Genomic DNA, 57,323 nt, shown 5'->3' on the forward strand with positions numbered 1-57,323 from the left:
TGGACCGTCTTCTGGTCCGCCTGGGTGGCATCGCCGCATTGATCGCCTTTGTGGCGGCGGGCATCGTTGTGGCTGGCATTGCCATCGTCTTCTTTGCCATTGCGCTTCCGGTCGCCTTGGTGGCCGGAGTGATTGCTTTTGGAAGCCTTTGGTGGCGCGCGCGGCGGGCCGGCGTCGATCTCCGGCCATTTGTAGCCGGTATGCGGCGCCCGCGCGCCTGAGGCAACCTACTCGGCGGCCACGCCGGAAACGTAGTCGAGACGCTGACGATAGCTGAGTGCTTCTGCCATGTGTCCGCGTCCGATGCGCGTGTCCCCACCAAGGTCGGCGATGCTACGCGCGACCCTGATGCAGCGCGTAAAGCCACGGTTGGACAATCCCAGCTGCCCGGCCGCCCGCTCTGCTAGAGACAATGCCTCCGGAGCCAGTTCCGGCATAAGCTGGTCGAGGCTGGCCTCTGCGTTGTAGGTCACCGTGGCGCCCATGCTGCGGTCCACCTGCCTTTGCCGGGCGGCTTTGACACGAGCAGCGACGGCGCCAGTTGTTTCCCCAGCGGGCGCTCTCGCCAATGCACCCGGCGGGATCGGCGACAGCCCGAGGGTCATGTCCATGCGGTCGAGCAGTGGGCCGGAAATACGCCCCTGGTAGGTTTCGCCGCAGCGGGGCGCCTTGCTGCACTCGCGCGATGCCTGACCCAGATGCCCGCATCTGCACGGGTTCATGGCCGCGATCAACTGCACCCGCGCGGGGTAGGTGACGTGGGCGGCCGCGCGGCCGATGACGCATTCTCCGCTCTCCAGCGGCTGACGCAATGCCTCCAGTGCCGGACGAGGAAATTCCGCAAGCTCATCCAGAAACAAGACGCCACGATGGGCGAGACTGATCTCGCCAGGGCGCGCACGAGGCCCGCCCCCGACGAGCGCTGCCTGGCTGGCGGAGTGATGCGGATTGCGAAAGGGGGGACGCGCGGAGATCCGGCCGCCCTCGATTAAACCGGCGACGCTGTGTACCAAGCTCACCTCAAGCGCCTCGCGTGGCGTCAGGTCCGGTAGCAGACCCGGCAGGCGCGCGGCCAGCATGGACTTGCCGGCACCCGGAGGGCCGATCATGAGTAGGTTGTGCCGCCCGGCGGCGGCGATCTCCAGGGCGCGCTTTCCGCTTTCCTGCCCGCGCACCTCCGACAAACAGGCTTCCTGTCCGCGCTGCGCCGTCAGCCTTGGCGGTGGTGGGACGGCCAGGACACGGCGTCCGGTGAGATGGCCCATCAGCTGCGGTAGGTCGCGCGCCGCGAGCAACTCGATCTCGCCGGCCCAGGTAGCCTCGGCGCCCTGAACTTCCGGGCAGATCAGCCCCAATCCCCTTGAGGCAGCGCCCAGCGCGGCGGGCAAGATCCCAGCCACAGGGCCGATTGCTCCGTCCAATGCCAGCTCGCCCAGGGCGGCGAAGCCTGCCAGCTCTTCTGCCGGAACCAGGCCCATCGCGGCCAGCAGCGCCAGAGCAATCGGCAGGTCGTAATGCGAACCTTCCTTCTGGATGTCGGCTGGGGCAAGGTTCACCAGCACGCGCTTCGGCGGCAAGGCCAGCCCCATTCCAGTCAGGGCAGCGCGAACCCGTTCGCGGCTTTCCCCAACAGCCTTGTCCGCTAGCCCGACTACGATAAAGGCGGGCAAGCCGCTGGCGACTTGCACCTGCACTTCGATCGGCACGGTATCGATGCCGGAAAAGGCGAAGGTGGCCAGCCGCGCAATGCTCATGCAGCTGTCTTAGAATTAGACCAGCCAAATTTCAACTTAAGCGTTAGTTTTGCCAGGAAAGCAGGAAGCGTTCCAACAGATGACCCATCATCTGCACGTTGTAGCCGCCTTCCTGGACGATCACCGTGGGCAATCCCAGCGCTGAAAGGCCTTCGGCGGCGCGTGCGAAACCGTCGGCCGTGACGCGGAGGAAGCTCAGTGGCTCATGCTCGGAGGCATCGAAGCCGAGCGGGATCACCAGCGCTTCCGCTCCGAAGCGTTGCGCTTCCTCGATCGCCGCCGCCACGGCCTCCAGCCACCGGTCGTCGCCCGTGCCTTGCGGCAGGGGGAAATTGCGGTTGAAGCCGGCGCCGGGTCCGCTACCACGCTCACCGGCATGGCCGACATACCAGGGATAGTAGGCGGCCGGATCGCCATGTACGGACAGCGTCAGCACATCCGGCCTTTCCCAGAAGATGCCCTGGGTGCCGTTGCCGTGATGTGCATCGATGTCGATGATGGCGACACGGGCTGCTCCAGCCGCGCGGAGCGCCTGGGCAGCAAGGGCACTGTTGTTGACGTAGCAGTGCCCCCCTGCACGGGCGGCGTAGGCGTGGTGGCCGGGGGGGCGCGCCAGGGCATAGGCAGAACCACCTCCAACCACGTCCTGCGCCGCGGCCAAGGCGCAGCTGGCGGCGGACAGAATGGACTGCCAGGTGCCAGGGCCGATGGGGCAGGCTGTGTCGGCGGTGAACCACCCCGTGCGGCCAATAATGGGCCGCGACAGGGTGGCGCCCTGTGCCAGCATCTCTGGCGAGGGATGCATGTTGGCGACCACTTCCGGCCCTTTCTCGGGCAGGGCAGCCCATTCCGCCGCGGCCTCCGACAGAAAGGCAATGTAGTCGGCGCTGTGTACTGCCAGCAGCGCTTCCGGTGCCACGAGGTCTGGTTCGGCGATGTCGGCCTTCATCCCCTGCAGGGCGGCGAGCAGGGCCTCGGCCCGGGCCGCCACCTCGAAATGCGGCCGCACTTGGCCGCGTTGGAGAAAGAATTGCGGCTGGTGCCGCGACTGATCGGGATGGGCAAAGGCGCGCATGCCGCGAGGTTAGGGCGGGTGCGGCGCCTTTGTCGATGCGGCTTCAGGCCAGCAATTCGGCCTGGGCACCGTTGAGCCTGCGATAAAGCGGCGAGTGCCGCATCAGCTCCTCATGCGTTCCCTGCGCGGACACGCCGCCGGTTTCCACGACCACGATCCGGTCGGCATTGCGGATGGTGGCGAGGCGGTGGGCAATAACCAGCGTCGTCCGCCCCTGGGCCAGCTCCGTCAACGATTGCTGGATGGCCTTCTCCGTTTCCGTGTCGAGCGCCGAAGTGGCCTCGTCCAGGATCAGGATCGGCGGGTTCTTCAGAAAGATGCGGGCAATGGCAAGGCGCTGCTTCTGCCCCCCCGACAGCTTGACCCCGCGTTCGCCGATCAGCGTGTCCAGCCCCTCGGGCAGCGCCTCAATCACGCCATCGAGGCGTGCGCGGCGCGCGGCGTCACGAATCTCCTCTTCGGACGCACCCAGACGGCCATAGGCGATGTTCTCACGCAGTGTGCCGGCGAACAGGAACACGTCCTGCTGCACAATGCCGATCTGGCTCCGCAGCGAGGCAAGGGTCATGCTGCGGATGTCGATGCCGTCAATGGTCACTCGGCCCCCCTGCACCTCGTAGAAGCGCGGCAGTAGCGAGCACATTGTGGTCTTGCCGGCGCCCGACGGCCCTACGAAGGCCACTGTCTGCCCGGCGGGGATATGGAGGTCCACCCTTTCCAGGACCCGGCGCCCAACCCCATAGCCGAAGCTCACCGCCTCGTACCGGATCTCCCCACGCAAATTGGCGGCCGCCACTGCATCCGCGGCATCGGCAATGTCGGGCTGGGTATCCAGCAGCTCGGTGTAGCGGCGAAAGCCGGCGATGCCCTTGGGGTAGGTTTCGATCACGGCGCTGATTTTTTCCACCGGTCGGAAGAACACGCCCACCAGCAGCAGAAAGCCCACGAACTCCCCGTTGGTGAGTTGCCCGTTCAGCACGAAATAGCTGCCGGCCAGCATCACCACCATCTGCGTCAACCGCATGCCCAGGTAGTTCAGGGACATGCTGGCCGCCATGATGCGATAGGCTTCCAGCTTTGTGGAGCGGTAGCGGGCATTGTCACGCGCGAAGAGGGTGCGCTCGTGATCCTCGTTGCCGAAGGCCTGGACGACGCGGATGCCGCCCACGGCTTCCTCGATGCGTGCGTTGAACGAGCCTACCCGCCCGAACAAATTGCGCCAGGTGGTCGTCATCCGGGCGCCGTAATGCGTGGACCCCAGCGCGATCACCGGCACGATCACGGCGGTCATCAACGCCAACGGCACGTTCACGCTGAACATCAGGGCGAAGGCGCCCAGAAAGGTCATGATGGCGATGAAAAGATCTTCCGGCCCATGATGCGCGACTTCGCCCACCTCCTCCAGATCCTTGGTCACACGTGCCACCAGGTGGCCGGTCTTCTGGTTGTCGTAGAAGCGGAAGGACAGCTTCTGCAGGTGGTCGAAGGCTTTGCGCCGCATCTCCGTCTCGATGTTGATGCCCAGCGCATGGCCCCAGTAGGTCACGATGGCCATCAGCCCGGTGTTCATCAAGTAGACGGCCAGCAATCCCACAGCGGCCAGCAGGATCAGTGTCCAGTCCTGTTGCGGCAGCAACTCATCGACAAAGGCCTTCACCGCGATGGGGAAGGCCAGTTCCAGCACGCCGGACAGGACCGCGCACGAGAAATCGAGGATGAACAAGCCTCGATGAGGGCGGTAGTAGGAGAAGAAGCGCCGCAGCATGGCTGAAGAAGATCCCGGGTCCGGTCGGAGGCAGCGCTCTCTTCCGATTCCCAGGCTCCACAGTCAACCACCGCCGGCTCGGGGTCAGGGGCGCGTGGTGCCCCGATGCAGCAGATGTGTCATCGCCGCCGTGCCAAGGACCGGAACGGTGAGGTTCAGCACCGGCACCACCGCCAGCCCGGCCATCACCCCCCCGACCGCCAGCACCTCGCCGCGTCGGCGGCGGCGCAGCAGGCGGGACTCTGCCACCGACATTCGCCGTTGCGCCACTCCCTCGAAGAGGCCGTAGCCGAGCGACACGGCGGCCACGGCCCAGAACAGCACCACGCCCACCGGTGGGGCAGCGAGGGCGATGGGAAAGATCAGAAGGCTCAGCCCGAGCAACCTGGCGGACAACAGCAGATTGGCGCGGATCTGCGCCGCGAGGGATGCGCCGCTCGGTGCCGGAAGGCCCGGATAGTACCGGCGCTCCACCGCTTCCGCGACATCATCCAGGAACAAGCCTGTGAGGGCCAGCAGCACGGGCACGAACAGCCAGACGGCGGTGACCAGCACCAGTGCTCCTCCCAGAACGCCGGCAGCGGTCGCCATCCATCCCTGGCCACCCGCAAGGGCATCGGCGCCCCAGCTCGCGAGGCCGGCGAGCCCACCGAAAGCCAGCACCGAGCAGAGAAGGCCCTTCAGAAGCGGACCACGGAAGCCGCGCTCGCCGATCTGTCGCAGGGGCAGCACCAGGCTGGCGGGAACGGCTTTCATCGGAACTCCGGCGAGTTGTGGCGAGCGGATATGGGGTGAGGCGGAGAGCTGCGGAAGGTGCCGGCCGTGCAGCCACGGGGCCATGGGATGACATTGCCTCCGCGCACGGCGATCCGGATGCTCGCAGACAGGGGCTTGCCCTCCTTGTCCACCGCGGTTCTTTTGGCCGGCTCCGTTTGGTAGGCCGGCCTGCAATAGTGGCGCCTGCCACCGTATGCTGCGTGAATGTGCCGCGCCGGAGACGATGGAGCGAATCGCTACTGGGGAGGGAGCAGTGATGCTTGAACTGACACGGGCGGCGCCGCCGCCGTATGCCATTGGTCACGCGGCCCTGGCGAAAGCCGACTCATGAGGCGACGCGCCTATCTTGCCGGACCGGATGTGTTTCTGCCCTACGCCATGGCGCATGCGGCACGAAAGGCTGCCATCTGCGACCGCTACGGCATCGAGGCTTGCCCGCCCCTGAACGAGGATGTGGCGAGCCTGGAAGCGATGACGGCCGAGGAAGCCTGGAGCGGCATCTATCGCAAGGACATTGCGATGATGGAGGCATGCGACTTCGCCATCGCGAACCTTACCCCGTTCCGCGGCGTGTCGGCCGATAGCGGTACGTTGGTGGAGATCGGCTGGTTCCTCGGCAGGGGCAGGCCAGTCTTCGGCTACTCCAACAGCGCCGAGGAGTTTGCGCCGCGTTGCCACCGGCATCTGGGCGTCCTGCCCGATCCGCTACCCGGCATCACGGTGGAGGGGTTCGGGCTTCCCGATAACCTGATGATTCAGGGCGCGCTGATGCAGAGCGGAGGGCACCCGATGCTGACCCCGAAGGCAGGAGAGGATCTGCCTTTCGATTCCCTGGAACTGTTCGAATCCTGCGTCGCCCTCGCGGCGCGAAGCCTCGGTGAGATCTGATGGGACCGGCTGCGGCACGCAGGATCATCATCGACACCGATCCTGGCAAGGACGATGCCGTGGCCATTCTTTTAGCGCTGGCATCGCCGGAATTGGAGGTCATGTCGCTGATGGCCGTGGCGGGCAATGTTCCGCTGGCGAGGACCGAGACCAATGCGCGCGCCCTCCTGGAATTGGGCGGACGGCCCGACATTCCGGTGTTCCGCGGCTGCGAACGCCCCCTGGTCCGCGATCCGGTTACGGCCAAGCATGTGCATGGTGCATCCGGTCTGGAGGGCCTGGCCTTACCGGAGCCAACCTGCCCGGCCGCGGACGGGCACGCGGTGGACCACCTCATCGCCGCACTGAACAATACGCCTGCGGGCACCGTTACCCTGTGCCTGCTCGGCCCAGCGACGAACCTGGCCATGGCATTGGTGAAGGCGCCTGAGATCGCGACCCGCATCCAGGAGGTAGTCTGGATGGCGGGTGCCCGGCGCGAGGGCGGCAACGTCACTCCCGCCGCTGAATACAATGTGCATGCCGACCCTGAAGCGGCGGCTGTGCTGCTGCGAAGCAGGATCCCCATTGTGATGATTCCGCTTGACCTGACCCATCAGGTCAGGCTCAGCAAGGCACGGCTCAACCGGCTGCGTGCCATTCCGACGGCGACCGCCGCCGCCGTGGTGGACCTGTTCTCCGATGCCGCCGGCGATCCTGTCAGGGAGCATGGCATAGAGGGAGCGCCACTGCACGATCCCTGCGTCGTTGCTTATCTGCTGCGGCCTGCCTTGTTCTCGGGCCACGCGATCCATGTGGCGGTGGAGACGGCGAGCCCGTTAACGCTGGGCATGACGGTGGCGGACTGCTTCGGGGTGACAGGCTGCGATGCGAATGTCACCTGGATGTCCGGCATCGATGCGCAGGGCGTCTTCGACCTACTGTCCGAAAGGCTTGCGGCCGGTCCCCACCGACAGGGTCGCTGACCATCCGCGCCTGTTGCCGAGCCAGAGGGCGGGACGCAAGCTGGGCGAACCAGACCCTATGGAGCTTGTCGTGAAACTGCCGCCTCTGCCCTTCACCACAGTGCCCTGGGATGCGCTGCCCGCCACAGAACATGCCGGCGAGCGGGGTACCGCGCTGTGGCGCGTCCTGAACAACGGCGATGTGCGCATGCGGGTGGTTGAGTATTCGCCGGGCTACCTCGCTGATCATTGGTGCGATCGCGGCCACATCCTCTACGTCATCGAAGGGGAGCTGCGGACGGAGCTTCAGGATGGCCGCAGCTTCATCCTGCAGGCTGGAGAGGGCTACACGGTTTCGGATTTCGGTGATGCGGCGCACCGCTCTTCCACAGACAAAGGCGCGAAGCTCTTCATTGTTGATTAAGGCCGTCTTCCGGCCTATTCGCCGGCGGCTTCGGCGACAGGCGGCGGCAGCGGCGTGGCCGGGCCATCCTGGCCGCGCATGCCGATCCTGCCGATGCCAGGCAGCTTCAACGCCGGGCGGCGGATATCCAGCCCTACCACGCCACCGAGGAGGCTGATCTCGATGCCCTCGATCCAGCCGATCGTGAAGCCGAGATAGCCCCCCAGGCTGAGGCGCCAGCCGGTACCCGACTGGGTAGGTCGCACCCACTTGCCATCATAAGGATAGTCCTTGCCGATCGCGGTGGGTGGAAGGGTGACATCCAGGCCGGGCAGGGCATCCAGCACCGCCGCGACGAAGGTGTTAGAGTTCGGCCCTGGCCAGGCCCGGTAATCGCCCTGGTTGCGCCAGGCGTAATTCTCGATGGCACGCCGCATCAGGGGGATCAGCCGCTCGGCCTCGGCGCCGTCGGCGGCGAAAACAGTTTCCGGCCGATGTCCGAACCATCGTCCGTCCGGCTCGAACCCGTTGAGCCGGATAGGGGCGCCCCAGGCCGTGTAATCGTAGCGGGTATAGGTGCCAGTGCCCTCGGGCTTGAAGACGATCCAGCAATGCGTGGCGAAGATGCCGCGCCACCGCACCGTCTGAGCAGCGAAGACGCGGACCACGGCAGGTGAATGCGCATCCGGGGGCGGGAGCAGCCCGGCGCTGGATCGGTCGGCCACGCGCCATCCGGTGCCTGTGCCGCTGATCCAGTAGGCCGCGGCGGAAACGCCAATGGGCGTCAGGAACAGCAGCAGAAAGGCCAGCAGAACAATCTTCAGCACAATCATCCAGGCTCCGGAGTCGTCAGGTGGCGTAGGCGGGGATGATGCTGTTCTCGACCAGGTCGTGCAGCGCCTGCGCGTGGCCGCCGGCACCGCCGGAGCGTTGGGCGGCGTCGGAGGTCATCACGACGCTGAGGCTAAGATCAGGAATCACATGCGCCATCTGGCCTCCAAAGCCCCATGCGTAGAAGCGGCGAGGACCGAGGCCATCCCGGATGAACCAGCCATAGCCATGGCCGTCCCCCGTGAAGAAAGAGCTCGTTCTCGTAGTCCAGCAGCGTTCAACCCAACCTGGTGGCAGCACTTCTTGGCCGGACAGCCGGCCGTTCAGGCGATGCAATTCGGCGAAGCGCATCAGGGCACGGGGCGAGAGCTGCATGTTGTTGCCGCCGAGATAGATGCCTTGCGGATCTCGCGTCCAAGGAGGGATCGTCATCCCCAGCGGGTCTCCCAGCCAGGCCCGCGCCAGGGCAAGGGTGCTACGGCCGGTCACCCGCGTCAGAATCGCCGAAAGCAGATGCGAATTGCCCGTTGAGTACAGCATCGGGCCGCCAGGCTCGGCGACGAAAGGTCTTGAAAGCGCGTAACGCACCCAGTCCGGGCTGGAAACCCAGCGGCCATAGAAGGGGCCGGACGTCCGCTCCAGCCCTGCCTGCATGGAAAGAAGATGGCCAATCGTCAGTCTGCCGAGGCGCTCATTGGGCCGAGCGGGCATCTTATCGTTCAGCAGCGGTGCCACCAGCTGCTCCGTTCCCGTTAAATGCCCCCTGGCAATGGCGATGCCCGTCAAGGCGGCCATCACCGCCTTGGAGACGGATTTCACGTTGACCGGTTGCTCCAGGGGAGGTCCACGGAACCGTTTCTCCAACAGGACTTCTCCGTGCCTCATGACCAGCAGGGCCTGAAGCGACGCCAGGGCTGAGGCACGATGAACCACCTGATCGGGCAAGGGCCGGGCACGGGCGGAGCGCGTGCGGCCCAAGGGGGGTAGGGCCAGCATCGCGCAGGCGGCGCGACGGGTCAGTGGGATCGGCGCTGGTCGCATGCCGAAGCATATGGTTGCCGCCGCTAAGCTCCACCAGGGAAGGTTACGATTGGCGACGGAACGTTCCCGACCAAGGCGACATCTTCTCGTGAGATCAAAAGCTTCAGGAAAAAGCTTCAAGCTCCTCGGAAGAAAGCGCTGAGGCGCCGCATGGCTTCCCTGGCCAGTTCAGGGTCAACGGCGAAGCAAAGACGTAGCTTACCCTGACCCGCCGGACCGAAGGCGGTCCCAGGTGCCAGACCGACCTTAGCCTCGCGCAGCAGTCGGATGGCCAAGGCTCGGGCATCCGCTTCCCCTGCAACCGAGAACATCAGGTAGAAGCTGCCCTCGGGCGCCTGCGCGGTGATGCCGGGCAGGGCAGACAAGCCCTCGGCAAAGATCAGGCGGCTCTGGGCACAACGGGCCACCATGTGGCGGATGAACTCGTCGCCCTCATCCAGGGCTGTGATGCAGGCATGCTGGATGAAGGTCGGGATCGAGGTGGTGTTGTACTGCCCCAGATTGTCGAACACCGTGCCCATGCCCTCGGGGAAGACCAGCCAGCCGGCACGCCATCCGGTCATGGCCCAGTTCTTGGAAAAAGTGTTGCTGACCAGGAGCTTGTCGTCGCCACTGCAAATCTCGAGAAAAGAGGGTGCTATGGCGTTTCCGTAGGTGAAGTGGTTGTAGACCTCGTCGGCCAGGATCCACAGGCCATGGGCACGGGCCAGGTCTCGGAGCGCCGTCATCTGAGCGCGATCCATCATCCAGCCGGTGGGGTTGGAGGGCGAGTTGATGGCGAGCACTCTGGTGCGCGGCGTGATGGCTGCGGCCACGGCATCCAGGGAAAGGCTGAAGCGGCCAGCCGCGTCCTGATCCAGCGGGATTGGCACCGGTGTGCCGCCGAGAAGCTTCACCGTTTCCGCGAGGTTTGGCCAGTGCGGCGCGGGAAAGATCACTTCCTCGCCCGGACTTAGAACGGCCTGGAGGCCCTGCATGATCGCGTTCATGCCGCCGGCCGTCACGGTGAAGCGGTGCGGCGGAACGTCAACCCCCCAGTGGCGCCGATGGTAATCGGTCAGGGCCTGGCGCAGCCGGGGCAATCCATGGGCATAGGTGTAGCGCGTGTGGCCAGCACGGATGGCGGCGGCGGCGGCTTCGGCGACGAAGGGTGGAGTGGCGAGATCACCTTCGCCGATCCAGAGCTGGATGACGTCGGGATCATCGCGGCCCATATCCGCCACTTCCGCGATGCCGTTGAGCGAGAGCGTGCGGATCCGTTCCGGTAGGTCATCCAGGGGAGTCGGCTTGGTCATCAGGGCCTCCGGCATCACGTTTGACTGTGTGGCGCCGCGTTCTGGCGGGTGCAAGATCGCAGTGCCGATCCACCACAATCCCATCGCACCCTTTCAAAGAAGGGCCCGCTGCGCTAAACGCGCCGGCTCATGGATGCCGGCCAAGCTTTGCGGCGGGTCCGGGCGGGCGTGGTGGAATTGGCAGACACGCTGGATTTAGGTTCCAGTGGCGCAAGCCGTGGGGGTTCAAGTCCCTCCGCCCGCACCATCCGCATTCCCCGGAATGCTGGCGCTCAAGACTCGATTCGGTTGATTTCTTCAGGAGCTTAGGTGTGGCGATGCAGGTGACCGAGCTGGCGGCCGAAGGGCTGAAGCGGGCCTTTACCGTGGTTGTTCCGGCGGCGGACATCGCCTCGGCGCGTGACAAGCGCCTCGGCACGCTGGCCAGGGAGATCCGCCTTCCGGGCTTCCGGCCAGGCAAGGTGCCCATGGCGGTGGTCAAGCAGCGCTACGCCTCCGCGGTAATGAGCGAGGTGCTGGAGGAGCAGGTTCAATCCTCCACCCGCACCGTGGTCGAGGAGCGCGGCCTGCGCCCGGCGATGCAGCCCAAGGTCGAGCTGGTGAAGTTCGAGGACGGCACCGATCTCGAGTTCAAGATCGAACTAGAGCAGCTTCCCGAGATCCCGCTGCCGGATTTCTCCGCCATCGCGCTGGAGAAGCCGGTGACCAAGGTGTCCGACGAGGAGGTGACCAAGGCGCTGGAGGGCATCGCGGCCCGCAATCGCAGCATGGAAGATGTCACCGAAGACCGTGCCGCCGGCCAGGGCGACGTGGTGGTGACGGATTTTACTGGGCGCCTGGTGCAAAACGGTGCCTTGCTGTCGGGTAAGCCCGAGGAAGCCTGGAAGCTCACCACCGCCGGCGCCCAGGATGCATCTCTGACAGCGGTGGAGAATGGGGCGACCGCCAACTTGCCGGCCGGTGCCACGGCCGCCCGCATCGCGTTCCTCAACGGCTACGCGGTGAAGGGGGGAGAAGAGCTGAGCCTCAGCTTTGCCTGGAGGTCCGAAGGTCTGTCCAGCGCCGCCAAGGTGGTGGCGCTGTTCGAGGTGCTCGATCATGGTGGCAAGATCATCGAGTCTGGCGACACGGCCATCGCCGCTCCGGAGGCCGTTCCTACAGCCGTCACTGGCAGCTGGACCGTGCCGGAGGGCACTGAGGGTGCACTCCGCGTCAGCGTTCGGCTGGAGCTCGGGGATGCCTTCACCGGCGGAACCGTGACGGTGACGGGTGCAGATCTGAGCCTGGCCGGCGGCCAGGAAAGCCTGAGTGACCCGTTCCCCGGCGGCACGGGCAGCGACATGCCAGTGGAGATCGGCGGTTCCGGCTTCATCCCCGGCTTCGCTGAAGGTCTGGAGGGTGTGAAGGCCGGTGAGACGCGTCATGTGGACGTCACCTTCCCGGCCGATTACGGCTCCGCCGACCTGGCCGGCAAGCCTGCGCGCTTCGAGCTGACGGCGAAGAAGCTGCAGAAGCCGGTTGCGGCCGCGATCGATGAGCAATTTGCGAAGAAGCTTGGGCTCGACAGCGTGGACGAGCTGAAGAAGCGCGTGTCGGAGAGCCTCCAGGGTGAGTACGACCAGCTTTCCCGCCTGAATGTGAAGCGCAAGCTTCTGGATGCCTTGTCGGAGCAGGCAAGCTTCGAGGTGCCTCCTTCGATGGTGGAATCGGAGTTCAACCAGATCTGGCAGCGTGTCGAGGCAGACATGAAGGCCGGACGCCTGGACGACGAAGACAAGGGCAAGGATGAGGACGCGCTGAAGGCCGACTACCGCGCCATTGCCGAGCGCCGCATCCGCCTGGGCCTTTTGCTGTCGGAAATCGGCCGCACCAACAACATCCTGGTGTCGAACGAAGAGCTCTCCCGCGCCATGCGGACCGAGGCGCAGCGTTACCCGGGCCAGGAGAAGCAGGTCTTCGACTTCTTCCAGAAGAATCCGCAGGCGATCGAGAGCCTCCGCGCGCCGATCTTCGAGGAGAAGGTGGTGGATTTCATGCTGGAGCTTGCTCAGGTGACGGAAAAGGAAGTTCCGGCCGGCGAGCTTTCGGCCGATCCAGCAGCTTGAGCCGAGCGAATTCCTAGCTCTGAGACGCGTCCGGGGCGGCTTCGTGCCGCCCCGGCTGCGTTGCGGATGCGGCAAAAGTTGCGTGAAATTCGCCGGCCTGGGGCAGCCCCGCCCGCACTCCCTCTTTTGCGCGAGCGCCGTCTGCACCATGTTAACATTTGAAGTCTAGGGTGACGGAGGCCGGTAGGATTCGGGGTGTCCCCGCTCCCCGGTCACCGCGAGAGGATGCAAGATGCGGGATCGCGATCCGGTCGAAATCTACAACAACCTCGTCCCGATGGTCGTCGAGCAGACCGCGCGGGGCGAACGGGCCTTCGATATCTACTCGCGCCTTCTGAAAGAGCGCATCATCTTCCTGACGGGTCCGATCTACGACCAGATGGCGTCTCTGGTGTGCGCCCAGCTGCTGTTCCTGGAAAGCGAGAATCCTAACAAGGATATCGCCTTCTACATCAACAGCCCAGGCGGGGTGGTGACGGCCGGGCTCGCCATGTACGATACCATGCAGTACATCCGGGCGCCGGTATCGACCGTTTGTCTGGGCATGGCAGCTTCCGCTGGGAGCCTGCTGCTGACGGCAGGTGCGAAAGGCAAGCGCTTTGCGCTGCCCAACAGCCAGGTGATGATCCACCAGCCGTCCGGTGGGGCGCAGGGACAGGCCACGGACATCGAGATCCAGGCCCGCGAGATCCTGAAGACCCGTGCCCGGCTGAACCAGATCTACGTTCATCATACGGGTCAGACTCTCGAGGAAATCGAGAAGAAGATGGAACGCGACACTTATATGACGGCCGATGAGGCGCAGGCCTTCGGCCTCATTGACGAGGTGGTGCAGAAGCGCCCGGCAGGCATCGCCCCGGCAGCGGAGACGCCCAAGGCATGATGGGGTGCCAGGCCCTTTCTGGCCTGGTGCCGACCCTGTTCCGAATCCGGGGCGGGCAGGCGTTTTTTGCCTGCGACCCGTCCCGCTTCCCCCAGAATGACAGCGGGGCTACAGTCCCGCATGATTCGCCGGCCCATTGCCGGTGGGTCCAGGAGCGCGCATGAGCAAGTCCGGCGACTCAAAGAACACCCTTTATTGCTCGTTCTGCGGCAAGTCCCAGCATGAGGTGCGTAAACTCATCGCCGGGCCGACGGTGTTTATCTGCGACGAATGCGTCGAACTCTGCATGGACATCATCCGTGAAGAGCACAAGACGCATCTGGTGAAGTCGCGGGATGGGGTGCCGACGCCGCGCGAGATCTGCAAGGTCCTCGATGACTACGTCATTGGGCAAGAGCACGCCAAGAAGGTGCTCTCCGTGGCCGTTCACAACCACTACAAGCGCTTGGCTCATGGCGGGAAGACCGGCGAGGTCGAGATCGCCAAGTCCAACATCATGCTTGTGGGGCCCACCGGATCGGGCAAGACGCTGCTGGCGCAGACGCTCGCCCGGATTCTCGACGTGCCGTTCACCATGGCGGACGCCACCACACTCACCGAGGCCGGCTATGTTGGCGAGGATGTGGAGAACATCATCCTCAAGCTGCTGCAGGCTGCCGACTACAATGTGGAGAGGGCGCAGCGCGGGATCGTCTACATCGACGAGGTCGATAAGATCAGCCGCAAGTCCGACAACCCGTCCATTACCCGCGACGTGTCCGGCGAGGGCGTGCAGCAGGCGCTGCTGAAGATCATGGAAGGCACTGTGGCCTCCGTTCCTCCGCAGGGTGGCCGGAAGCACCCGCAGCAGGAATTCCTGCAGGTCGACACGTCGAACATCCTGTTCATCTGTGGCGGCGCCTTCGCCGGGCTGGACAAAATCATCGCGGCCAAGGGCAAGGGGTCCGGCATGGGCTTCGGCGCGGAGGTGCGGGGACCCGACGAGCGGCGTATGGGTGCCATCCTGCGGGAGGTGGAACCTGAAGATCTGCTGAAATTCGGTCTGATCCCGGAGTTCATCGGTCGCCTCCCGGTCGTGGCCACGCTGGAGGATTTGGACGAGAAGGCCCTGGTCGAGATCCTGACCAAGCCGAAGAATGCCCTGGTCAAGCAGTATCAGCGCCTGTTCGAGATGGAGGCGACGAAGCTCACCTTCACCGATGACGCCCTACGCTCTGTTGCGGGTCGTGCAATCCAGCGCAAGACCGGCGCGCGTGGCCTGCGCTCCATCATGGAGAGCATCCTGCTTGGCACCATGTTCGATCTGCCCGGGCTCGACGATGTCGACGAAGTGGTGGTGAACAAGGAAGTTGCCGAAGGGCGTGCGGCACCGTTGTTCATCTACGGTGAACGGCCTGTCGAGCAGACTTCCGCGTGAGGTCTGCCCGGCCAGTCGAATCGTGCAGGCCTTGCGTGGCTTGTCGTCGGCACTGGCCGGGCCCATCTCACGGGTGAACCCGTGGCGTGGTGCCGTGCCGATGATCGGGCGACGCTATGCCGGCTGTCCTGAGTGAGGTCCCCAATGGCGGATACGAATCCTGAACTGACGAGTGGTGACCTGCTTCCGGTCTTGCCGCTTCGTGACATCGTTGTTTTTCCTCACATGATCGTTCCGCTGTTCGTCGGACGCGAGAAGAGTGTGCGTGCCCTTGAGGCTGTGATGCGCGAGGACAAGCAGATCCTGCTTGTCGCTCAACGCAACGCAGCGCAGGACGATCCCGGTGCCGACGATCTTTATGATGTGGGCACGGTGTCGACGGTGCTGCAGCTGCTGAAGCTGCCTGATGGCACGGTCAAGGTGCTGGTTGAGGGCGGTAAGCGTGCCCGTGTGGTGGGCTTCAAGGAGACCGACCAGTATTTCGAGGCCTACACGACGCAGATCGAGGAGGCAGCCGCCGAGGCATCGGAGGTGGAGGCCCTGTCGCGGACCGTGGTCGCCCAGTTTGAGCAGTACATCAAGCTGAACAAGAAGATCGCTCCGGAAGTTCTGGTGTCGATCAATCAGATTGATGATGCCGCCAAGTTGGCGGACACGGTAGCGAGCCACCTGAATCTGAAGATCAGCGAGAAGCAGGAGCTGCTGGAGATTTCCGGCATTTCCCAGCGGCTTGAGCGAGTCTTCGCCCACATGGAGAGCGAAATCGGCGTTCTCCAGGTGGAAAAGCGCATCCGGAACCGCGTGAAGCGGCAGATGGAGAAGACGCAGCGCGAGTATTACCTGAACGAACAGCTCAAGGCGATCCAGAAGGAGCTTGGCGAGGGCGAGGACGGCAAGGACGAGCTTGCCGAGCTGGAAGCCAAGATCAAGGCGACCAAGCTGTCGACAGAGGCTCGCGACAAGGCAATGGCGGAGCTGAAGAAGCTACGCTCCATGTCGCCCATGAGCGCCGAGGCGACAGTGGTTCGCAACTACCTGGACTGGATCCTTTCGATCCCCTGGAAGAAGAAGTCCAAGGTCAAGAATGACTTGGCCCAGGCTCAGGAGGTTCTTGACGCGGACCATTACGGCCTGGACAAGATCAAGGAACGGATCATCGAGTATCTGGCGGTTCAGTCCCGCTCGCCGAAGATCCGCGGCCCTATCCTATGTCTGGTGGGACCGCCTGGCGTCGGCAAGACCAGCCTTGGCAAATCCATCGCCAAGGCCACCAACCGCAACTTCGTACGTATGTCTCTGGGCGGCGTGCGGGACGAGGCGGAGGTGCGCGGCCATCGCCGGACCTATATCGGCTCCATGCCGGGTAAGGTCATCCAGGGCATGAAGAAGGCCAAGACGTCCAACCCGCTCTTCCTTCTGGACGAGATCGACAAGCTCGGTGCCGATTGGCGCGGTGACCCGTCCTCCGCCCTGCTGGAGGTGCTGGATCCTGAGCAGAACTCCACTTTCGCCGACCACTACCTGGAGGTCGATTACGACCTGTCCGACGTGATGTTCGTGACGACCGCCAACAGCCTGCGCATGCCGCAGCCGTTGCTGGACCGCATGGAGATCATCCGCATCCCCGGCTATACCGAGGACGAGAAGGTGCAGATCGCGCGCCGCCATCTGTTCCCCAAGGTCACGGAAGCCAACGGGCTGAAGGAAGGGGAGTGGAGCGTCACCGACGAGGCGCTGCTGGATTTGGTGCGCTACTACACGCGTGAGGCCGGGGTGCGGAACCTGGAGCGCGAAGTGGGTGGTCTGGCCCGCAAGGCTGTGACGGAGATCGTGGCCAAGAAGGCGAAGAAGGTCGCGATCAACCGGCGCAATCTCGACAAATATGCCGGTGTACGGAAGTTCCGTTATGGCGAGGCCGAGGCTGAGGACATGGTCGGCGTTGTGACCGGCTTGGCCTGGACTGAGGTTGGCGGCGAGATTCTAACCATCGAGTCGGTCATTGTTCCGGGTAAGGGCAAGGTCCAGACCACTGGCAAGCTGGGCGATGTGATGCAGGAAAGCGTCTCGGCGGCCCTCTCCTACGTCCGTAGTCGATCGGTCAGCTTTGGCATCAAGCCAACACTGTTTGATCGGCGCGATATCCACGTCCATGTGCCGGAAGGCGCAACCCCGAAGGACGGACCGTCCGCGGGCATCGCGATGGCAACGTCGATTGTCTCCGTGCTCACGGGTATTCCCGTTCGCAAGGATGTGGCGATGACCGGAGAGGTGACGTTGAGGGGCCGGGTGCTCCCTATCGGAGGGCTGAAAGAGAAGCTGCTGGCGGCCTTGCGGGCAGGTATCACCACGGTGTTCATCCCCAAGGATAACGAAAAGGATCTTGCCGAGATTCCCGACAATGTCAGGAAGGCTCTGAAGGTCCACCCGGTGTCGCATGTCGATGAAGTCATCGGTCAGGCATTGATCCGGGCGCCAGAAGCGATCGACTGGACCGAGGCGGAGGAAACCCCGCCGGCATCTGGCGATGGGCGGCTGAACCAGCCCGCCAGCCTGCCGCATTGATCGGCGCCGCATGAACAAGGGCCGGAGCACCAGCTCCGGCCTTTTTTAGTGCTTGAAGCAGACTGCCGGAATGGCTGACCGATGTCGCCGGTTCCCGCCGGTCGACTTCCTCGTGACGTGCCAAGCTGCCGGGGTCATGCTCTGATCCGCTGCCACAGTCAGGGGATCGGCCAATGAACAAACAGGATCTTGTCGCCATTGTTGCCGAAGCAGGTGATCTTCCCAAAGCGAAGGCCGCCGAAGTGGTCGACTCGGTATTTGACGCCATCAGCCAGTCACTGAAAGACAAGCAGGAAGTCCGTCTGGTCGGCTTTGGAACATTCTCGACCTCTCGGCGGAAGGGCGGAAAGGCACGGAATCCGCGAACTGGCGAGGAGATCGAGGTTCCAGCGTCCACATCCGTGCGCTTCAAGCCGGGCAAGCTGCTACGGGATGGGTTGAACTAACGAGCTGGGGTGCGGCAGGACCTGAATGCATCTTTAGGTCTTGCATCCAGGCTACGGGGGCGGCATGGCTGCCTGGCTTGTTGCCGATCCCGTCAGGGCGCTTAGCTCAGCGGTAGAGCGCCTCGTTTACACCGAGGATGCCGGCGGTTCGAATCCGTCAGCGCCCATTCCCCTTTCCATGGCAGGGAAGGGCAGATCGATGCTTCACCAAATCAATCGCTACCTTCGCCATTTTACGTCATTGACGAGGTTATCAGGGGGCGCTATTTCCCCGCCCACGCCGCAAGCGGGTGTAGCTCAGTTGGTTAGAGCGCCGGCCTGTCACGCCGGAGGTCGCGGGTTCGAGCCCCGTCACTCGCGCCAAAGCGCTTCAAGAAACGCCGCACCGGATAGCCCGATGCGGCGTTTCTTGCGTTAAAGCTTTGGTGCATCGCGGCACGCAAATCATCTTTCCGGCTATGGCGATATGCGTTCTTGGGAGCTAATGTCCGGCCGACTTCGCGCCGCGGCATGAACCGGCTGCGGTGCAGGTGCCAAGTGCTCCCCTGCGCCTGGCGAGTTGGGCCATCAGGGCCCGAGGGACGGACACATCATGACCCAGCCCCTGCTGGCGACCTACTTTCCGATCCTGGTCTTTCTGGCGATCGCCGCCGTGATTGCCGCCGCGATGGTGGGCGGCAGCATGTTGGCGGCGCGTCAGAAGCCCTATGCGGAAAAGGTCTCCGCCTATGAGTGCGGCTTCGAGCCTTTCGATGACACGCGCCGCCGCTTTGACGTTCGCTTCTACCTTGTGGCCATTCTGTTCATCATTTTCGACTTGGAAGTCGCGTTCCTGTTCCCGTGGGCCATCGTCCTGGGCGACATCGGCTGGTTCGGGTTCCTGTCCATGATGACGTTCCTGGGTGTTCTGACGGTGGGCTTTCTTTACGAATGGCGCAAGGGCGCCCTGGATTGGGAATGATCCCATGAGCAGCACCAGCGACAAGGCCGATCTGGCCTGGAACAAGCAGGCCCTGCAACCCGGTCCCGGGCAGGACGCGGTTGTGCGCGGCGTGACGGAAGAGATCGAGGATAAGGGCTTCGTCGTCGCCAACCTCGACAAGGTGGTGAATTGGGCGCGCACTGGCAGTCTGTGGCCAATGACCTTTGGTCTGGCCTGCTGCGCTGTCCCGATGATCCATGCCTACATGCCGCGCTACGATCTGGATCGTTTCGGCGTTATTCCACGTGGTTCACCGCGGCAGTCGGACGTGATGATCGTGGCCGGGACCCTGACCAACAAAATGGCTCCGGCGCTTCGCAAGGTTTACGATCAGATGGCCGAGCCGCGTTGGGTCATCTCCATGGGCAGCTGTGCCAATGGCGGCGGCTACTACCATTACAGCTACAGCGTGGTTCGCGGTTGTGACCGCGTGGTGCCGGTAGACGTCTATGTTCCCGGCTGCCCGCCCACGGCCGAGGCGCTGGTTTATGGCATTCTGCAATTGCAGAAGAAGATCCGCCGCACGGGGAGCATTCTGCGTGGCTGACGATACCGAGAACGTTCCCGCCGCTGCCGCTCTGCCGACGGCACAGCAAGTCCTCTTGAACGCCGTACTGGCCTCCGTGCCGGGTGATGTCCTGTTGCGGTCGCAGATCGCCCGTGGATCGGAGGTCGAGATCGAGGTGCGGCGAGATGCGCTGCATCCTGTTCTGCAGCTGCTCCGCGACAAGCCAGATTTCGCTTTTGAGCAGTGCGTCGATATTTGCGGCGTGGACTGGCCCGGCCAGGAGCTGCGCTTCGAGGTGGTCTACAACCTCCTTTCCTTGACCCATAACCATCGCATCCGGGTTATCACCCGCACGGATGCCGTTCAGGTGGTGGCCACGGTTTCTGACCTGTGGCCCTCCGCAACGTGGTGGGAGCGCGAAGCCTGGGACATGTACGGGGTAGTGTTCGAAGGCCAGATCGATCTTAGGCGTATCTTGACCGACTATGGCTTCCAAGGGCATCCGCTCCGCAAGGATTTCCCGCTGACGGGTTACTCCGAGGTCCGCTATGACCCCGAGCGGCAGCAGGTTGTCTATGAGCCTGTGAAGTTGACGCAGGATTTCCGAAACTTCGATTTCCTTTCGCCCTGGGAAGGCATGACCACCCTTCCCGGTGACGAGAAGGTGCATCTCAACCGGATCACCCGCGAATGAGCCTCAGCACCGACGACACGCCCGCCGCCGGCAATACCCGGACGGTGGAAATCGACAGCCACACCATCAATTTCGGTCCGCAGCATCCGGCTGCCCACGGCGTGTTGCGCCTGGTGCTGGAGATGCAGGGAGAGCTGGTGGAGCGCGCCGACCCGCATATCGGCCTCCTGCATCGTGGCACCGAGAAGCTGATCGAGCACAAGAGTTATCTTCAGGCACTGCCGTACTTCGATCGGCTCGACTACGTTTCTCCTATGGCGCAGGAGCATTGCTTCGCGCTGGCGACCGAGAGGCTGCTGGGCATCGAGGCGCCGATCCGCGCACAGTTTATTCGCGTGCTGTTCGCCGAGATCAGCCGTGTGCTGAACCACATCCTCAACATCACCACCTACGCCCTCGATGTGGGCGCCACCACGCCCTCTCTCTGGGGTTTCGAGCAGCGCGAGATCCTGCTGGAATTCTATGATGCGACCTCCGGCTCGCATTACCACGCCAACTATTTTCGCCCGGGCGGCGTGGCCAAGGACATGCCGGCCGACCTGCCGGCGCGCATCGCCGAGTGGGCCGACGGCTTTCCGAAGTTCATCGACGATCTGGAGCGGCTGCTGACAGGTAACCGTATTTTCAAGCAGCGCACGGTGGATATCGGCATCATGACCGCCGAAGAGGCGATGGCGTGGGGCTTCTCCGGCCCCTGCATCCGTGCCTCGGGCTGCGCCTGGGATCTGCGGCGCGCCCAGCCTTACGACGTGTACGATCAGCTTGAGTTCGAGATCCCGGTGGGCAGCCACGGGGATTGCTACGAGCGCTACCTGGTCCGCATCGCCGAGCTGCGCGAAAGCCTGAAGATCATCAAGCAGTGCTTGGCCCAGATGCCTGGTGGCCCGATCAAGGTGCAGGACAGCAAGATCGCCCCGCCAACCCGCAGCGAGATGAAGCGCTCGATGGAAGCGCTGATCCATCACTTCAAGCTTTATTCCGAAGGGTACCACGTGCCTGCCGGCTCCACCTACACGGCGGTCGAGGCTCCGAAGGGCGAGTTCGGCGTGTACCTGGTGGCGGACGGCACCAATCGGCCGTATCGCTGCAAGATCCGTGCGCCCGGCTTCGCGCACCTGCAGGCCATGGAGAAGCTTTCCAAGGGCCACATGCTGGCCGACGCGGTGTCCGTGATCGGCAGCCTCGACATCGTTTTCGGGGAGATCGACCGGTGAGCGCGCCGCAGCATCAGGAACCCACCAGCTTCTCCTTCGATGCGGAGAGCGATGCGCAGATCGAAACGATCCTGAAGCGCTACCCCGAGGGCAAGAAGGCCAGCGGGGTCATTCCGCTGCTTTACGTGGTGCAGAAGCAGATGGGACGGCAGACCGGCAGCGCCTGGGTGCCGCGCGTGGCCATGGACGAGGTGGCTGTGCGTCTCGGGATGGCGCCGATCCGCGTCTATGAGGTCGCCACCTTCTACTTCATGTTCAACACCAAGCCGATCGGCCGATACCACTTGCAGGTCTGCGGCACCACGCCCTGCTGGCTGCGCGGATCGGACGATGTGCTCCGCGCCTGCAAGGATGCGGGGCACCTCAAGGGTTATGGCGACACCAGCGATGATGGTCTGTTCACCATGACCGAGGTCGAATGCCTTGGCGGCTGCGTGAATGCACCGATCCTGCAGGTGGATGACGACTACTACGAGGACATGGATTACGACAGCACGGTGAAGCTGATCGAGGCGCTGAAGCGCGGCGAGCGGCCGAAGCCCGGCAGTGCCAGGGGCCGCCTGTGCAGCGCTCCGGAAGGCGGCCCGGAGACGCTGTTGGACATCCCGTTGGCGGAGGAGAAGTGACGCCATGCCGCTGAGCGACAAGGACCGCATCTTCACCAACCTGTACGGCATCCATCCCTGGAATCTCCGGGAAGCGCGGCGACGCGGCAACTGGGACAACACGGCCGGCCTGATCGCAAAAGGGCGCGACTGGATCATCGAGGAGGTGAAGCAGTCCGGTCTGCGTGGGCGCGGAGGCGCTGGCTTCCCGACCGGCATGAAGTGGAGCTTCATGCCCAAGGAAAGCGTGGATGGGCGCCCATCCTACCTTGTGGTGAACTGCGACGAATCTGAGCCCGGCACCTGCAAGGACCGGGACATTGTCCGCAACGATCCGCACACCCTGATCGAGGGCTGCCTGCTGGCCGGTGTCGCAATGGGCGCGCATGCCGGTTACATCTACATCCGCGGCGAGTACTACAACGAGCACTTGGTGCTGCAGTCCGCCATCGACGAGGCCTACGATGCCGGGCTGTTGGGCAAGAATGCCGCTGGCGCCGGCTGGGATTTCGATCTCTACGTCCATCGCGGTGCAGGCGCATACATTTGCGGCGAAGAAACAGCGCTGATCGAGAGTCTGGAAGGCAAGAAGGGCATGCCGCGCCTGAAGCCGCCTTTTCCGGCCGCTGTGGGCCTGTATGGCTGCCCGACCACGGTGAACAACGTCGAGACCATTGCCGTTGTGCCGGAGATCCTGCGGCGCGGCGGCGCGTGGTTCGCGTCGTTTGGCCGTCCGAAGAACAGCGGCACCAAGGTGTTCTGCATCCAGGGCCACGTGAACAAGCCCTGCAACGTGGAAGCCGAGATGAGCATCCCGATGCGGGAGCTGATCGAGCGCTATGCTGGGGGCGTGCGCGGCGGCTGGGACAACCTGCTGGCGGTGATCCCCGGAGGCTCGTCGACACCGTTGCTGCCGAAGCACATCTGCGACGACGTGCTGATGGATTTCGATTCCCTGCGCGAGCAGAAGTCGGGCCTCGGCACGGCGGCGGTGATCGTGATGGACAAGTCGACCGACATCATCAAGGCGATCGCCCGGCTTGCGGACTTCTACAAGCATGAGAGCTGCGGGCAGTGCACGCCTTGTCGTGAGGGCATGGGCTGGCAGAAGCGCCTGATGGCCCGCATGGTCGAGGGCCGGGCCGAACTGAACGAGATTGACGTGCTGGAAAGCGTCACACGCCAGATCGAGGGTCACACCATCTGTGCTCTCGCCGATGGCGGCGTGTGGCCGGTGCAGGGCTTGATCCGGCACTTCCGGCCGGTGATGGAAGAACGCATCGCCGCGTACAAGGCGAAGAAAGCTGGCGGCCCGATGCCGCTGGCGGCGGAGTAGAGCCATGGCGAAGGTCACGGTTGACGGGATCGAGATTGAGGTTCCGAACGGCGCCACTGTGCTGCAGGCTTGCGAAGCCGCGGCCAAGGAAATCCCGCGCTTCTGCTACCATGAGCGGCTGAGCGTCGCGGGCAATTGCCGGATGTGCCTGGTCGAGGTGGAGCGGGCGCCCAAGCCGGTCGCCTCCTGCGCCTACCCGGTGGCGGATGGCATGAAGGTGTTCACGGACAGTGCGATGGTCCGCAACGCCCGCCGCAACGTCATGGAATTCCTGCTGATCAACCATCCGCTGGACTGCCCGATCTGCGACCAGGGCGGCGAGTGCGATCTGCAGGATCAGGCAACGGCCTATGGCGGGCAGGGCGGCCGCTACGTCGAGGAAAAGCGGGCAGTCAAGGACAAGTATCTTGGCCCGCTCGTCAAGACGATCATGAACCGCTGCATCCAGTGCACCCGCTGCGTGCGCTTCGCGACCGAGGTCGCGGGCGTGCCGGAGCTTGGCGCAACCGGCCGCGGCGAAGACATGCAAATCGGCACCTATGTCGAGAAGGCGTTGACCACAGAGCTGTCGGGCAACCTGATCGACATCTGCCCGGTCGGCGCACTCACCAGTCGTCCCTACGCCTATGTGGCTCGGCCCTGGGAGCTGAAGAAGACCGACAGCATCGATGTGCTCGATGCCACCGGCACCAACATCCGCATCGACACGCGCGGCCCTGAAGTGGTGCGCATCCTTCCCCGCGTGAATGAGGATGTGAACGAGGAGTGGATGGCCGATCGCGGCCGCTTCTCCTTCGATGGCCTGAAGCGCAAGCGGCTCGACCGTCCCTGGATCCGCAAGGACGGCAAGCTGCGGCAGGCGAGTTGGGAAGAGGCCTTTGCCGCCATCTCCGCAAGGATGGCCGGCGTCGCGGGTGACAAGGTCGGCGCCATTGCCGGTGACCTGGTTGATGCCGAGAGCGCCTTTGCGCTGAAGACCCTGTTGCGGGGACTCAATTCGCCGCATACCGACTGCCGGCAGGATGGCGCCGTCATCGATGCATCGCGCCGAGACTTCTACCTGTTCAATTCCGGCATTGCCGGAATCGACGAGGCCGACGCGCTGGTGATCATCGGCAGCGATCTTCGCAAGGAAGCTCCGGTCATCAATGCCCGGATCCGCAAGCGCTGGATGAGCGGCGCATTGCGGGTCGCGTGCATTGGGCCAGAGGGGCTCGACCTCACCTACCGCACGGAGCATCTGGGCGAGGGAGCCGCGGCGATCTCCTCGTTGATCGACGGCAGCCACAGCTTTGCCGAGGAACTGCGGAAGGCCAAGAGGCCCATGGTCATTCTGGGCCGATCGGCACTGGCCCGGCGCGACGGCGCAGCGGTTCTGGCCGCTGCCTGGGAGTTAACCAGGACGTTCGGTGGATTGTCGGCCGACTGGCATGGCTTCAATCTGTTGCATCATTTCGGCGGCCAGGTCGGCGCGTTGGATGCGGGGTTCCTCCCTGGTGAAGGTGGGCTGGACGTGGCCGGGATGCTGGACGCCGGCCTCGACGCATTGTGGCTGCTGGGTGCCGACGAAATCGATCCGGCCCGGATTTCCGCCGGCACTTTCGTGGTCTATCAGGGTCACCACGGCGACCGCGCCGCGGCACGGGCGGATGTTATCCTGCCCGGTGCCGCCTATCCCGAAAAGGAAGGCACGTACGTGTCGACCGAGGGGAGGGTGCAGCATGGTCGGTTGGCGCTTCATCCGCCGGGCGAGGCGCGGGAGGACTGGCGCATCATCCGCGCCGCCGGAGCTGCCCTGGATGTGAGCATGGGCTTCGACACGCTGGACGCCTTGCGAACCAGGATGGTGGAGGCCAATCCGGCATTCGGCCTTGTGGATGGGCGCATCGCCGGCGGCTGCAACGATACCACCGGGCCAGCCGCGTCCGGTCAGCTGGGGAGCGAGGCTTTCTCTTCGCCCATCCAGGATTACTGGTTGGCCGACAGCATCAGCCGCGCCTCGGAAACGATGGCGCAGTGCAGCCAGGTCTACAACAATCCCGCGCCGCGGCTGGCGGCGGAGTAAGCCCCGATGGAAGCCTTTCTTGCCTCCCCATTCGGGGTGCTGATCATCACGGCACTGCAGACCCTGGCGATGCTGGTGCCGCTGCTGATCGCCGTTGCGTACATGACCTATGCCGAGCGCAAGATCATGGCGGCCATGCAGATGCGTGTCGGCCCGAACGTGGTGGGGCCGTTCGGCCTTCTGCAGCCCTTCGCCGACGCTGCGAAGATGCTGCTGAAGGAAACCATCATCCCGTCCGGTGCCAACCGGGCGCTGTTCATCTTCGGGCCGGTGCTGACCTTTATCCTGGCGATGATTGCCTGGGCGGTGATCCCGGTGAACGAGGGATGGGCGATTGCCGACATCAATGTAGGCATTTTGTATCTTTTTGCTGTCAGCTCCCTTGGTGTGTACGGCATCATCATCGCCGGCTGGGCATCGAACTCGAAATACGCCTTTCTGGGCGCGCTGCGCTCGGCAGCGCAGATGGTGAGTTACGAGGTCTCCATGGGCCTCGTCATTGTCACGGTTCTGCTGTGCGTCGGTTCGCTGAACCTGACCGAGATCGTGCTGGCGCAGAAGACGGTGTGGTTCTTCATCCCGCTCTTCCCCATGTTCATCATCTTCTTCATCTCGACATTGGCGGAAACCAACCGTCCGCCCTTCGATCTGGCGGAAGGGGAGTCTGAGCTGGTGGCCGGCTTCATGGTGGAATATTCCTCCATGACCTACGCGCTCTTCTTCCTTGGCGAATACGCCAACATGTTCCTGATGTCGGCCATGACGACCACCCTGTTCCTGGGTGGATGGCTGCCGCCAATGGACATCGCGCCCCTGAACTGGGTGCCAGGGCCCATCTGGTTTATCCTGAAGATCTGTCTGTGCATGTTCACCTTTGTCTGGGTACGCGCGACCTTCCCGCGGTACCGGTACGACCAGTTGATGCGCTTGGGCTGGAAGGTCTTCCTGCCCTTCAGCCTGGTCTACCTGGTGCTGACGGCCTTCGTGCTGAAGCTGGCGGGGTGGCTGCCGTGACCTCCGCGGATAAGATGTTGACCACGACGGGCGCGGGCTGCCCCCGCGCAATGAGGTAAAAAATGGCAACGCTGGACCGCATGGCGCGCAGTCTGCTGCTGACCGAGCTGGCCTCGGGCATGGCGCTGACGCTGAAGTATTTCTTCAGCAAGAAGTCGACGATCAGCTACCCCTACGAGAAAACGGCGCTGTCACCCCGCTTCAAGGGAGAGCATGCCTTGCGGCGCTATCCCAATGGCGAGGAACGCTGCATCGCATGCAAGCTGTGCGAGGCCGTGTGCCCCGCGCTGGCGATCACGATCGAGGCTGAGCCGCGCGAAGACGGTTCGCGGCGCACGACGCGCTACGACATCGACATGACGAAGTGCATCTACTGTGGGCTCTGCGAAGAGGCCTGCCCGGTGGATGCGATTGTCGAGGGCCCCAATTTCGAGTTCGCGACTGAAACGCGGGCGGAGCTGTTCTACGACAAGGACCGCCTGCTCGCGAATGGCGACCGGTGGGAGCCGGAAATCGCCAAGCGGCTCGAGCTTGACGCGCCCTATCGCTGATTGAGGCAGGAGGGATGGTTCCGGCCGTGACATCCCTCTGCCTTTACAACACGGCCCCGCCCGGCTCCCAGGGCGGCTCTTCTTGGAACGGTGCCATGATGCTGCATCTGCGCGCGGGCGGGCCGCGATGATCGCCGCTCTTGCCTTCTACATCTTCGCGGCCATCCTGATCGCCAGTGCGGTCATGGTGGTGACCAGCCGGAACCCTGTGCACAGCGTGCTGTTCCTGATTCTGGCCTTCTTCAACGCCGCCGCCCTGTTTCTGATGGCGGGCGCCGAGTTCCTGGCGATGATCCTGGTGATCGTCTATGTGGGCGCGGTCGCGGTGTTGTTTCTGTTCATCGTCATGATGCTGGACATCGACTTTGTGCAGCTTCGACAGGGATTCCAGCGCTATGCACCGGTCGGTGCAGTGATTGGTGCGATCCTGTTCCTGGAACTGCTGTTCGTCTTCGGCGCCTGGCAATTTGCGCCGGACGCCGCGGCGCTGCGCGTCAATGCGATCCCGGCCGATCCGTCGCTGACCAACACCGAGGCTCTCGGCCTGCTGGTCTACACAGAGTATGTCTATCTCTTCCAGGTTGCCGGGTTGATCCTGCTGGTTGCCATGATCGGTGCCATCGTCCTGACGCTCCGCGACAAGCCGGCCAACAGCAAGCGGCAGGACATCGCCACCCAGGTTGCGCGTGGCGAGGCCGTGGTGTTGACCCAGGTTCCCTCCCGCGCCGGGCTTTCAACGCTCGGCATCACCCGCCGCAAGCTGCCTGAGCAGCCGAAGCCACGGCAGGTCGCGCACCATGGCGGCCATGGGCACGAGCATGAGAACGGGGGGCACCACTGAGATGAGCATCGGTCTCGGTCATTACCTAACGGTGGGCGCGATCCTCTTCGTGCTCGGCGTCTTCGGCATCTTCCTGAACCGGAAGAACGTCATCGTCATCCTGATGTCCATTGAGCTGATCCTGCTTTCGGTGAACCTGAACCTGGTGGCCTTCTCCGCGGCCCTGCAGGACCTTACCGGCCAGGTCTTCGCCATGTTCGTTCTCACCGTCGCGGCGGCCGAGGCGGCGATCGGCCTCGCCATCGTCGTCATCTACTTCCGCAACCGCGGCAGCATCGAGGTGGAGGATATCTCCACTCTGAAGGGCTGAAGCCATGTATGTCGGTGCTGTCTTCTTTCCCCTCCTGGGGGCGTGCATCTGCGGTTTCTTTGGCCGTTGGCTGGGCGATAAGCTCGCTCAATGGGTGACTGTGGTGTGTATGGCGCTGGCCGCGCTGTGCGGCGTCGCGGCCTTCATCCAGGTCGCCTATGGCCATGCGCCCACCACCATCGATATCGCCACGTGGCTGGATGTCGGTGGACTGCAACTGTCCTGGGCGCTGCGCTACGACACGGTGGCTGCGGTGATGGTCGGCATGGTGACCGTCGCGTCCACCATGATCCACCTCTACAGCGTCGGTTACATGTCGCATGACCCGACGCAGCCGCGCTTCTTCGCCTACCTCTCCCTCTTCACTTTCATGATGCTGATGCTGGTGACGGCCGATAACCTTCTGCAGCTGTTTTTCGGCTGGGAAGGGATCGGCCTCGCGAGCTACCTGTTGATCGGCTACTGGTACGAGAAGGAAAGCGCCAATCGCGCAGCGATGAAGGCCTTCATCGTCAATCGCGTGGGCGATCTGTTCTTTATGCTCGGCATGGCGCTGACTTTCTGGACTTTTGGCACCATCGAGTTCAACGGCATCTTCCAAGGTGTTGAGGCGGCGCAGAACATGACCTTCGCCGGCCTGCCGGTGCTGGAAGTGATTGCCCTGCTGCTATTCCTTGGTGCCATGGGCAAATCGGCTCAGATCGGCCTGCACACCTGGCTGCCAGATGCCATGGAAGGCCCGACGCCGGTTTCCGCGCTGATCCATGCGGCGACGCTGGTGACCGCCGGTGTGTTCCTGATGGCACGCATGTCGCCCGTCGTGGAGTATGCGCCGAACGTTCTGGGCTTTATCACCTTTATCGGTGCGACCACGGCATTCTTCGCCGCCTCGGTCGGCATGGTGCAGAACGACATCAAGCGGGTGATCGCGTACTCGACCTGCTCGCAGCTCGGCTACATGTTCTTCGCCATCGGCGTTGGCGCATACCAGGCCGCCGTGTTCCACCTGTTCACCCACGCCTTCTTCAAGGCGCTGCTGTTCTTGTCGGCCGGCTCGGTGATCCACGCCATGTCGGACGAGCAAGATATCCGCAAGATGGGCGGCATCTGGAAGAAGATCCCGGTCACCTATGCGATGTTCTGGATCGGCTCCTTGGCGCTCGCCGGGGTTCCTTACTTCGCTGGCTACTTCTCCAAGGATTTCGTGCTCGAAGCGGCCTATGCCGGATCCGGCTGGACGGCCAAGTACGCTTTCATTCTGGGCATTGTTGCCGCCTTCATGACCGCCTTCTATTCCTGGCGCCTGATCATCATGACGTTCCACGGGGCGCCGCGTGCGGACCATCATGTCATGGAGCACGTGCATGAAAGCCCCATGGTGATGCTGCTCCCGCTCCTTGGTCTGGGAATTGGTGCGGTGTTTGCCGGTGCGTATTTCTACGAGGATTTCGTGGGGCATCATTGGGCCGAGTTCTGGAACGGTTCCATCGTCAACGCGCCGCACAACCACATCATGCATGACGCGCACGAGGTGCCGAGCTGGGTTCCGCTGGCGCCGACGGTTGTCGGCGTGCTGGGTATCGCCCTGGCCTATGCGCTCTACATGTTCATGCCGCAGGTGCCTGGACGGATCGCCGCCGCGGTGCCGGGGCTGTACCGCTTCCTGCTGAACAAGTGGTATTTCGACGAGCTGTACGACAGGATCTTTGTGCGCCCGATCCGTGCCCTGGCGCAGACGCTGTGGAAGACCGGTGACGTCAAGATCATCGACGGTATGCCGAACGGCGCCGCCGCGCTGACGCTGCAGGCTTCCGGTCGCGTGGTGAAGCTGCAATCCGGGCGTGTGGCGAACTACGCCTTCGCCATGATCATCGGGCTTGTCCTGTTCGTGTCCATCTTCGTGTTCGGGGTCGGCCGATGAACGCCGCAGGTTTCCCTTTGCTCTCGCTGCTCACCTTCCTTCCGCTGGTGGGCGCGGGCATCATCCTGTTTGTCCGGGGGGAGGAGGCTGCCGTCGCCTCCAATGCCCGGTGGACCGCGCTGTGGACCAGCCTGATCACCTTCGTCCTTTCGCTGATGCTGTGGTTCCAGTTCGACAAGACAACGGCTGACTTCCAGTTCGTCGAGCAGATCGACTGGATGCCGGAATTCGGCCTGGGCTACCACATGGGGGTGGATGGCATCTCGGTGCTGTTCGTGCTGTTGTCGACCCTGCTGACGCCGATCTGCATTCTGGCGTCCTGGGAAGCGGTGCAGAACCGGGTGCGGGAATACATGATCGCCTTCCTGGTCCTCGAGACCATGATGGTCGGGATGTTCGCGTCGCTCGACATCGTCATGTTCTATATCTTCTTCGAAGGTGTGCTGATCCCGATGTTCCTGATCATCGGGGTTTGGGGAGGGGCACGGCGCGTCTACGCGGCCTACAAGCTGTTCCTTTACACGCTGCTTGGCTCGTTGCTGATGCTGCTGGCGGTTCTGCTGCTGTGGTACGAGGCTGGCACCTCGTCCATCCCGGCGATCTTCAACCTGACCCTGTCTCCCACGGTGCAGGTGTGGCTGTTCCTGGCCTTCTTCGCCTCCTTCGCCGTGAAGGTGCCGATGTGGCCGGTGCACACCTGGCTGCCGGACGCCCATGTTGAGGCGCCGACGGCAGGCTCAGTCATCCTGGCCGGCGTTCTGCTGAAGATGGGTGCCTATGGCTTCCTGCGGTTCTCTATTCCTCTGTTGCCGCAAGCGGTCGAATGGTTTGCACCGCTGATCTTCGCCCTTTCGGTGATCGCCGTGGTCTACACCTCACTAGTGGCCCTGGCGCAGGAGGATATGAAGAAGCTGATCGCTTATTCCTCCGTTGCTCATATGGGAATCGTGACGATCGGCATCTTCACCCTGAACCATCAGGGCATCTCTGGCGCCATCTTCCAGATGCTGAGCCACGGCGTGGTATCGGGCGCGCTCTTCCTCTGCGTCGGCGTGCTGTACGACCGGGTGCATAGCCGCGAGATCCTTCGCTACGGCGGCGTTGCCAAGATCATGCCCGCCTATGCGATGGTCTTCATGCTCTTCACCATGGGCTCGGTGGCGCTGCCCGGTACGGCTGGGTTTCCCGGTGAGTTCCTGGTGATCGTGGGGGCTTGGCAAGCCAACCCCTGGGTGGCGCTGGGTGCCGCGCTCGGCATGATCCTCGGCGCATGTTACATGCTTTGGCTGTATCGCCGCGTCGTCTTCTCCAGGATCACGCGTGAGGATCTGAAGACACTGCTCGATCTCAGCCCTCGGGAATATGCCACCTTCGCTCCGCTGATCCTGCTGACTCTGTGGATGGGGCTGTATCCGTCTTCCTTCCTTTCCTTCTTCGAGGCCAGCGTTACGGCGATGGTCGCCCGGCATGAGGCCGCCATGGCCCTGCCGCGCCTGGCCGGGATGTGACCATGAACACCTGGACGCTCATCCTCCCTGAAATGGCTCTGGCGCTGGCCGGGCTGGTGATCCTTACGGCGGGCGTGCTGCCGAAGCGCGACACCTATTTCGCCACGAACATGGCGAGCTTTGGCGCGCTGGCACTGGCCGCCGTGCTGGTTCTCGCCCAGCCGGACGGAACAGCCTTCAACGGCCAGTACGTGGCCGACGCCTTCACCAAGTTCATGAAGTTCATCACCCTGATCGGCGCGGCGCTGGGCCTGCTTCTGGCTATGGACTGGAACGCCAAGGAGGGGCTGGCCAAGTTCGAGTTCCCGCTGCTGCTGCTGTTCAGCAGCCTTGGCATGATGGTGATGATCTCCGCCAACGATCTGATCGCCCTCTACATGGGCCTGGAGCTGCTCTCGCTATCGCTCTACGTGATCGCGGCCTTTAATCGGGACAGCGAGCGTTCCTCGGAAGCCGGCCTCAAGTACTTCGTGCTGGGCGCGCTGGCGTCGGGCCTTCTGCTTTATGGCTCCAGCCTGGTCTACGGCTTCTCCGGCAGCACCAACTTCACCCAGATCGCGGAAGCGGTGGCCGGCAGCGACAACATCCCGTTCGGATTGGTGATCGGCCTGGTGTTCGTGCTGGCGGCGCTGTGTTTCAAGGTGTCGGCGGTACCGTTCCACATGTGGACGCCCGACGTTTACGAAGGCGCTCCCACCCCGGTCACGGCTTTCTTCGCGTCTGCCCCGAAGGTTGCCGCCGTCGCCCTGCTGGTGCGGGTTGTCGCGGTTCCCTTCGCCGAGCTGATGGTGCAGTGGCAGCAGGTGCTGCTGATTGCCGCGATCCTTTCGATGATCCTCGGAGCTTTTGCCGCGATCGGTCAGCAAAGCATCAAGCGGCTTATGGCCTATTCTTCGATCGGGCATGTGGGCTACGCGCTGATCGGGCTGGCCGTTGGCAGCGAGATGGGCGTCCGCGGCCTGCTGCTCTACATGGCGATCTATCTCTTCACCAATGTCGGCGCCTTTGCGGTGCTGATCGCCATGCGCCGGAAGGGGCGGGCGCTCGAAGGGATCGACGATCTGGCAGGGCTCGGCAAGACCGATCCCGCCATGGCCCTGGCCATGACGATCTTCATGCTGTCCATGGCAGGCATCCCGCCGCTGGCAGGCTTCTTCGGCAAGCTTTACGTGTTCCTCGCAGCCGTGCAGGGGGGCTTCTGGACCCTGGCCGTGATCGGGGTCCTGTCTTCGGCCGTGTCGGCCTACTACTACCTGCGCATCATCAAAGTCATGTACTTCGACTCCGGTGAAGCGCTGGATCCACGGCCGGCCAGCCTCTCTGCTGTGCTGGCGGGGACCGGCCTGTTTACCGCCTTCTTCTTTCTGTTCCCTGGCCCCTTTCTGGCCGCGGCACAGGCGGCAGTTGCCGCCCTGATCGGGTGAGCCGGAGCTGCGACTTCTGGCGCCTGCGGATCCACGAGGAACTGGCCAGCACCCAGGATGAGGTGCTGGCGGCAGCGAAGGCGGGCGAGCCCGCCGGCCTCGCCATTATGGCGCGGCGGCAGTCGGCGGGTCGTGGCACACAGGGTCGCGTCTGGCATGCTCCAGACGGCAATCTTTCGCTGTCGGTTCTGCTGCGTCCGTCCACGCCAGCGCGGGATATCGCGCAATGGGCCTTGCTGACTGCGGTGGCCCTCGGCTGCGTGCTGGCCTCGACATTGCCGTCCACCGCCGCGATGACCTTCAAATGGCCCAATGATGTGCTGCTGGACGGCGGCAAGGTGGCCGGCATCCTGGCCGAGGCAGCCCTGGATCAGGACAGGGTTGCCTGGTTGGTGCTGGGCATCGGAGTGAACCTTTCCGCCGCTCCTGAGCTTCAGGATCGGCCATCGGCCTGCCTTGCCGATGTTGCGCCGCCCCCTTTGCCGGAGAACTTCGCGGACAGGCTGCTTCCGGAACTCGCTAGGTGGTCCCAGCTTGCGGAAAGGGATGGCTTCGCGATGATCCGGCAGGCTTGGTTGAAGCGGGGGCCTGTGCTCGGTTCCCCCCTCAAGGTTCGCGCTGGAAAGAATGAGCTGGCCGGCACCTTCCTCGGCCTCGATGAACGCGGCCGTCTTCTTCTTCTGGAGGACCGAGGCGGCACACACGTGGTAGCGGCCGGCGAGGTCTGGCACTGAACCTCCTACCGAATGCCTGCGCGCTTGACCCGCGGGGTGATGCGGCTGCGGTTGCTTGCCGTGGATGAGGCCGCCGCCTAACCTCCTTGCAGAATGCACTGCCTGCAGCGCTGCCACTTCAAACCCACGAAGGTGCCCGCCTTCCGCGCCATTAGAGACCGTCGCACCGAATATGCCGGGCGCTGGCCGGCAGCGCCTCGATCCTGGCCAGCAGAAGGCCGTGTCCCGGTAACCGCCATCCAGGGGCTGCGGCAACGGCAGGGGGGATTGGCTGGCTTACCGAACCGTTGGCGAAACGCCTCATGCACCCCATCTGATTGCAAAGTTCTTTGCCCAGGCGCCGCTCTCCTTCCGGGATCGACGCGGCCAAGGGCCTTGGTGATCTGCCCCGATGGCACCTGCAAATCGATGATGAGAATGATGAACAAGACCACTAGTGAGGATAGATGAACCTGATTCAAGCAGAAGACGACCTGGCTTTCATTCCCCTTGGCGGCACCGGCGAAATCGGCCTGAACCTCAACGTATACCGTTGTGACGGGCAGTTGCTGGCTGTCGATTGCGGGCTGGGCTTTGGCGGCAACGACAATCCGGAAGCGGAGGTCATGGTGCCGGACCCGTCCTGGCTGGCCGATCGCCGCGACAAGTTGGTGGGCTTGGTTATCACCCATGCGCATGAGGACCATATCGGCGCCATAGCGCCCCTGTGGCCGCAGCTCCGCTGCCCGATCTATGCCAGCCCCTTTACCGCCGCCGTGCTGCGCCGAAAGCTTGGTGAGGCAGGGCTGATGGGGCAGGTGAAGCTGGTGACCGTGCCGCTTGGCGGGTCGATGGAGCTGGGACCGTTCGGCGTGCGCTTCATCCGTGTGACGCACTCGGTGCCGGAGCCGCAATCCATCGCGATCACCACGCGTTACGGAACGGTGCTGCATACGGGCGACTGGAAGCTGGATCCCGACCCGTTGATCGGCCAGCCGGCGGATGAGGAAGCCTTCGCGGCGCTGGGCCGCGAAGGCGTTCTGGCCATGATCTGCGACAGCACCAATGCGCTGGTGGAAGGCCATTCCGGCTCCGAGGCCGATGTGCGGCGCTCGATGACCGCCTTGCTCCGGCAGATCAAAGGACGGGTCGCGGTGACCTGCTTCGCCACCAATGTGGCCCGGGTTGAGAGCATCTCGGTGGCTGCCCGGGCAGCCGGACGACAGGTGGCCTTGTTTGGGCGCAGCCTCCGGAATGCCGAGGCGGCCGCCCGCGAATGTGGCTACCTGCAGGATGTGCCGGCCTTCCTGTCGGAAGACGAGGCCGACGACGTTCCGGACGATCAGCTGCTGATCATCTGCACCGGCAGCCAGGGCGAGCCGCGTTCGGCCATGGCCAAGATCGCGGCAGATACCCATCCCCGCATTTCCTTGGGGGAGGGAGACACGGTGATCTTCTCGTCCCGCATGATCCCGGGCAATGAGAAAGCCATCTTGCGCATGCAGGACGAGCTGGCTCGCGGTGGTTGCCGCGTCATGACGGCCGATGATCATATGGTGCATGTTTCCGGCCATCCGGCGCGGGACGAGCTGAAGAAGCTCTACTCCCTTGTGAAGCCGCGCTTCGCTGTGCCGGTGCATGGCGAGTGGCGACACCTTCAGGAGCATGCGGCCCTGGCACGGCAGATGGGCTCCACGCCCATCCTGGTCGATGATGGCGATGTGCTTCGCCTTGCCCCGCTTTCAGGCAATACGCGCCCCGAAGTGGTGGAAGGAGTTGTTACGGGCCAGCTGGTGGTGGATGGCGACCGGCTCTTGCCGCTCGACGGTCCGGTGATCGCTGCTCGGCGAAAAATGCTGTTCAACGGGGTTGTGGTGGCTTCGCTGGCCGTGGATCGGGATGGCCATGTGCTCTCCACGCCGCAGCTCTCCGCGCCGGGCCTGTTCGAGATGGGCGACCTGGAGCCTGGCCAGATCGCCGACGAGCTGGCGCGGGCCATTACGGATCTGCCGGCGCCGCTGCGGGAAGCCGATGACCTGCTGCGGGATGCCGCCAGGACCGCGCTGCGGAAGTCCGTTTCACGTCGGCTACGTAAGCGGCCTTCCGTAGAGGTGCATATTCTCCGCGTGTAGCACCGTTGCCGGACAGGCAGGATGAAGCAGGCCTTGTCCAGAGATCAGGCCTGTTCCATCGCTCCCCGGCGCGAAGCTTGGCGCCGCGGCTGCGGAACCCGCCGTGCCAGACGGTGGGCCGGCTGCTCCACGAGCATGTGCAGGGCGAAGGCCAGCGGCAGGGAGAGCGGTATGGCCAAGCCGGCGATGGCCCAGTCCGGCAGCATGCCGCGAAAAGCATGGGCCAGCGCCAGCATCAAAGGCATATGGATCAAGTAGAGGCTGAAGGAGATCTTGCCCAGCCAGAGCAGCCCGGCTTGTCGCAGGGTTCTGGCCAGTGGGCCTCCGCGCTCCGCCAGCAAGATCAACAAGGCCGAGGCAGCAATCACGCCGTAATCATGCGCTGCCATCACCATGACCAAAATAGCTGTACCGGCTGCAACGGCTTGAGTCTGATCCAGCTTCACTCCCGGCCGGAGGGCGAGTGCCGCACCTGCAGCGAAAGCCGGCAAGAAGCCAGCGCTGGCAGCAAGGCTTCCGGGCAAGCTTTGACCGAGCGCAACCTGGCCCTCCGGCATGCCGGCAAGCCGGGCGATGGCCGCGCCCAGAAGCGCGGTGGCAAGCAGAAGGGCCACCCGGCCGCGGAACAACAGCACCAGCGGCAGCAGCAACGCGATGCGCCATTCATGCACCAGCGACCAGAGCACCGGATTTAGCTGGAAGCCGTCACCGCTCCGCAGCAGCAGGGCCTGACTAACCACGTCGCTCCAGGTCCACATATCGCTCCAGATGGCCCCGGCGAGGATATGCGGCGTTCCGTCGGGGAGCGGGCCGCTCCAGAACATCGACTGGAGTGCCGCGGAGAAAAGAACCACTGCCAACACAGGAATACCGAGGCGGATGGCTCGCTGCAGCCCGTACTGCGCCCATCCTGAAACCGTCAGGACGCTGCCCGGACGTTTGCGCTCCTGCCGCAGCAGAGCCAGGGTCAACACGTAGCCGCTCAGCACAAAGAAGAAGATAACGGCCTGACGGCCCATGCCGATGGGCCGTAGCGGGGTATCGCTGAACAGCCAGACGAGCCAGGATGGCTGCTCGCTCAGGCTTAGCCAAGCATGATGCAGGACAACCACCAGTGCAGCGATGCCACGCAGGGAATCAAGTTCGATAAGACGTTGCGGGGCTTGAGCCGACATGGAACTCCCGGGGGGATCGGGCCGGGGACAACAAGGTCCGTGGCCGGTTAAGCACGATCCAAGAAGGATCGTGGCCGGTGAACCCAGCAAGCAGGACAGTGTGGCGAAATCATGCCACTGCGCTTTGGGTTCTCAGCCCTGCAACGCCGCTCGGGGCGGAAGGCTTTGGCTTCAAGTTCACCATGCTGTGAGTATGCCGCCGGCGCTGCTGCTTGCCGTAAGGGAGAGCACTGGTTCTGCTGGGTCTCTGCGGTTACGCAGATGGCATTGGGGGAGGGGAAGGATATCGCATGAACTGGTTCACCGGCATCATGGTGTTCGTGCTGGTCTGGTGGGTGATGTTGTTCACCGTCCTGCCAGTGGGCATCCGTCCAGACGAGGATGGCGTGACGGGGGGTTGGCGCGGCACGCCGCGAACGCCGCGCATTGGCCGCAAACTGCTGTGGACCACTCTTCTCGCATGCGGAGTTTTTGGCTGTATCTACTTACTGGCGACCAGCGATCTCCTGAGCTTTCGAGAAGGCTGGCTAGCCCTGAACATTACGTAGGCAAACGGACTGGTTTAAAGCATCATTTGCCTATTAATCGCGCATCTACGTTTGCTCCGCCTTTTTTTGCGGCGAAATCTCAGGGTTTTTGCATTGCAGCAAACATCAGGCGCGGTCAGGATCATAAGCAGAAAGAGAGTTGGTTCTCTTTCTGCCGTGTGACTGGCGTTTCCTCCCTAAACTCGGGGCCGCATCTTAGGATGTGGCCCTTCTTTTTTCCGGCACGGCGGCCTGGACTCCGCCTCTGGCGCATTGTCGAGGCAGCCTTTACCTTCCGCCAGCCTGTTATCCGGAGCCCATGCCTTGCGCCTCTCCCGCGCCTTTCTTCCGACCATGAAAGAAGTTCCTGCCGAAGCGGCCATCGCTTCGCACAAGCTGATGCTGCGTGCTGGCATGATCCGGCAGACCTCGGCCGGTATATATGCGTGGCTGCCGCTAGGGCTGCGCGTGCTGCAGAAGGTCAGCCAGATCGTCCGGGAGGAGCAGGACGCGGCCGGGGCGCAGGAAATCCTGATGCCGACCATCCAGAGCGCCGATCTTTGGCGCCAGTCCGGCCGCTACGACGATTACGGTAAGGAGATGCTGCGGATCACCGACCGGCATGATCGCGACATGCTCTTCGGGCCGACCAACGAGGAAATGGTCACCGATCTGTTCAAGAGTTATGCGCGGTCTTATCGCGATCTGCCGCGCAACCTTTACCACATCCAGTGGAAGTTCCGGGACGAGATCCGCCCACGCTTCGGCGTGATGCGCGGCCGGGAGTTCCTGATGAAGGATGCGTATTCCTTCGACCTGGACGCGGATGCGGCGCGCCTTTCCTACAAGAAGATGTTCGTGGCCTATCTGCGCACCTTTGCGCGCATGGGATTGAAGGCCATTCCGATGCGTGCCGACACCGGCCCCATCGGCGGAGACCTTTCCCACGAGTTCATCATCCTGGCCGAGACGGGCGAGAGCCAGGTCTACCTGCACAAGGACCTGCTGGAATTCGATGTCCTGGCGCAGAAGCCGGATTACGATGGCGATCTCGACTCTACGGTTGATTTCTGGACCAGCCGCTACGCCGCCACCGATGAGATGCATGACGAGGCCGCCTGGAACGCGCTGGGTGCGGAGAACCAAGTCTCGGCGCGGGGCATCGAGGTCGGCCACATTTTCTATTTTGGTGACAAGTATTCCAAGAGTATGGGACTGACGGTCGCTGGTCCGGATGGTGGTTCCGTGGTGCCGCAGATGGGCTCCTACGGCATCGGCGTATCCCGTTTGCTAGGGGCCATCATTGAGGCTCATCATGACGAAGCCGGCATCAAGTGGCCCGAGGCCGTGGCGCCGTTCCGCTGCGCGATCCTCAACCTGAAGCCCGGTGACCTTGGCTGCGACGCGCTGTGCGAGAAGCTCTACGCCGCACTGCCGGGCGACACGGTCATGGACGACCGGAGCGAGCGAGCGGGAGTGAAGTTTGCCGATGCGGACCTGGCCGGCTACCCGTGGCAGGCCATCATCGGTCCCCGCGGTGCGGCGGTGGAAAAGATCGAGCTGAAGCGCCGCGCCACCGGCGAGCGCGAGGAGGTTTCGATCGAAGAGGCCTTGCGCCGCATCATGGGCCACTGACGCAGCGATGTTCGGAGCCTTCGAGCGGAAGGTCGCGTTCCGCTACCTGCGGGCGCGCAAGGGTGAGCGCTTCGTTTCAGTGATCGCCACCTTCTCGCTGGTGGGCATCGCGCTGGGCGTGGCCACGCTGATCATCGTGATGAGCGTGATGAACGGCTTCCGGCAGGAGTTGCTCGGCCGCATCCTGGGACTGAACGGTCACCTCGGCGTGTATGCCGCGGGGCCTGGTGGCCTGCGCGACTATGACGACATTGCCGACCGGGTGCGCCAGCTGGCCGGTGTTTTATCGGCGACGCCCATCGTGGAAGGCCAGGTTCTGCTGACCAGCGAGGCCGGAGGCGCAACGGGCGGACTGGCGCGCGGCATCAAGCCGGAGGATCTACGACAAAGACCGCTGCTGGCCGGCAATATCCGCGCCGGGAGCCTGGATGACTTCCAGGGCGACGATGCCATCCTGATTGGCACGCGGCTGGCCCAGAAGCTCGGCGTACGCGTGGGCGACAAGGTGACGCTGGTGTCGCCACAGGGCCGCGCCACGGTGATCGGCACAGTGCCGCGACTGCGTGCGTACACGGTGGTGGCGGAATTCGAGGCGGGGATGAACGAGTATGATTCATCCTATGTCTTTCTGCCATTGCCCGCAGCGCAGGTTTACTTCCAGCTCCGCGACGCCGCCTCGCAGATCGAGGTCTTTGTCGAGAACCCCGATCAGGTGCGTCGCGTGACTCAGGAGATCATCCGCGCCCTGCAGCCCATGCCGTTCCGGGTGCTGGATTGGCAAGCCAGCAACTCCTCCTTCTTCGCGGCAGTGCAGGTGGAGCGGAACGTCATGTTTCTGATCCTGACGCTGATCATCATCGTTGCCGCCTTCAACATCATTTCCTCGCTGATCATGCTGGTGAAGGAGAAGGGGCGGGATATCGCCATCCTGCGCACCATGGGCGCCACCAGTGGCGCCATCATGCGCATCTTTCTGATCTGTGGCTGCTCGATCGGCGTATTGGGCACGCTGATCGGCTTCGTCCTGGGCCTGGTGTTCTGCCTGAACATCGAGAGCATTCGACAGGCGCTGCAATCCCTGACGGGCACGCAGCTCTTCAGCCCGGAAGTTTACTTCCTGACCCGTTTGCCAGCGGTGGTGGACCCGCAGGAAGTGACACAGGTGGTGCTGATGGGCCTGGGCCTGTCCTTGCTGGCGACGCTGTATCCGTCCTGGCGCGCGGCCAAGACCGATCCTGTGGAGGCGCTGCGCAATGAGTGAACCGCGCCTGCGGCTCGAGAAGGTCGAGCGCCGGTACCGCACCGAGGCCGGCGAATTACCGGTTCTGAGCGGAGCCGAGCTGTCGTTGCAAGCGGGTGAAATCGTCGCGCTGGTTGCGCCATCCGGCACCGGCAAGTCCACCTTGCTGCATCTGGCCGGATTGCTGGAACGCCCCGATGGCGGCGAGGTCCTCATCGATGGAAAGCCGGCTGGCAGGCTTGGGGACGAGGCACGCAGCGTCCTGCGTGGAAAGTCCATCGGCTTTGTCTACCAGTTTCACCACCTGTTGCCCGAGTTCACCGCGTTGGAGAACATCGTCATCCCGCAGATGGTGAACGGTGTTGCCGAGGCTGCCGCGGCGAACCGTGCCCGCGAATTGCTGCAGGGATTCGGCTTGGCAGAGCGGGCCGGTCATCGGCCGGGTCGCCTGTCTGGCGGCGAGCAACAGCGTGTCGCCATCGCCCGCGCGCTGGCGAACCGCCCCGGATTGCTGCTGGCCGACGAGCCAACCGGCAATCTTGATGTCAGCACCTCGGACCGGGTGTTCGCGCAGTTGCTGGAGGCGGTGCGGGGCGCCGGCGTTGCCGCGCTGATTGCCACGCATAATCCGGATCTGGCGGCGCGGATGGACAGGGTGGTCACGCTGCGCGAGGGCCGCGTCGTCCCCGCCTGAACTGCGCGACCGGCTGTGCTATGCTGCCGGCATGACCGGCAGCTTTGTCCACCTTCACAACCATTCCGCCTATTCCCTTGCCGAGGGCGCCATCAAGGCCGAGAAGCTGGCGGACCTTGCCAAGGCCGGCAACATGCCCGCCGTGGCCCTGACCGACACGGCCAACATGTTTGGCGCGCTCGAATTCGCCAAGGCGTGCGCCGGGAAGGGCGTCCAACCCATCATGGGTTGCCAGCTCTGGCTCGGCCGCGGCGCCACGGATGACAGGCCGGAGGTGGCGCGACTTGCGCCCGATCGCGTCGTGGTGCTGGCGACAAACGCGCAGGGCCTTGAGAATGTTCAGCGGCTTTCCTCGCACGGGTTTCTGCGCGACGATCCCTGTGGCAAGCCTGCGGTCACGCTGGAGCTTCTGCGGCAGCACGCCGAAGGTGTGTTTCTGCTGACGGGCGGTACCCACGGACCGCTGGGCCGGCTCCTGGTGGAGGGGCGCAGGGACGCGGCGCTGGGGCTGCTGGATGCGCTGCAGGAAAGCTTCGGCGACCGGCTTGCAGTGGAATTGACCCGGCACGGGCTGGAGCTGGAGCGCAGCCTCGACGCCGCGATGGTGGCCCTGGCTGATGCGTCCGGGCTTCCTCTGGTTGCGGCCAACGACGTCTACTTCGCAAAGTCCGCGATGTACGAGGCGCATGACGCGTTGTTGTGCATCGCCGAGGGACGTACCCTGGCCGAGCCGGACCGCCGCCGCCTGACACCGGAGCATTACTTCAAATCGGCCGCCGATATGCGCGCCCTGTTCGCCGATCTGCCCGAGGCCTGCGACAACACCCTGGCCATCGCGAGGCGCTGCGCCGTGATGGCGGAGACGCGCAAGCCCGAGCTGCCCATCTGCCCCAAGGTGCAGCCTGGCATGACCGAGGCCGAGACAGTGCGTGACATGGCCCGTCGCGGGCTGGAGGCGCGGCTCGACGCGCAGGGCACGGAAGAGCGGGAGGTCTACCGGGAGCGCTTGAATTTTGAACTCGACATCATCGAGAAGATGGGCTTCTCGGGCTACTTCCTGATCGTCGCCGACTTCATCCAGTGGGCCAAGCAGCAGGGCATTCCCGTAGGCCCGGGCCGCGGGTCCGGCGCCGGTTCCGTCGCGGCCTGGGCGCTGCTGATCACCGACCTCGATCCGTTGCGCTTCGGCCTGCTCTTCGAGCGCTTCCTGAACCCCGAGCGCGTGTCGATGCCCGACTTCGACATCGATTTCTGCCAGGATCGGCGTGACGAGGTGATCCAGTATGTTCGCCGCGAATATGGCGAGGACCGGGTGGCGCAGATCATCACCTTCGGCCGCCTTCAGGCCAAGGCGGTGGTGCGTGATGTCGGCCGCGTCATGGGCATGCCCTACGGGCAGGTCAACAAGATCGCCGAACTGATCCCGTTCAATCCTGCCAAGCCCGTTACGCTGCAGCAGGCGATCGACGGCGAGCCGCGCCTGCAGGAGATGCGCGAGGCCGACGAAACCGTAGGACGGCTGATGGAGACGGCCCTGGTGCTGGAGGGTCTCTACCGCAATGCGTCCACCCATGCGGCCGGGGTCGTGATCGGCCGCAAGCCGTTGATCGATACGGTTGCGCTCTACCGCGATCCGCGCTCCGACATGCTGGTGACGCAGTACTCGATGAAGTATGTCGAGAACGCCAGCCTGGTGAAGTTTGACTTCCTCGGCTTGAAGACATTGACGGTCTTGCAGCGCGCGGTCGAGATCCTTCGGCAGCAGGGGATCGAGATCGACCTGGCCAGCCTCCCGCTCGACGATGCGAAGACATACGAGATGCTGGCGAAGGGCGACTCGGCCGGCGTGTTCCAGTTCGAAGGGCAGGGGATGCGGGACTGCCTCCGCATGATGCGCCCTGATCGTTTCGAGGATCTGATCGCCGCCGTCTCCCTTTATCGTCCGGGTCCGATGGCCAACATCCCCGCCTACTGCGCCCGCAAGCACGGCGAGGCCTGGGAGCCGGTTCACCCGGCGATGCGCCATTTGGTCGAGGAAACCTACGGCATCCTGGTCTACCAGGAGCAGGTCATGCAGATCAGTCAGGACGTGGCTGGCTACAGCCTTGGCGGCGCCGACCTCCTGCGCCGCGCCATGGGCAAGAAGATCCGCTCGGAGATGGAGGCTCAGCGCAAGATCTTCGTGGACGGCGCCGTGAAGAACGGCGTGCCGGAGGGCAAGGCAGGCGAGATTTTCGACCTGATGGAGAAGTTCGCCGAGTACGGCTTCAACAAGTCGCACGCTGCCGCCTATGCGCTGGTCGCCTACCACACGGCCTATTTAAAGGCGAATCACCCGGTGGCGTTCCTGGCCGCCTCCATGACGCTCGACATGGACAAGACGGAGAAGCTGGCCAACCACATGCAGGAGGCCTCGCGCCTCGGCATCCCCGTGCTGCCGCCGGACGTGAACCGTTCGGCCGCCGAGTTCAAGGTGGATGTGGCGGAGGATGGCACGCCCGGCATCCGCTTTGCCCTGGCCGCGGTGAAGCGGGTCGGGCTGCAAGCGATGAAGGACTTGGTGGCCGCGCGGGATCAGAAGGGTCCGTTCCGCTCGGTGGCTGAGTTCGCGGGCCGGGTGGATCCGAAGCTGCTGAACAAGATGCAGTTGGAGAATCTCTCCCGTGCCGGCGCCTTCGACAGCCTGGAGAAGAACCGTGCCAGGATGACAGCGGCGGCGGAGGTGTTGCTGCGCCGCGCCCAGGCCAGTGCCGAGGAACGCAGTTCCAGCCAGATCGGCCTGTTCGGCGGCGGCGACGCCGCGCCTGAGCCGCTGCGTATGCCGAACCTGCCCGACTGGCCGGAACTTGAGCGGCTGAGCCAGGAGGCCGAGGCCGTCGGCTTCCACCTCTCGGCCCATCCATTGGACACCTATCGGGATGTGCTGGCGAAGCTGCGCGTCACCTCGATCGCCCAGTTGCAGAGCCGTGCAGAGGCTGGCGTGGGTGTGCTGCGCATTGCCGGGACGGTGGTGAACAGCAAGGAGCGGACGACGCGCACTGGAAGCCGCATGGCCTGGGTCAGGGTTTCCGACAGCAGTGGCAGCACCGAGGTGACTTTGTTCTCCGAAGTGTTGCTGAAGAACCGCCCGTTGCTGGTGGAGGGCAACGCCATCCTGGTCACCACGGAAGCGCGGATGGAGGGCGAGACACTGCGCCTGACGGCGCAAGGCATCGAAGCGCTCGACAAGGCCGCGGCAAGCATCGGGCAGACTTTGCGCCTCACCATCGAGGACGAGGCCGCGTTGGCGCCCATCCGCGAATTGTTGGAGCGGGAAGGTCAGGGGCAGGGTCAGAAACGTGGCCGGGTGTCGCTGATCCCGCGCCTCGGCCCGGGGCAGGAGGTGGAGCTGATGCTGCCGGGCCACTACAATGTCTCGCCCAGGCTTGCGCAGATCATGAAGGTATTGCCGGGCGTGGCCCATGTGGAGGCCGGCTAGCGGCGAGCCTTGATCACAGCCCCCTGGCTGTGCCATATGCCGCCCTGCCTGGCGCGGGGTGGTCCTGCGCCTCGGCAAATCCGCACGCGGCGCCCCCTTCCATCCACCGATGACAGGGTCCGGTCCCGGGATATCCCGGGCATAGCGCCGCGGAGGCTCAACCGGGCTAGATCTGAAGGAAGGACCGCCGCCATGGCGATGCCAGAAGTTTCCCTGCGCCAGCTGCTCGAGGCCGGTGTCCATTTCGGCCACCACACCCGCCGCTGGAACCCGCGCATGGCGCCGTACATCTTCGGCGTGCGCAACCAGGTTCACATCCTGGACCTGCAGCAGACCGTGCCGCTGATGGACCGTGCGCTCCGCACCGTGCGTGACGTGGTGGCCGGCGGTGGCCGCGTGCTGTTCGTCGGCACCAAGAAGTCGGCGGCCGAGTACGTGGCCGAGGCCGCGACCCGCTGCGGCCAGTACTACGTGAACCACCGTTGGCTCGGCGGCATGCTGACCAACTGGAAGACCATCACCGGCTCCATCAAGCGCCTGAAGCAGATGGACGAGCAACTCGGCGGCAACACCCAGGGTCTCACCAAGAAGGAGATCCTGATGCTGACCCGTGAGCGCGAGAAGCTCGACCGCGCGCTGGGTGGCATCCGCGAGATGGGCGGCCTGCCCGACATCATCTTCATCATCGACGTGGTGAAGGAGAAGCTGGCGATCGAGGAGGCTAACAAGCTTGGCATCCCGGTTGTCGCCGTGGTCGACTCCAATGCCGATCCCGAAGGCGTGGCCTATCCGATCCCGGGCAATGACGACGCGATCCGCGCCATCAACCTGTATTGCGACCTGATGGCTGCCGCCGTGTTCGACGGCATCTCGGCTGAGCTGCAGGCTTCCGGTGTCGATGTCGGTGCGGGCGAGGAGCTGCCTGCCGAGGACCTGCCGGAGGAAATCGCGGAAGGCGTCGAGGGTACGGCCCTGGCTGAAGCCGATGCGATCGTGGGCGAGAACGCCCCGGTGACCCCGACCCAGGCCTGAACCGAGCCGTCGAGACAGGAGCGACTCCATGGTTGACGTTACCGCCGCAATGGTCCGCGATCTTCGCGAGAAGACCGGCGCTGGCATGATGGACTGCAAGAAGGCGCTGGTGGAGAACAATGGCGACGCCGAGGCCGCCATTGACTGGCTGCGCAAGAAGGGTCTCGCCGCCGCTGCCAAGAAGTCCGGCCGCGTGGCGGCCGAGGGCTTGATCGGCACGGCTACCGGCCCGCAGGTCGCCGCCATGGTCGAGGTGAACGCCGAGACAGATTTCGTGGCGCGCAACGACCAGTTCCAGGCCTTCGTGGCGGAAGTCGCGGGGCTGGTGCTGACGGTGGGTGACGACGTGGAGGCGCTGAAGGCGGCGACCTACCCCGGCACGACCCACTCGGTGCAGGACGAGCTGACCCGCCTGATCGCCACGATCGGCGAGAACATGACCATCCGCCGGGCCAAGCGCCTGTCCGTGCCTTCGGGCGCGGTCGCCACCTATGTCCACAGTGCGGTGAAGCCCGGGCTGGGCAAAATCGGCGTGGTCGCAGCCCTCGAGGCAGCGTCCGAGATCGAAGCGCTGGAGACCCTGGGCCGACAGATCGGCATGCATGTCGCCGCAACCCGTCCGGATGCGCTTGACATCAACGCGGTCGATCCCTCCGCGCTGGAGCGCGAGAAGGCGGTCCTGACCGAGCAGGCCCGCGCTTCCGGCAAGCCCGAGAACATCATCGAGAAGATGGTCGAGGGCCGTGTCCGCAAGTACTACGAGGAAGTGGTGCTGCTGGAGCAGGTCTGGGTGCATGATGGCGAGAGCCGCGTGCGCGCCGTGGTGCAGAAGGCCGGCGCCAAGCTGACGGGCTTCGCCCGCTTCCAGCTCGGTGAGGGCATCGAGAAGGAGACCTCGGACTTCGCCGCCGAGGTCGCGGCCGCCGCTGGTACTGCCTGAGCATCATTGACGACATGGCCGGGCCGCCGATTGCCGGCGGGCCGGCCCTTTCTGCAAGCGGCAGCCTTGCCGTTGACCAGGACGTGAGCTTGCCGGGAGCGGATGCCGTCCCTATCGTGCCGCACGCTCCCTACTGACTTCCCAGCGACCGGAATCCGACCATGGCCACCCCGATCTACAAGCGCGTTCTGCTGAAGCTTTCGGGTGAGGCCCTGATGGGGGGTCGGGACTACGGTCTCGACAACTCCACCGTCCGTGCCATCGCCGAGGACATCAAGGGTGCCGTCGACCTGGGCGCCGAGGTGTGCGTCGTGGTGGGCGGCGGCAACATCTTCCGCGGTGTGGCGGGTGCGTCCTCGGGCATGGACCGTGCCCAGGCCGACAGCATGGGTATGCTGGCCACCGTGATGAACGCCCTGGCGATGCAGAACGCGCTGGAGAAGGCGGGTGTTGATACCCGCGTTCAGTCCGCGATCCCGATGAGCAGCGTTTGCGAGCCCTTTATTCGCCGCCGCGCGCAGCGGCACATGGAAAAGGGGCGGGTGGTGGTGTTCGCCGCAGGCTCTGGCAACCCCTTCTTCACCACGGACACGGCCGCCGCCCTGCGCGCCGCCGAGATGAACTGCGACGCCCTGTTCAAGGGCACCCAGGTGGATGGCGTGTATTCGGCCGATCCCCGCAAGAACCCCCAGGCCGAGCGCTACGCCACCCTGACCTATCTGGACATGCTGGCGCGCGATCTGGCGGTCATGGACGCCGCTGCCATCAGCCTGGCGCGCGAGAACAAGCTGCCGATCATCGTTTTCAATATCCACGAGAAGGGCGCCTTCACCTCGGTGATGCAGGGCGAGGGCCGCTTCACGACGGTTGTGGATCAATAAGAAGGACGCCACGCTCATGGCTGCCCCCGCGGATCTGAACACGCTGAAGCAAGATCTCACTCGCCGCATGGATGGCGCATTGGAGTCCCTGAAGAAGGAATTCTCCGGCCTGCGCACCGGTCGCGCCTCGCCGGCGCTGCTGGAGCCTATCCGCGTCGAAGTGTACGGCGCCAACCAGCCGCTGTCGCAGGTCGCGAATGTGTCTGTCTCTGGGCCGTCCATGCTGTCTGTCCAGGTCTGGGACCGCCAGGCCGCGAAGGCCGTGGAAGTTGCGATCCGTGATTCGGGGCTCGGGCTGAACCCGCAGACAGAGGGTCAGACCATTCGCGTGCCATTGCCGCCCCTGACCCAGGAGCGCCGCAACGAGCTGGCCAAGCAGGCCGCCAAGTATGCCGAGGCCGCCAAGGTCGCGGTTCGTGCCGTGCGGCGCGACGGCATGGAGCAAATCAAGGCCTGGGAGAAGAAGTCCGAGATCGGCAAGGACGAGGCCAAGAATTGGTCTGACGAGGTGCAAAAGCTGACCGACGCCACCATCAAGAAGGTCGACGACGCCCTCGTGGACAAAGAGAAAGACATCAAGGCCGTCTGAGCCGCAGCATGAGCGCCGCACCCCTGAACCAGCCGCTTGCGGCGCTGCCGGATGCTGCTGGGCCCACTGATGTGCCCCTGCATGTCGGCCTCATCATGGATGGCAACCGCCGATGGGCGAAGGCGCGGGGGCTTCCGCGCGCACTCGGGCACAAGGCGGGTGTCGACGCGGTCCGACGCACCGTGCAAGCCTCAGCGGATGCCGGGATCGGCTGGCTGACGCTGTTCGCCTTCTCCTCGGAGAACTGGCAGCGTTCCGCCGACGAAGTTCGCGACCTGACCGGGCTGCTGCGCATCTATTTGCGCCGCGAGGTCGGCGCGCTGGCCAAGAATGGGGTGCGTCTCAGGGTCATCGGCGACCGGGAAAGGTTTGGGCCTGAGACGGCTTCGGCCATCGCGGCTGCGGAAGCGGCCACGCGAGACAATTCCCGCCTGAACCTTACCGTTGCGCTATCCTATGGCGCCCGAGCTGAGATCGCGCAGGCGGCGAAAGCGGTCGCTGCCGAGGTCGCGGCCGGCAGGCTCGATCTATCCGCCATCGATGAGGCGGCGTTGGGACGACATCTCTCCACTGTCGGCATGCCAGATCCTGATCTGATCATCAGGACCTCCGGCGAGCAGCGCCTGTCGAACTTTCTGCTTTGGCAGGCTGCTTATGCGGAGTTCGTCTTTCTCGACGTGCTCTGGCCGGACTTCGACGCCACCCACCTCGATCAAGCGCTGGGTGAGTATCGCCGCAGAGTGCGGCGCTTCGGCGCCGGCAGCGGCTGAGCATGTCCTCTCCATCCGCTCCGGCGGCAGATCGGGCCAAGCGTTGGCGGGATCTGAAGAAGCGCGCCATTTCCGCTGCGGTGCTTGGGCCCGGCGCCCTGCTCTGCGCCTGGCTGGGCGCCGAGGCCTGGACAGCCCTGATGGCGGTTGCCGTGGCCTTGCTCTGCTGGGAATGGGTGAGGCTATGCGGCCTGCGGAGCCATCTCTGGCCCGGCATGGCGCTACCGGCCACGGTGTTTCTCGCCTGTGCCTGTGCGGTGTTCGGCCAGTCCTGGCTCGGACTCTGCGTTCTGATGCTCGGATTCGCCGTAACCTGGACGGTGCCGCCCCGGTTGCATCGCAAGCAAGGTCCGCCGCCACCTGCCTCCTGGCTGGCGCTGGGCGTGCTGTATATCGGCATTTCCGGCATCTCGCTGATCGCCCTTCGGCACGACAATGAGGCGGGCCGCGACAATGTGCTGTTCCTGTTCTTCGTCGTCTGGGCCAGCGACATCGGGGCCTACCTATTCGGGCGCCTGATCGGGGGTGCCAAGCTTGCGCCCGCCATTTCGCCAGGCAAGACGTGGTCGGGCGCGGCGGGTGGGCTTCTGTGCGCCATGGCGGTTGGCTGGATCGCGGCCGACTGGCTGGTGTCTGGCAATCCGCCCGCCCTCAAGGTGTTGTGGGTGGCGGCGGTGCTTGGTGTCGCAACCCAGCTGGGCGACTTGCTGGAAAGCTGGGTGAAGCGCCACTTCAACGTAAAGGACAGTTCCATGCTGATCCCCGGCCATGGCGGCTTGCTTGACCGGCTGGATGGGCTGATGGCTGCGGCGCCAGTGGCTGCGTTGCTGGCCTTCATGGTCGGCTACGGGGTGCCGCTGTGGCGCTGAAGCCCCGTCGCATCACCGTGCTGGGAAGCACAGGCTCCGTCGGGCGCAGCACGGTGGCTCTGCTCGATGCCGCACCGCCCGGGAAGTTCGAGGTCGCGGCGCTGGTGGCGGGCCGTGATGCGGAAGGCCTGGCGGCGCAGGCTCTGCGTCTGCGACCGGCCATGGCCGTGCTGGCTGATGAGCAGGCCGCGCCCGAACTTCGGCGGCGCCTGGATGGCTCGGGCATCGCCTGGGCGTGCGGACACGACGCCGTGCTGGCAGCCGCCGCCTTGCCGGCCGACTGGACCATGGCAGCTATTGTAGGCGCGGCGGGATTGCAGCCCATCCTCGCCGCCCTTCGCCGCGGCGGCACCCTGGCCCTCGCCAACAAGGAAGCGCTTGTCTGCGCCGGTGACCTCGTGCATCAGGCCGTGCAGGAGGCAGGCGCCACGCTCCTGCCTGTCGACTCAGAGCATAACGCGATCTTTCAGGCGCTGGATGCCCGTAACCCTGCGGCGGTGGAGAAGATCGTCCTGACGGCTTCAGGCGGACCCTTTCGCACCGCTAGCCGAGAGGTGATGCGGCGGGCGACCCCCGCCCAGGCTGTTAACCACCCGGTCTGGTCCATGGGCGCCAAGATCAGCGTCGACTCCGCGACCATGATGAACAAGGGCCTTGAGCTGATCGAGGCGGCGAGGCTGTTCCCGGTGCCCGAGCCACGCATCGAGATCCTGGTGCATCCGCAATCCACCGTGCACGGCATGGTACAGTATGCCGACGGCTCCATTCTGGCGCAGCTTGGCACGCCCGACATGCGGACGCCCATCGCCCATGCTTTGGCCTGGCCTGACCGCATGGTGGTCGATGTGCCGCGGCTGGATCTGACAGCGCTGGCGCGGCTGGATTTCCTGGCGCCGGATCCAGAGCGCTTCCCGGCGCTGCGCCTTGCTCGTGAAGCCTTGCAGGCCGGCCCCGGCGCCACCACCATCCTGAATGCCGCCAATGAGGTGGCTGTGGGCCTTTTCCTGCAGGAAAGGCTCGGCTTTCTGGACATTGCTGCGGTGGTGGAGGATTGCTTGACGGCCCTCGGCAGCCCAGTCGTGCCTGACCTCGACGCGGTCCTGGCGCTGGATGCTCAGAGCCGGCAGGATGCCGCCTACCGGGCCGCCCGCAGGGCAGCCTGAGATCGCGGCGGCGCCGGAAGGGGCCGCTGCCCTTCACGCGCGAGGCCCGCGCCACGTTGTCGCCCGGTATGCCTTGAAGCCGGGCAGGAGAGACGACCTTGGACCTGCTGCCCGAGCCGCTGCGCTCGATCCTCGCCTTCATTGTGGTGCTGGGCGTACTCGTCTTCATCCACGAACTCGGGCACTACTTGGCCGCCCGCTGGCGTGGCGTGCATGTTGAGGTGTTCTCCATCGGCTTCGGGCGCCGCATCCACGCCTGGACCGACCGGCAAGGAACGGAGTGGCGGCTGGCCTGGCTGCCGCTCGGCGGATTCGTGAAGCTGCATGGTCAGGAAGGACCCGAGGACGCTTCCCAGGAAACGCGGGCCGGCTGGAGGGTTGGGCAAACCTTCCACGACAAGCCTGTCCGCGACCGCGCCATCATTGTCGCTGCCGGCCCGATCGCCAATTTCCTGCTGGCCGCGGTATTGTTTGCCGGGCTCTACATGACGCTGGGTCAGCCGCAGCCGAGCAGCACCGTAGGCACGGTGGTGGCCGGCAGTGCGGCGGAGAGGGCAGGGCTTCTACCGGGTGACCGCATCGTCAGCCTGGACGGAACGCCCGTCACGCGCTTCGAGGATGTGCAACGCCATGTCCAGCCCCGTGCCGGCCAGGCGGTCGAGATCCTGATCGAGCGCGACAATGCTCAACAGAGCCTCACCGCCACGCCAGAGCCGCGGGACACCAATGGAGCAATCTCAGGTGTGTTGGGGATTGCCGGCGGCGCGGTTGAGTTCCAGCGACTGAACCCCATCAGCGCCCTTGGGGCTGGTGCGAACCAGACCTGGGACATCACCACCCAGACGCTGGCAGGCTTGTGGCAGATGATCGCTGGGCAGCGCGGCACCGAGGAGCTGGGCGGCCCACTGCGCATTGCTCAGCTTTCGGGCCAGGTTGCACAGCTGGGCGTTGCGAGCCTCGTTTCCTTTATGGCGATCCTGTCCGTGAACCTGGCCCTGATCAACCTGTTTCCGATCCCTGTCTTGGATGGCGGGCACCTGCTGTTCTATGCCGCAGAGGCGATCCGCGGCAGGCCTCTGCCACCGCGGGCAATCGAGTACGGGTTCCGAGCCGGATTCGCGCTGCTGATCGCCCTGTTCGTTTTTGCCACATGGAATGATCTCTCCAGTCTTGGCGTGGTGCGGTGGGTCAGCGGCCTGGCCGGCTGACCGCTGTTGACCCTCCTTGCCAAGGCGTTGCTGGGTCGTCGGATAATAGACTGAAAGACTTGTAGATCGCGGCGGCGCTCTGGGTTAAGGCTTGGGGGTGGCGAGGGGATGCGTTCCCAGCTAGTCTCCGCACCGCCCGAGACGTCCCCGTTTTCGGGGTTCCACAGGCCTTCTCCGGCCCTCATCACTGGCCCCGGATCCGACCCTTGCACGCCACCCGCGCCCTTCTGCTCGCCGCCACCTGCCTCGTACCTGCCCTGATGCCGGCTGATGTGCAGGCTCAACCACGTCGGGCCGCCGGTGCGCCGGGGCAGGTTTCCGGCAGCACGATCACCGGCATCGACATCCAGGGGAATCAGCGCATTGAGGCGGATACCATCCGCTCCTACATGCTGATCCAGCCCGGCGATGCCTATAATGGCGATGGGGTGGATCGCAGTCTGCGAACGCTTTTCGCCACTGGCCTGTTCCGGGATGTGCAGATCACCCGGCAAGGCGAACGCCTGGTGGTCCGGGTTCAGGAGAACCCGATCGTCAATCAGGTGGCATTCGAGGGGAATAGCGCCCTGTCGGACGACACGCTGCGTCCGGTGATCACCCTGCGGGAGCGCGCGGTGTTCACGCCGGCTACGGCGCAGGCGGACCGGCAGCGGCTGCTGGAGCTTTATGCCCGGCGCGGCCGCTTCGCCGCCCGGGTCGAACCCAAGATCATCGAACGCGACCAGAACCGCGTCGATGTGGTGTTCGAGATCACCGAGGGCGACTCCGCCCTTATCAGCCGCGTCAATTTCATTGGTAACGAGGCCTTCTCCGACAGCCGGCTGAAGGAGATCGTGGCATCCCGCGAATCCGCTTGGTATCGGGTCTTTTCCACCTCCGACACCTATGACCCTGAGCGCCTGAATTTCGATCGTGAGCTGCTGCGCCGCTATTATCAGCGGGAAGGCTACGCGGATGTGCAGATTACCGACGCGACCGCCGAGCTGGCGCCCGATCGCAGTGGCTTCTTTGTCACCTACACGATCAAGGAAGGCCCCCGCTACCGCGTCGGCAAGGTCGACATCAATTCAAGCCTGCGCAATGTCACCGGTGCGGACCTGACACCGGCACTGACCATCCGGCAGGGCGACTGGTATGATGGCGACGCCGTCGAGAACATGAACCAGACGCTGATCGACCGGGCGAATCTGGCCGGCGCACCGTTTGTCGAGGTTGAGCCTCGGATCACGCGCCACCCCGAGGACCGCCGGGTGGACGTCGCCTTCAATGTGGCGGAAGGGCCGCGCGCCTATATCGAGCGCATCGACATCACCGGGAATACCCGGACACAGGACCGCGTGATCCGCCGCGAGATGCGCATGGTTGAAGGCGATGCCTTCAATGCGGCACAGTTGAACCGCTCGCGGCAGCGTATCCGTGACCTGGGCTATTTCAGCGACGTGCAGATCGCGCCGCAGCCTGGTGGCACGCCAGATCGCGTCGTGCTCAATGCCAATGTAACGGAACGGGCCACGGGCGAAATCTCGCTCGGCGGCGGCTATTCCACGGATGCGGGAGCGTTGGCCGATTTGGGGCTGCGCGAGCGCAACCTGCTCGGTACCGGGATCGACGGCCGCATCAACACCACGATCGCCCAGCGCCGCAGCCAGGTCGATCTGTCGGTCACCGATCCGTCCTTCCTGGACCGCAACCTGTCGGTGGGCGCCGATCTCTTCTACGTTGTTCGCGACCTGACGGATTACTCGGGCTACGAGGAGCGCCGTGCCGGCTTCAGCCTGCGCGCCGGCTACGAGTTCAACGAACGGCTGCGTCAGTCCTGGGCCTATACGCTGTCCCGCCGCAACGTGTTCAATGTCGATCGGGATGCCAGCATCTACATCCGGGAGCAGCAGGGCGTGACGCTGCTGTCGCAGATCGGCCAGACGCTGACCTACGATACGCGCGATTCGCGCCTCGATCCGCGCAGTGGCTACGTGGTCCGGCTCGGCATCGATCTGGCCGGTCTGGGTGGTGACGTCAATTACGTCCGCGGCCGCCTGGACGGCACCTACTACGTCCCGTTCGAGCGTTTGCTCGGCGATCCGGATTATGTCCTCGCCATTTCGGCAGGTGCCGGCCACATGGAAAGCTATGGCGGCAGCGATAAGCGGGAGCGCATCCTCGACCGCTTCTTCCTGGGCGGCGAGAATCTGCGCGGCTTCGCGGTGGCCGGCGCTGGTCCGCGCGACACGTTGAGCGATGACTCTCTGGGTGGCCGAACCATCTGGACGCAAAGCACGGAGATGCGCTTCCCGCTTCCCGTGCCATCCGAGATCGGGCTGATCGGGCGTGCCTTCGTCGATGTCGGCTCGCTGAGCAACATCGATCCGGGTGCCACCATCGTCGATGATAGCGCGCCCCGCGTAGGTGCCGGCATCGGCATCTCATGGCGCAGCCCTTTCGGCCTGATCAATATCGATCTGGCGCAGGCCGTGGTGAAGAAGGACTACGATGAAACGCAGGTCTTCCGCTTCGGCTTCGGCACGCGCTTCTGATCCGCACGGAGTTTGATGATCATGGCCAGACGCGCCCCGGCCCTTTTTGCCGCCACCTTGTTCTCTTCCATGCTTGTGGGCAGCGGAGCTTCATGGGCACAGCAGCAGGAATGGTTCGTACCGAACCAGGGCCAGCAGCAGCAGCAGCGCCAGACCCCGGCGCAGCGACCGGCTCAGCAACAGCAGCAGCGTCCCGCCCAGCGCGCCGTGCAGCCCAATCCCGCGCCGCTGCCGCCGGGCGAGTCCCCGCCCGCTGCCGTGATCGGCATCGTCGATGTGCAGGCCGTGCAGCGTGACTCCACCGCATTCAATGCCGTGCGAGAAGAGGTGGAGCGTCGCCGCCAGAAGCTGAACGACGACCTTCAGCGCGAGCAGGCGCGGTGGCGCGAGGAACAGCAGGCGCTGGCAAACCAGCGCAGTGCCGCCTCGCCCGAAGAACTTCGCAACAAGGAACGCGATCTTCAGGAGCGCGTGCAGGATTCCCAGCGGGTGTTCCGCGACCGTTCGCGCGATATCGAGCAGGCCGCACAGGAAGGTTTGCAGGAGATCGAACAGGCTCTGGCCACGGTGATCCGCCAGGTAGCGGCCAGCCGCAAGGTGAACCTGGTGCTGCCGCGTCCCCTGGTCATCTACAACGACCCGCCCTTCGATCTTTCGCCCGAGGTGACCGCACAGCTCAACAAGGTCATCAAATCGGTGACCTTGCCGCCCGAGGGCGCTCAGCCCGCGTCAAATCGTCCTGCCGCGGCGCCCGCCCAGGGGCAGGCCCCGAGGCGGAACTGACGCGATGGCCGCCGATCCCCGCTTTCACCCGGCGGCCGGCCCGTTTCAGCTCTCCGACCTTGCCAAGGCTGCCGGCGCCGAAATGGTGGGCGAGGGTGCCTTGCCTTTCCGCGACGTCGCGCCGTTGGAGCTTGCTGGCCCGGACGAGGTGGCGTTCCTGGATGGCCGGAAGCACCTGGACGCCCTGAGGGCTAGCCGCGCCGGTGCGGTTGTGCTGCGGTCCGAGTTCGCAGGGTCTTTGCCCGCCGGCTGCGCCGGGCTGATCAGCCCGGCGCCGCACCTTGCCTTTGCGCGCATCGCAGGCCTGTTTCACCCGCCGCCGCCACCCGTTCCCGGCATCCATCCGACCGCCTCCGTGGCGGCGGATGCTATTCTGGGCGAGGGTTGCGAGATCGGTGCCTATGCGGTGATCGGCCCGGGCGCCATTCTGGGAGCTCGCTGCGTCCTGGGACCCCATGTGGTCATCGGGCCAGGATGCGTCTTCGGCGATGATTGCCGCATCCATGCCCATGCGAGCGCGGTTTGCTGCATTGCCGGCGATCGGGTGACTCTGCACCACGGCGCAAGGGTCGGACAGGAAGGCTATGGTTTCGCACCGACCCCGGACGGGCGCTTCCTGACCATTCCGCAGCTCGGGCGGGTGCGCCTAGAGGACGAGGTCGAGGTCGGAGCCAATAGCTGCGTTGACCGTGGCGCAATGGGCGACACGGTGCTCGGCGCCGGCACTCGGCTCGACAACCTGGTGCAGATCGGCCACAACGTGACCACTGGGCGCGGTTGCGTGATTGTGGCACAGGTCGGTATTTCGGGTTCCACAAAGCTCGGGGACTACGTCACCATAGCCGGGCAGGCGGGGTTGACAGGACACCTCACGATCGGCTCCCGGGCCAGGGTCGGCGCCCAGGCCGGTGTGCAGGGCGACATCGCGGCGGGCCAAGACGTTACCGGCTCACCCGCCATGCCCGTGAAGGATGCATTGCGGGCAGCATTGTATCTCCGGCGTGTCGGAGCGCGAAAGGCGCATCCTGCCGGCATGGAAGAACAAAAGGGGCCGCCGGCAGGGCGGCCGGAGCAGACGGACTAGCGGCATGGATCAACAGGAACAGCCCCCCAGCGAGGCGACCGACGCGCAGCGGACGATGGAAGTCTGCGACATCGCCCGGATCATGGCGGCAATTCCGCACCGGTACCCCTTCCTGCTGCTGGACCGCATGGTGGATGTGGTGCTGGGCGAAAGCGCCATTGGCATCAAGAACGTCACCATCAACGAACCGTTCTTCCAGGGCCATTTCCCCAGCCACCCGGTAATGCCGGGCGTGCTGATCATCGAAGCGATGGCGCAGACCGCGGCCGTGCTGGTGGTGGAAACTTTGGGTGCCGATGCGCGGGGCAAGGTGGTTTACTTCATGAGCGTCGAGAACGCCAAGTTCCGTCGCCCCGTTGGCCCTGGTGACCAGTTGCGGATCCATATCCGCAAGGAGCAGGCACGGCGGAATGTGTGGAAGTTCAATGCCGTGGTGCGGGTGGACGGCACCGTCGTCGCCGAGGCCACCTATTCGGCCATGATCATGGGCCACTGAGATCGGATGACCGTGCTCGAATCCTCCCCGGCCGCGCGTGAGCCTGGCATCCATCCTTCGGCGGAAGTTCACCCCTCCGCCATCATCGCCCCTGGCGCCGTGATCGCCGCGCATTGCCGGATCGGACCATTCAGCATCATCGGTGCCGATGTCACGCTGGGCCAGGGTGTGGCGATCGACGGCCATGTTGTCATTGATGGCCATGTGGAGATCGGGGAAGG

50 protein-coding genes, 3 tRNA genes and 2 pseudogenes (2 of these 55 running past the window's edge) are annotated in these 57,323 nt (G+C 64.5%); 47 read left to right on the plus strand and 8 right to left on the minus strand.

The window, feature by feature from the left end; genetic code table 11:
- A protein-coding gene (locus ACFOD4_RS06345) for a DUF1129 domain-containing protein (RefSeq protein WP_379595093.1) crosses the window boundary here: on the plus strand, positions 1–221 show its 3' portion. The gene continues 97 nt to the left of window position 1, outside the view; 221 of the gene's 318 nt are visible here — the last part of the coding sequence; its start codon lies off the left edge, out of view; it ends in the stop codon at positions 219–221.
- A 6-nt stretch (positions 222–227) separates the two neighbouring features.
- Here the strand turns inward: ACFOD4_RS06345 and ACFOD4_RS06350 are convergent, their stop codons facing one another.
- The 4 genes from ACFOD4_RS06350 to ACFOD4_RS06365 all read right to left on the minus strand — a co-directional run bounded on the left by ACFOD4_RS06350 (position 228) and on the right by ACFOD4_RS06365 (position 5,350).
- Positions 228–1,754 (minus strand): YifB family Mg chelatase-like AAA ATPase, encoded by a 1,527-nt coding sequence (locus ACFOD4_RS06350; RefSeq protein ID WP_379595094.1) that lies wholly within the window; start codon positions 1,752–1,754, stop codon positions 228–230.
- Positions 1,755–1,797: 43 nt separating this feature from the next.
- Positions 1,798–2,829, minus strand: coding sequence for a histone deacetylase family protein (locus tag ACFOD4_RS06355; protein WP_379595095.1), 1,032 nt, complete (start codon positions 2,827–2,829; stop codon positions 1,798–1,800).
- A gap of 43 nt (positions 2,830–2,872) precedes the next feature.
- The gene (locus tag ACFOD4_RS06360; protein ID WP_379595096.1) at positions 2,873–4,594 is read right to left on the minus strand and encodes an ABC transporter ATP-binding protein; all 1,722 of its coding nucleotides are present in this window, start codon (positions 4,592–4,594) and stop codon (positions 2,873–2,875) included.
- An 84-nt stretch (positions 4,595–4,678) separates the two neighbouring features.
- On the minus strand, positions 4,679–5,350 hold the full coding sequence (locus ACFOD4_RS06365; protein ID WP_379595097.1) for an EI24 domain-containing protein: 672 nt from the start codon (positions 5,348–5,350) through the stop codon (positions 4,679–4,681).
- A 348-nt stretch (positions 5,351–5,698) separates the two neighbouring features.
- Between ACFOD4_RS06365 and ACFOD4_RS06370 the strand changes: the two genes are divergently transcribed.
- The 3 genes from ACFOD4_RS06370 to ACFOD4_RS06380 all read left to right on the plus strand — a co-directional run bounded on the left by ACFOD4_RS06370 (position 5,699) and on the right by ACFOD4_RS06380 (position 7,627).
- Positions 5,699–6,259, plus strand: coding sequence for a nucleoside 2-deoxyribosyltransferase (locus tag ACFOD4_RS06370; protein ID WP_379595098.1), 561 nt, complete (start codon positions 5,699–5,701; stop codon positions 6,257–6,259).
- On the plus strand, positions 6,259–7,224 hold the full coding sequence (locus ACFOD4_RS06375) for a nucleoside hydrolase (protein WP_379595099.1): 966 nt from the start codon (positions 6,259–6,261) through the stop codon (positions 7,222–7,224). Before ACFOD4_RS06370 ends, ACFOD4_RS06375 begins: the two co-directional genes overlap by 1 nt.
- Positions 7,225–7,294: 70 nt before the next feature.
- Positions 7,295–7,627, plus strand: a complete 333-nt coding sequence (locus tag ACFOD4_RS06380; RefSeq protein ID WP_379595100.1) for a DHCW motif cupin fold protein — start codon at positions 7,295–7,297, stop codon at positions 7,625–7,627.
- A gap of 14 nt (positions 7,628–7,641) precedes the next feature.
- Here the strand turns inward: ACFOD4_RS06380 and ACFOD4_RS06385 are convergent, their stop codons facing one another.
- From ACFOD4_RS06385 to ACFOD4_RS06395, 3 genes are all read right to left on the minus strand, one after another.
- Positions 7,642–8,439: a DUF3750 domain-containing protein gene (locus tag ACFOD4_RS06385; RefSeq protein WP_379595101.1), complete on the minus strand. Its 798-nt coding sequence runs from the start codon at positions 8,437–8,439 to the stop codon at positions 7,642–7,644.
- A gap of 16 nt (positions 8,440–8,455) precedes the next feature.
- A complete protein-coding gene (locus tag ACFOD4_RS06390; protein WP_379595102.1) occupies positions 8,456–9,301 on the minus strand; it encodes a serine hydrolase domain-containing protein in 846 nt (281 codons plus the stop codon).
- A 293-nt stretch (positions 9,302–9,594) separates the two neighbouring features.
- Entirely contained in the window at positions 9,595–10,773 is a 1,179-nt protein-coding gene (locus ACFOD4_RS06395) for a pyridoxal phosphate-dependent aminotransferase (protein ID WP_379595103.1), read from the minus strand.
- Positions 10,774–10,935: 162 nt separating this feature from the next.
- Between ACFOD4_RS06395 and ACFOD4_RS06400 the strand changes: the two genes are divergently transcribed.
- The 25 genes and pseudogenes from ACFOD4_RS06400 (at position 10,936) to ACFOD4_RS06520 (ending at position 36,004) form a co-directional block, all read left to right on the plus strand.
- Positions 10,936–11,020 (plus strand) — tRNA-Leu (locus ACFOD4_RS06400).
- A gap of 70 nt (positions 11,021–11,090) precedes the next feature.
- Positions 11,091–11,504 (plus strand): annotated as a pseudogene (locus tag ACFOD4_RS06405) (trigger factor); the annotation flags it as partial.
- Between the two features lie 585 nt (positions 11,505–12,089).
- A pseudogene (gene tig, locus ACFOD4_RS06410) lies at positions 12,090–12,878 on the plus strand (trigger factor); the annotation flags it as partial.
- 232 nt (positions 12,879–13,110) lie between these two features.
- On the plus strand, positions 13,111–13,761 hold the full coding sequence (gene clpP, locus ACFOD4_RS06415) for an ATP-dependent Clp endopeptidase proteolytic subunit ClpP (protein ID WP_379595104.1): 651 nt from the start codon (positions 13,111–13,113) through the stop codon (positions 13,759–13,761).
- A 160-nt stretch (positions 13,762–13,921) separates the two neighbouring features.
- Entirely contained in the window at positions 13,922–15,178 is a 1,257-nt protein-coding gene (clpX, locus tag ACFOD4_RS06420) for an ATP-dependent Clp protease ATP-binding subunit ClpX (RefSeq protein WP_379595105.1), read from the plus strand.
- Positions 15,179–15,322: 144 nt separating this feature from the next.
- The gene (gene lon, locus ACFOD4_RS06425) at positions 15,323–17,740 is read left to right on the plus strand and encodes an endopeptidase La (RefSeq protein ID WP_379595106.1); all 2,418 of its coding nucleotides are present in this window, start codon (positions 15,323–15,325) and stop codon (positions 17,738–17,740) included.
- Positions 17,741–17,913: 173 nt separating this feature from the next.
- Positions 17,914–18,186 (plus strand): HU family DNA-binding protein, encoded by a 273-nt coding sequence (locus ACFOD4_RS06430; protein ID WP_379595107.1) that lies wholly within the window; start codon positions 17,914–17,916, stop codon positions 18,184–18,186.
- Positions 18,187–18,281: 95 nt separating this feature from the next.
- Positions 18,282–18,353 (plus strand) — tRNA-Val (locus ACFOD4_RS06435).
- A gap of 119 nt (positions 18,354–18,472) precedes the next feature.
- Positions 18,473–18,549 (plus strand) — tRNA-Asp (locus tag ACFOD4_RS06440).
- 229 nt (positions 18,550–18,778) lie between these two features.
- Positions 18,779–19,147 (plus strand): NADH-quinone oxidoreductase subunit A, encoded by a 369-nt coding sequence (locus ACFOD4_RS06445; protein WP_379595108.1) that lies wholly within the window; start codon positions 18,779–18,781, stop codon positions 19,145–19,147.
- Between the two features lie 4 nt (positions 19,148–19,151).
- On the plus strand, positions 19,152–19,715 hold the full coding sequence (locus tag ACFOD4_RS06450) for a NuoB/complex I 20 kDa subunit family protein (RefSeq protein WP_379595109.1): 564 nt from the start codon (positions 19,152–19,154) through the stop codon (positions 19,713–19,715).
- Positions 19,708–20,370, plus strand: a complete 663-nt coding sequence (locus ACFOD4_RS06455) for an NADH-quinone oxidoreductase subunit C (protein WP_379595110.1) — start codon at positions 19,708–19,710, stop codon at positions 20,368–20,370. Before ACFOD4_RS06450 ends, ACFOD4_RS06455 begins: the two co-directional genes overlap by 8 nt.
- Positions 20,367–21,584, plus strand: a complete 1,218-nt coding sequence (locus ACFOD4_RS06460; protein ID WP_379595111.1) for an NADH-quinone oxidoreductase subunit D — start codon at positions 20,367–20,369, stop codon at positions 21,582–21,584. Before ACFOD4_RS06455 ends, ACFOD4_RS06460 begins: the two co-directional genes overlap by 4 nt.
- On the plus strand, positions 21,581–22,210 hold the full coding sequence (locus tag ACFOD4_RS06465) for a complex I 24 kDa subunit family protein (protein ID WP_379595112.1): 630 nt from the start codon (positions 21,581–21,583) through the stop codon (positions 22,208–22,210). The genes ACFOD4_RS06460 and ACFOD4_RS06465 overlap by 4 nt, the downstream gene beginning before the upstream one ends.
- 4 nt (positions 22,211–22,214) lie before the next feature.
- On the plus strand, positions 22,215–23,525 hold the full coding sequence (nuoF, locus tag ACFOD4_RS06470; RefSeq protein ID WP_379595113.1) for an NADH-quinone oxidoreductase subunit NuoF: 1,311 nt from the start codon (positions 22,215–22,217) through the stop codon (positions 23,523–23,525).
- A gap of 4 nt (positions 23,526–23,529) precedes the next feature.
- Positions 23,530–25,590, plus strand: coding sequence for an NADH-quinone oxidoreductase subunit NuoG (gene nuoG, locus ACFOD4_RS06475; protein ID WP_379595114.1), 2,061 nt, complete (start codon positions 23,530–23,532; stop codon positions 25,588–25,590).
- A 6-nt stretch (positions 25,591–25,596) separates the two neighbouring features.
- The gene (gene nuoH / locus ACFOD4_RS06480; protein WP_379595115.1) at positions 25,597–26,604 is read left to right on the plus strand and encodes an NADH-quinone oxidoreductase subunit NuoH; all 1,008 of its coding nucleotides are present in this window, start codon (positions 25,597–25,599) and stop codon (positions 26,602–26,604) included.
- Between the two features lie 62 nt (positions 26,605–26,666).
- Positions 26,667–27,155 carry an NADH-quinone oxidoreductase subunit NuoI gene (gene nuoI, locus ACFOD4_RS06485; protein ID WP_379595116.1) on the plus strand — a complete coding sequence of 163 codons (489 nt, stop codon included), beginning with the start codon at positions 26,667–26,669 and terminating at the stop codon, positions 27,153–27,155.
- A 127-nt stretch (positions 27,156–27,282) separates the two neighbouring features.
- Positions 27,283–27,996, plus strand: coding sequence for an NADH-quinone oxidoreductase subunit J (locus tag ACFOD4_RS06490; RefSeq protein WP_379595117.1), 714 nt, complete (start codon positions 27,283–27,285; stop codon positions 27,994–27,996).
- Between the two features lies 1 nt (position 27,997).
- The gene (gene nuoK, locus ACFOD4_RS06495; RefSeq protein WP_379595118.1) at positions 27,998–28,306 is read left to right on the plus strand and encodes an NADH-quinone oxidoreductase subunit NuoK; all 309 of its coding nucleotides are present in this window, start codon (positions 27,998–28,000) and stop codon (positions 28,304–28,306) included.
- Between the two features lie 4 nt (positions 28,307–28,310).
- Positions 28,311–30,227 (plus strand): NADH-quinone oxidoreductase subunit L, encoded by a 1,917-nt coding sequence (gene nuoL / locus ACFOD4_RS06500; protein ID WP_379595119.1) that lies wholly within the window; start codon positions 28,311–28,313, stop codon positions 30,225–30,227.
- Positions 30,224–31,735 (plus strand): NADH-quinone oxidoreductase subunit M, encoded by a 1,512-nt coding sequence (locus ACFOD4_RS06505; RefSeq protein ID WP_379595120.1) that lies wholly within the window; start codon positions 30,224–30,226, stop codon positions 31,733–31,735. Before nuoL ends, ACFOD4_RS06505 begins: the two co-directional genes overlap by 4 nt.
- A gap of 2 nt (positions 31,736–31,737) precedes the next feature.
- Positions 31,738–33,159 carry an NADH-quinone oxidoreductase subunit NuoN gene (gene nuoN / locus ACFOD4_RS06510; protein ID WP_379595121.1) on the plus strand — a complete coding sequence of 474 codons (1,422 nt, stop codon included), beginning with the start codon at positions 31,738–31,740 and terminating at the stop codon, positions 33,157–33,159.
- Positions 33,156–33,893, plus strand: a complete 738-nt coding sequence (locus ACFOD4_RS06515; RefSeq protein ID WP_379595122.1) for a biotin--[acetyl-CoA-carboxylase] ligase — start codon at positions 33,156–33,158, stop codon at positions 33,891–33,893. The genes nuoN and ACFOD4_RS06515 overlap by 4 nt, the downstream gene beginning before the upstream one ends.
- Positions 33,894–34,339: 446 nt before the next feature.
- Positions 34,340–36,004, plus strand: a complete 1,665-nt coding sequence (locus tag ACFOD4_RS06520) for a ribonuclease J (protein ID WP_379595123.1) — start codon at positions 34,340–34,342, stop codon at positions 36,002–36,004.
- Positions 36,005–36,048: 44 nt separating this feature from the next.
- Here the strand turns inward: ACFOD4_RS06520 and ACFOD4_RS06525 are convergent, their stop codons facing one another.
- Positions 36,049–37,179: an acyltransferase family protein gene (locus ACFOD4_RS06525; RefSeq protein ID WP_379595124.1), complete on the minus strand. Its 1,131-nt coding sequence runs from the start codon at positions 37,177–37,179 to the stop codon at positions 36,049–36,051.
- 290 nt (positions 37,180–37,469) lie between these two features.
- Here ACFOD4_RS06525 and ACFOD4_RS06530 point away from each other — a divergent pair, with 290 nt between their 5' ends.
- From ACFOD4_RS06530 to lpxA, 18 genes are all read left to right on the plus strand, one after another.
- On the plus strand, positions 37,470–37,727 hold the full coding sequence (locus ACFOD4_RS06530) for a DUF1467 family protein (RefSeq protein ID WP_379595125.1): 258 nt from the start codon (positions 37,470–37,472) through the stop codon (positions 37,725–37,727).
- Positions 37,728–38,030: 303 nt separating this feature from the next.
- Positions 38,031–39,341 carry a proline--tRNA ligase gene (gene proS, locus ACFOD4_RS06535; RefSeq protein WP_379595126.1) on the plus strand — a complete coding sequence of 437 codons (1,311 nt, stop codon included), beginning with the start codon at positions 38,031–38,033 and terminating at the stop codon, positions 39,339–39,341.
- A gap of 7 nt (positions 39,342–39,348) precedes the next feature.
- Positions 39,349–40,602: a lipoprotein-releasing ABC transporter permease subunit gene (locus ACFOD4_RS06540; protein ID WP_379595127.1), complete on the plus strand. Its 1,254-nt coding sequence runs from the start codon at positions 39,349–39,351 to the stop codon at positions 40,600–40,602.
- The gene (locus ACFOD4_RS06545) at positions 40,595–41,275 is read left to right on the plus strand and encodes an ABC transporter ATP-binding protein (protein ID WP_379595128.1); all 681 of its coding nucleotides are present in this window, start codon (positions 40,595–40,597) and stop codon (positions 41,273–41,275) included. Before ACFOD4_RS06540 ends, ACFOD4_RS06545 begins: the two co-directional genes overlap by 8 nt.
- Before the next feature lie 31 nt (positions 41,276–41,306).
- Positions 41,307–44,753: a DNA polymerase III subunit alpha gene (gene dnaE, locus ACFOD4_RS06550; RefSeq protein WP_379595129.1), complete on the plus strand. Its 3,447-nt coding sequence runs from the start codon at positions 41,307–41,309 to the stop codon at positions 44,751–44,753.
- Between the two features lie 192 nt (positions 44,754–44,945).
- A complete protein-coding gene (gene rpsB, locus ACFOD4_RS06555; protein ID WP_379595130.1) occupies positions 44,946–45,785 on the plus strand; it encodes a 30S ribosomal protein S2 in 840 nt (279 codons plus the stop codon).
- Between the two features lie 28 nt (positions 45,786–45,813).
- A complete protein-coding gene (gene tsf, locus ACFOD4_RS06560; protein ID WP_379595131.1) occupies positions 45,814–46,725 on the plus strand; it encodes a translation elongation factor Ts in 912 nt (303 codons plus the stop codon).
- 161 nt (positions 46,726–46,886) lie between these two features.
- Positions 46,887–47,606, plus strand: coding sequence for a UMP kinase (gene pyrH, locus ACFOD4_RS06565; RefSeq protein ID WP_379595132.1), 720 nt, complete (start codon positions 46,887–46,889; stop codon positions 47,604–47,606).
- Between the two features lie 16 nt (positions 47,607–47,622).
- A complete protein-coding gene (frr, locus tag ACFOD4_RS06570) occupies positions 47,623–48,195 on the plus strand; it encodes a ribosome recycling factor (protein ID WP_379595133.1) in 573 nt (190 codons plus the stop codon).
- 8 nt (positions 48,196–48,203) lie between these two features.
- The gene (gene uppS / locus ACFOD4_RS06575; protein ID WP_379595134.1) at positions 48,204–48,965 is read left to right on the plus strand and encodes a polyprenyl diphosphate synthase; all 762 of its coding nucleotides are present in this window, start codon (positions 48,204–48,206) and stop codon (positions 48,963–48,965) included.
- Positions 48,966–48,967: 2 nt separating this feature from the next.
- Positions 48,968–49,834, plus strand: a complete 867-nt coding sequence (locus ACFOD4_RS06580) for a phosphatidate cytidylyltransferase (RefSeq protein WP_379595135.1) — start codon at positions 48,968–48,970, stop codon at positions 49,832–49,834.
- Positions 49,825–50,997, plus strand: a complete 1,173-nt coding sequence (gene dxr, locus ACFOD4_RS06585) for a 1-deoxy-D-xylulose-5-phosphate reductoisomerase (protein WP_379595136.1) — start codon at positions 49,825–49,827, stop codon at positions 50,995–50,997. Before ACFOD4_RS06580 ends, dxr begins: the two co-directional genes overlap by 10 nt.
- Positions 50,998–51,104: 107 nt before the next feature.
- Positions 51,105–52,205: an RIP metalloprotease RseP gene (rseP, locus tag ACFOD4_RS06590; RefSeq protein WP_379595270.1), complete on the plus strand. Its 1,101-nt coding sequence runs from the start codon at positions 51,105–51,107 to the stop codon at positions 52,203–52,205.
- A 206-nt stretch (positions 52,206–52,411) separates the two neighbouring features.
- Positions 52,412–54,739: an outer membrane protein assembly factor BamA gene (bamA, locus tag ACFOD4_RS06595; RefSeq protein ID WP_379595137.1), complete on the plus strand. Its 2,328-nt coding sequence runs from the start codon at positions 52,412–52,414 to the stop codon at positions 54,737–54,739.
- Between the two features lie 21 nt (positions 54,740–54,760).
- Positions 54,761–55,522, plus strand: a complete 762-nt coding sequence (locus ACFOD4_RS06600; RefSeq protein ID WP_379595138.1) for an OmpH family outer membrane protein — start codon at positions 54,761–54,763, stop codon at positions 55,520–55,522.
- A 4-nt stretch (positions 55,523–55,526) separates the two neighbouring features.
- Positions 55,527–56,606: a UDP-3-O-(3-hydroxymyristoyl)glucosamine N-acyltransferase gene (gene lpxD, locus ACFOD4_RS06605; RefSeq protein WP_379595139.1), complete on the plus strand. Its 1,080-nt coding sequence runs from the start codon at positions 55,527–55,529 to the stop codon at positions 56,604–56,606.
- A 4-nt stretch (positions 56,607–56,610) separates the two neighbouring features.
- Positions 56,611–57,102, plus strand: a complete 492-nt coding sequence (gene fabZ, locus ACFOD4_RS06610; protein WP_379595140.1) for a 3-hydroxyacyl-ACP dehydratase FabZ — start codon at positions 56,611–56,613, stop codon at positions 57,100–57,102.
- A 6-nt stretch (positions 57,103–57,108) separates the two neighbouring features.
- A protein-coding gene (gene lpxA, locus ACFOD4_RS06615; protein ID WP_379595141.1) for an acyl-ACP--UDP-N-acetylglucosamine O-acyltransferase crosses the window boundary here: on the plus strand, positions 57,109–57,323 show its start. Its footprint extends 664 nt past the window's final position; only the first 215 of its 879 coding nucleotides appear in the window; its start codon is at positions 57,109–57,111; the stop codon falls past the right edge of the window.

The sequence above is a fragment of the Teichococcus globiformis genome (assembly GCF_042646265.1).
In the GTDB taxonomy this organism is placed as follows: domain Bacteria; phylum Pseudomonadota; class Alphaproteobacteria; order Acetobacterales; family Acetobacteraceae; genus Pseudoroseomonas; species Pseudoroseomonas globiformis.

Bases quoted from the DNA above. Each gene is read 5' to 3' on its own strand.
- ACFOD4_RS06395 (WP_379595103.1), bottom strand. From the start codon at position 10,773: ATGACCAAGCCGACTCCCCTGGATGACCTACCGGAACGGATCCGCACG.
- ACFOD4_RS06525 (WP_379595124.1), bottom strand. From the start codon at position 37,179: ATGTCGGCTCAAGCCCCGCAACGTCTTATCGAACTTGATTCCCTGCGT.
- ACFOD4_RS06600 (WP_379595138.1), top strand. From the start codon at position 54,761: ATGGCCAGACGCGCCCCGGCCCTTTTTGCCGCCACCTTGTTCTCTTCC.
- ACFOD4_RS06375 (WP_379595099.1), top strand. From the start codon at position 6,259: ATGGGACCGGCTGCGGCACGCAGGATCATCATCGACACCGATCCTGGC.
- clpX (WP_379595105.1), top strand. From the start codon at position 13,922: ATGAGCAAGTCCGGCGACTCAAAGAACACCCTTTATTGCTCGTTCTGC.
- ACFOD4_RS06530 (WP_379595125.1), top strand. From the start codon at position 37,470: ATGAACTGGTTCACCGGCATCATGGTGTTCGTGCTGGTCTGGTGGGTG.
- lpxD (WP_379595139.1), top strand. From the start codon at position 55,527: ATGGCCGCCGATCCCCGCTTTCACCCGGCGGCCGGCCCGTTTCAGCTC.
- ACFOD4_RS06520 (WP_379595123.1), top strand. From the start codon at position 34,340: ATGAACCTGATTCAAGCAGAAGACGACCTGGCTTTCATTCCCCTTGGC.
- ACFOD4_RS06370 (WP_379595098.1), top strand. From the start codon at position 5,699: ATGAGGCGACGCGCCTATCTTGCCGGACCGGATGTGTTTCTGCCCTAC.
- nuoI (WP_379595116.1), top strand. From the start codon at position 26,667: ATGGCAACGCTGGACCGCATGGCGCGCAGTCTGCTGCTGACCGAGCTG.
- nuoF (WP_379595113.1), top strand. From the start codon at position 22,215: ATGCCGCTGAGCGACAAGGACCGCATCTTCACCAACCTGTACGGCATC.
- dnaE (WP_379595129.1), top strand. From the start codon at position 41,307: ATGACCGGCAGCTTTGTCCACCTTCACAACCATTCCGCCTATTCCCTT.
- nuoL (WP_379595119.1), top strand. From the start codon at position 28,311: ATGTATGTCGGTGCTGTCTTCTTTCCCCTCCTGGGGGCGTGCATCTGC.
- lon (WP_379595106.1), top strand. From the start codon at position 15,323: ATGGCGGATACGAATCCTGAACTGACGAGTGGTGACCTGCTTCCGGTC.
- ACFOD4_RS06450 (WP_379595109.1), top strand. From the start codon at position 19,152: ATGAGCAGCACCAGCGACAAGGCCGATCTGGCCTGGAACAAGCAGGCC.
- nuoK (WP_379595118.1), top strand. From the start codon at position 27,998: ATGAGCATCGGTCTCGGTCATTACCTAACGGTGGGCGCGATCCTCTTC.
- pyrH (WP_379595132.1), top strand. From the start codon at position 46,887: ATGGCCACCCCGATCTACAAGCGCGTTCTGCTGAAGCTTTCGGGTGAG.
- ACFOD4_RS06430 (WP_379595107.1), top strand. From the start codon at position 17,914: ATGAACAAACAGGATCTTGTCGCCATTGTTGCCGAAGCAGGTGATCTT.
- nuoG (WP_379595114.1), top strand. From the start codon at position 23,530: ATGGCGAAGGTCACGGTTGACGGGATCGAGATTGAGGTTCCGAACGGC.
- ACFOD4_RS06350 (WP_379595094.1), bottom strand. From the start codon at position 1,754: ATGAGCATTGCGCGGCTGGCCACCTTCGCCTTTTCCGGCATCGATACC.
- ACFOD4_RS06385 (WP_379595101.1), bottom strand. From the start codon at position 8,439: ATGATTGTGCTGAAGATTGTTCTGCTGGCCTTTCTGCTGCTGTTCCTG.
- ACFOD4_RS06445 (WP_379595108.1), top strand. From the start codon at position 18,779: ATGACCCAGCCCCTGCTGGCGACCTACTTTCCGATCCTGGTCTTTCTG.
- tsf (WP_379595131.1), top strand. From the start codon at position 45,814: ATGGTTGACGTTACCGCCGCAATGGTCCGCGATCTTCGCGAGAAGACC.
- ACFOD4_RS06490 (WP_379595117.1), top strand. From the start codon at position 27,283: ATGATCGCCGCTCTTGCCTTCTACATCTTCGCGGCCATCCTGATCGCC.
- ACFOD4_RS06360 (WP_379595096.1), bottom strand. From the start codon at position 4,594: ATGCTGCGGCGCTTCTTCTCCTACTACCGCCCTCATCGAGGCTTGTTC.
- nuoH (WP_379595115.1), top strand. From the start codon at position 25,597: ATGGAAGCCTTTCTTGCCTCCCCATTCGGGGTGCTGATCATCACGGCA.
- ACFOD4_RS06460 (WP_379595111.1), top strand. From the start codon at position 20,367: ATGAGCCTCAGCACCGACGACACGCCCGCCGCCGGCAATACCCGGACG.
- ACFOD4_RS06545 (WP_379595128.1), top strand. From the start codon at position 40,595: ATGAGTGAACCGCGCCTGCGGCTCGAGAAGGTCGAGCGCCGGTACCGC.
- ACFOD4_RS06365 (WP_379595097.1), bottom strand. From the start codon at position 5,350: ATGAAAGCCGTTCCCGCCAGCCTGGTGCTGCCCCTGCGACAGATCGGC.
- ACFOD4_RS06540 (WP_379595127.1), top strand. From the start codon at position 39,349: ATGTTCGGAGCCTTCGAGCGGAAGGTCGCGTTCCGCTACCTGCGGGCG.
- ACFOD4_RS06355 (WP_379595095.1), bottom strand. From the start codon at position 2,829: ATGCGCGCCTTTGCCCATCCCGATCAGTCGCGGCACCAGCCGCAATTC.
- fabZ (WP_379595140.1), top strand. From the start codon at position 56,611: ATGGATCAACAGGAACAGCCCCCCAGCGAGGCGACCGACGCGCAGCGG.
- ACFOD4_RS06580 (WP_379595135.1), top strand. From the start codon at position 48,968: ATGTCCTCTCCATCCGCTCCGGCGGCAGATCGGGCCAAGCGTTGGCGG.
- rpsB (WP_379595130.1), top strand. From the start codon at position 44,946: ATGGCGATGCCAGAAGTTTCCCTGCGCCAGCTGCTCGAGGCCGGTGTC.
- ACFOD4_RS06505 (WP_379595120.1), top strand. From the start codon at position 30,224: ATGAACGCCGCAGGTTTCCCTTTGCTCTCGCTGCTCACCTTCCTTCCG.
- nuoN (WP_379595121.1), top strand. From the start codon at position 31,738: ATGAACACCTGGACGCTCATCCTCCCTGAAATGGCTCTGGCGCTGGCC.
- uppS (WP_379595134.1), top strand. From the start codon at position 48,204: ATGAGCGCCGCACCCCTGAACCAGCCGCTTGCGGCGCTGCCGGATGCT.
- frr (WP_379595133.1), top strand. From the start codon at position 47,623: ATGGCTGCCCCCGCGGATCTGAACACGCTGAAGCAAGATCTCACTCGC.
- clpP (WP_379595104.1), top strand. From the start codon at position 13,111: ATGCGGGATCGCGATCCGGTCGAAATCTACAACAACCTCGTCCCGATG.